The organism is Kitasatospora sp. MAP12-44 (assembly GCF_029892095.1).
Taxonomy (GTDB): domain Bacteria; phylum Actinomycetota; class Actinomycetes; order Streptomycetales; family Streptomycetaceae; genus Kitasatospora.
In genome coordinates this window covers 7310024-7366846 of sequence record NZ_JARZAE010000004.1, presented here as the reverse complement: position 1 = coordinate 7366846, position 56823 = coordinate 7310024, and the positions used below count along the sequence as shown (strand labels likewise).

At 71.5% G+C, this 56823-nt stretch carries 51 protein-coding genes and 2 pseudogenes (2 of these 53 only partly in view); 23 read left to right on the top strand and 30 right to left on the bottom strand.

Annotated features, from left to right (window positions below):
* Positions 1–347: the start of a GuaB1 family IMP dehydrogenase-related protein gene (locus P3T34_RS33570; protein WP_280669812.1), read on the bottom strand. It extends 1117 nt beyond the left edge of the window; only the first 347 of its 1464 coding nucleotides appear in the window; the start codon lies at positions 345–347; its stop codon lies off the left edge, out of view.
* Positions 348–564: 217 nt separating this feature from the next.
* A complete protein-coding gene (locus P3T34_RS33565) occupies positions 565–1329 on the bottom strand; it encodes a CDP-alcohol phosphatidyltransferase family protein (protein ID WP_280669811.1) in 765 nt (254 codons plus the stop codon).
* A gap of 54 nt (positions 1330–1383) precedes the next feature.
* Between P3T34_RS33565 and P3T34_RS33560 the strand changes: the two genes are divergently transcribed.
* From P3T34_RS33560 to P3T34_RS33550, 3 genes are all read left to right on the top strand, one after another.
* Positions 1384–2835 (top strand): N,N-dimethylformamidase beta subunit family domain-containing protein, encoded by a 1452-nt coding sequence (locus P3T34_RS33560; RefSeq protein ID WP_280669810.1) that lies wholly within the window; start codon positions 1384–1386, stop codon positions 2833–2835.
* Positions 2836–2877: 42 nt separating this feature from the next.
* Entirely contained in the window at positions 2878–3480 is a 603-nt protein-coding gene (locus P3T34_RS33555) for an SUKH-4 family immunity protein (protein WP_280669809.1), read from the top strand.
* Positions 3481–3610: 130 nt separating this feature from the next.
* Positions 3611–4723 (top strand): beta-propeller fold lactonase family protein, encoded by a 1113-nt coding sequence (locus tag P3T34_RS33550; protein ID WP_280669808.1) that lies wholly within the window; start codon positions 3611–3613, stop codon positions 4721–4723.
* Positions 4724–4736: 13 nt separating this feature from the next.
* Here the strand turns inward: P3T34_RS33550 and P3T34_RS33545 are convergent, their stop codons facing one another.
* The gene (locus tag P3T34_RS33545; protein ID WP_280669807.1) at positions 4737–5732 is read right to left on the bottom strand and encodes a WYL domain-containing protein; all 996 of its coding nucleotides are present in this window, start codon (positions 5730–5732) and stop codon (positions 4737–4739) included.
* Between the two features lie 73 nt (positions 5733–5805).
* On the opposite strand from P3T34_RS33545, the gene P3T34_RS33540 reads away from it, so the two are divergent.
* Positions 5806–6285 carry a hypothetical protein gene (locus tag P3T34_RS33540; protein ID WP_280669806.1) on the top strand — a complete coding sequence of 160 codons (480 nt, stop codon included), beginning with the start codon at positions 5806–5808 and terminating at the stop codon, positions 6283–6285.
* Positions 6286–6303: 18 nt separating this feature from the next.
* Here the strand turns inward: P3T34_RS33540 and P3T34_RS33535 are convergent, their stop codons facing one another.
* The 4 genes from P3T34_RS33535 to P3T34_RS33520 form a co-directional block, all read right to left on the bottom strand.
* Positions 6304–6894: a hypothetical protein gene (locus P3T34_RS33535; RefSeq protein ID WP_280669805.1), complete on the bottom strand. Its 591-nt coding sequence runs from the start codon at positions 6892–6894 to the stop codon at positions 6304–6306.
* Complete coding sequence (locus P3T34_RS33530; RefSeq protein ID WP_280669804.1) at positions 6891–8402, bottom strand: alkaline phosphatase family protein; 1512 nt, start codon at positions 8400–8402, stop codon at positions 6891–6893. The genes P3T34_RS33535 and P3T34_RS33530 overlap by 4 nt, the downstream gene beginning before the upstream one ends.
* Before the next feature lie 125 nt (positions 8403–8527).
* Positions 8528–8767 carry a hypothetical protein gene (locus P3T34_RS33525; protein WP_280669803.1) on the bottom strand — a complete coding sequence of 80 codons (240 nt, stop codon included), beginning with the start codon at positions 8765–8767 and terminating at the stop codon, positions 8528–8530.
* 180 nt (positions 8768–8947) lie between these two features.
* On the bottom strand, positions 8948–9301 hold the full coding sequence (locus P3T34_RS33520) for a hypothetical protein (RefSeq protein WP_280669802.1): 354 nt from the start codon (positions 9299–9301) through the stop codon (positions 8948–8950).
* A 100-nt stretch (positions 9302–9401) separates the two neighbouring features.
* Here P3T34_RS33520 and P3T34_RS33515 point away from each other — a divergent pair, with 100 nt between their 5' ends.
* The 3 genes from P3T34_RS33515 (at position 9402) to P3T34_RS33505 (ending at position 11175) form a co-directional block, all read left to right on the top strand.
* Positions 9402–10244 (top strand): helix-turn-helix transcriptional regulator, encoded by an 843-nt coding sequence (locus tag P3T34_RS33515; protein ID WP_280669801.1) that lies wholly within the window; start codon positions 9402–9404, stop codon positions 10242–10244.
* Positions 10234–10428 (top strand): DUF397 domain-containing protein, encoded by a 195-nt coding sequence (locus tag P3T34_RS33510; protein ID WP_280669800.1) that lies wholly within the window; start codon positions 10234–10236, stop codon positions 10426–10428. The genes P3T34_RS33515 and P3T34_RS33510 overlap by 11 nt, the downstream gene beginning before the upstream one ends.
* Positions 10429–10590: 162 nt before the next feature.
* Complete coding sequence (locus P3T34_RS33505; protein WP_280669799.1) at positions 10591–11175, top strand: DUF5919 domain-containing protein; 585 nt, start codon at positions 10591–10593, stop codon at positions 11173–11175.
* Positions 11176–11241: 66 nt separating this feature from the next.
* On the opposite strand, the gene cutA is transcribed toward P3T34_RS33505, so the two are convergent.
* The 4 genes from cutA to P3T34_RS33485 all read right to left on the bottom strand — a co-directional run bounded on the left by cutA (position 11242) and on the right by P3T34_RS33485 (position 16125).
* Complete coding sequence (cutA, locus tag P3T34_RS33500) at positions 11242–11403, bottom strand: divalent cation tolerance protein CutA (protein ID WP_280672553.1); 162 nt, start codon at positions 11401–11403, stop codon at positions 11242–11244.
* Positions 11404–11585: 182 nt separating this feature from the next.
* Positions 11586–12719, bottom strand: a complete 1134-nt coding sequence (locus P3T34_RS33495; RefSeq protein ID WP_280669798.1) for a Fic family protein — start codon at positions 12717–12719, stop codon at positions 11586–11588.
* 119 nt (positions 12720–12838) lie between these two features.
* Positions 12839–14938 carry an alpha-galactosidase gene (locus tag P3T34_RS33490; protein WP_280669797.1) on the bottom strand — a complete coding sequence of 700 codons (2100 nt, stop codon included), beginning with the start codon at positions 14936–14938 and terminating at the stop codon, positions 12839–12841.
* Between the two features lie 446 nt (positions 14939–15384).
* Positions 15385–16125 (bottom strand): AfsR/SARP family transcriptional regulator, encoded by a 741-nt coding sequence (locus tag P3T34_RS33485; protein WP_280669796.1) that lies wholly within the window; start codon positions 16123–16125, stop codon positions 15385–15387.
* 155 nt (positions 16126–16280) lie between these two features.
* On the opposite strand from P3T34_RS33485, the gene P3T34_RS33480 reads away from it, so the two are divergent.
* From P3T34_RS33480 to P3T34_RS33465, 4 genes are all read left to right on the top strand, one after another.
* Positions 16281–18941: a helix-turn-helix domain-containing protein gene (locus P3T34_RS33480; protein ID WP_280669795.1), complete on the top strand. Its 2661-nt coding sequence runs from the start codon at positions 16281–16283 to the stop codon at positions 18939–18941.
* A gap of 178 nt (positions 18942–19119) precedes the next feature.
* Positions 19120–20634, top strand: a complete 1515-nt coding sequence (locus P3T34_RS33475; protein ID WP_280669794.1) for a cytosine permease — start codon at positions 19120–19122, stop codon at positions 20632–20634.
* Positions 20635–20840: 206 nt separating this feature from the next.
* Positions 20841–22724 carry a potassium transporter Kup gene (locus P3T34_RS33470; protein ID WP_280669793.1) on the top strand — a complete coding sequence of 628 codons (1884 nt, stop codon included), beginning with the start codon at positions 20841–20843 and terminating at the stop codon, positions 22722–22724.
* 95 nt (positions 22725–22819) lie between these two features.
* Positions 22820–24112 (top strand): cytochrome P450, encoded by a 1293-nt coding sequence (locus tag P3T34_RS33465; RefSeq protein ID WP_280669792.1) that lies wholly within the window; start codon positions 22820–22822, stop codon positions 24110–24112.
* A gap of 11 nt (positions 24113–24123) precedes the next feature.
* Here the strand turns inward: P3T34_RS33465 and P3T34_RS33460 are convergent, their stop codons facing one another.
* Positions 24124–24855, bottom strand: a complete 732-nt coding sequence (locus P3T34_RS33460; protein ID WP_280669791.1) for a type 1 glutamine amidotransferase domain-containing protein — start codon at positions 24853–24855, stop codon at positions 24124–24126.
* Positions 24856–25096: 241 nt separating this feature from the next.
* Between P3T34_RS33460 and P3T34_RS33455 the strand changes: the two genes are divergently transcribed.
* Complete coding sequence (locus tag P3T34_RS33455) at positions 25097–25390, top strand: hypothetical protein (RefSeq protein ID WP_280669790.1); 294 nt, start codon at positions 25097–25099, stop codon at positions 25388–25390.
* A 25-nt stretch (positions 25391–25415) separates the two neighbouring features.
* A complete protein-coding gene (locus P3T34_RS33450; protein WP_280669789.1) occupies positions 25416–26690 on the top strand; it encodes a GNAT family N-acetyltransferase in 1275 nt (424 codons plus the stop codon).
* 9 nt (positions 26691–26699) lie between these two features.
* Here the strand turns inward: P3T34_RS33450 and hypE are convergent, their stop codons facing one another.
* The 13 genes from hypE to P3T34_RS33385 form a co-directional block, all read right to left on the bottom strand.
* Positions 26700–27779 carry a hydrogenase expression/formation protein HypE gene (hypE, locus tag P3T34_RS33445; RefSeq protein WP_280672551.1) on the bottom strand — a complete coding sequence of 360 codons (1080 nt, stop codon included), beginning with the start codon at positions 27777–27779 and terminating at the stop codon, positions 26700–26702.
* A 31-nt stretch (positions 27780–27810) separates the two neighbouring features.
* Positions 27811–28941, bottom strand: a complete 1131-nt coding sequence (gene hypD, locus P3T34_RS33440) for a hydrogenase formation protein HypD (RefSeq protein ID WP_280669788.1) — start codon at positions 28939–28941, stop codon at positions 27811–27813.
* On the bottom strand, positions 28938–29270 hold the full coding sequence (locus P3T34_RS33435) for a HypC/HybG/HupF family hydrogenase formation chaperone (protein ID WP_280669787.1): 333 nt from the start codon (positions 29268–29270) through the stop codon (positions 28938–28940). Before P3T34_RS33435 ends, hypD begins: the two co-directional genes overlap by 4 nt.
* A 28-nt stretch (positions 29271–29298) precedes the next feature.
* Positions 29299–31647: a carbamoyltransferase HypF gene (gene hypF / locus P3T34_RS33430; RefSeq protein ID WP_280669786.1), complete on the bottom strand. Its 2349-nt coding sequence runs from the start codon at positions 31645–31647 to the stop codon at positions 29299–29301.
* Positions 31644–32447 (bottom strand): hydrogenase nickel incorporation protein HypB, encoded by an 804-nt coding sequence (gene hypB, locus P3T34_RS33425; protein ID WP_280669785.1) that lies wholly within the window; start codon positions 32445–32447, stop codon positions 31644–31646. Before hypB ends, hypF begins: the two co-directional genes overlap by 4 nt.
* A 3-nt stretch (positions 32448–32450) precedes the next feature.
* Complete coding sequence (locus tag P3T34_RS33420; RefSeq protein ID WP_280669784.1) at positions 32451–32843, bottom strand: hydrogenase maturation nickel metallochaperone HypA; 393 nt, start codon at positions 32841–32843, stop codon at positions 32451–32453.
* Between the two features lie 277 nt (positions 32844–33120).
* Complete coding sequence (locus P3T34_RS33415; protein ID WP_280669783.1) at positions 33121–33663, bottom strand: hydrogenase maturation protease; 543 nt, start codon at positions 33661–33663, stop codon at positions 33121–33123.
* Positions 33660–35102, bottom strand: coding sequence for a hypothetical protein (locus P3T34_RS33410; protein ID WP_280672549.1), 1443 nt, complete (start codon positions 35100–35102; stop codon positions 33660–33662). The genes P3T34_RS33415 and P3T34_RS33410 overlap by 4 nt, the downstream gene beginning before the upstream one ends.
* A 26-nt stretch (positions 35103–35128) precedes the next feature.
* Positions 35129–35839: a DUF6084 family protein gene (locus P3T34_RS33405; RefSeq protein ID WP_280669782.1), complete on the bottom strand. Its 711-nt coding sequence runs from the start codon at positions 35837–35839 to the stop codon at positions 35129–35131.
* Positions 35836–36504 (bottom strand): DUF5947 family protein, encoded by a 669-nt coding sequence (locus tag P3T34_RS33400; protein ID WP_280669781.1) that lies wholly within the window; start codon positions 36502–36504, stop codon positions 35836–35838. The genes P3T34_RS33405 and P3T34_RS33400 overlap by 4 nt, the downstream gene beginning before the upstream one ends.
* Positions 36501–37067, bottom strand: a complete 567-nt coding sequence (locus P3T34_RS33395) for a NifU family protein (RefSeq protein ID WP_280669780.1) — start codon at positions 37065–37067, stop codon at positions 36501–36503. Before P3T34_RS33395 ends, P3T34_RS33400 begins: the two co-directional genes overlap by 4 nt.
* Entirely contained in the window at positions 37064–38851 is a 1788-nt protein-coding gene (locus tag P3T34_RS33390; RefSeq protein WP_280669779.1) for a nickel-dependent hydrogenase large subunit, read from the bottom strand. The genes P3T34_RS33395 and P3T34_RS33390 overlap by 4 nt, the downstream gene beginning before the upstream one ends.
* Before the next feature lie 63 nt (positions 38852–38914).
* Positions 38915–40000 carry a hydrogenase expression protein HypE gene (locus P3T34_RS33385; protein WP_280669778.1) on the bottom strand — a complete coding sequence of 362 codons (1086 nt, stop codon included), beginning with the start codon at positions 39998–40000 and terminating at the stop codon, positions 38915–38917.
* Between the two features lie 396 nt (positions 40001–40396).
* Between P3T34_RS33385 and P3T34_RS33380 the strand changes: the two are divergent.
* The 3 genes and pseudogenes from P3T34_RS33380 to P3T34_RS33370 form a co-directional block, all read left to right on the top strand.
* Positions 40397–41818 (top strand): annotated as a pseudogene (locus P3T34_RS33380) (hypothetical protein).
* On the top strand, positions 41818–42975 hold the full coding sequence (locus P3T34_RS33375; RefSeq protein WP_280669777.1) for a hypothetical protein: 1158 nt from the start codon (positions 41818–41820) through the stop codon (positions 42973–42975). Before P3T34_RS33380 ends, P3T34_RS33375 begins: the two are co-directional and overlap by 1 nt.
* Positions 42976–43234: 259 nt before the next feature.
* Positions 43235–45169, top strand: a pseudogene (locus P3T34_RS33370) (APC family permease); the annotation flags it as partial.
* Between the two features lie 499 nt (positions 45170–45668).
* On the opposite strand, the gene P3T34_RS33365 reads toward P3T34_RS33370, so the two are convergent.
* The 3 genes from P3T34_RS33365 to P3T34_RS33355 form a co-directional block, all read right to left on the bottom strand.
* Positions 45669–45932, bottom strand: coding sequence for a dsRBD fold-containing protein (locus P3T34_RS33365; RefSeq protein ID WP_280669776.1), 264 nt, complete (start codon positions 45930–45932; stop codon positions 45669–45671).
* Positions 45933–46006: 74 nt separating this feature from the next.
* The gene (locus tag P3T34_RS33360; RefSeq protein ID WP_280669775.1) at positions 46007–47263 is read right to left on the bottom strand and encodes a flotillin family protein; all 1257 of its coding nucleotides are present in this window, start codon (positions 47261–47263) and stop codon (positions 46007–46009) included.
* 38 nt (positions 47264–47301) lie between these two features.
* Complete coding sequence (locus P3T34_RS33355) at positions 47302–47526, bottom strand: hypothetical protein (RefSeq protein ID WP_280669774.1); 225 nt, start codon at positions 47524–47526, stop codon at positions 47302–47304.
* A gap of 151 nt (positions 47527–47677) precedes the next feature.
* On the opposite strand from P3T34_RS33355, the gene P3T34_RS33350 reads away from it, so the two are divergent.
* Both P3T34_RS33350 and P3T34_RS33345 read left to right on the top strand, forming a co-directional pair.
* Positions 47678–48151, top strand: coding sequence for a VOC family protein (locus P3T34_RS33350; protein ID WP_280669773.1), 474 nt, complete (start codon positions 47678–47680; stop codon positions 48149–48151).
* Between the two features lie 94 nt (positions 48152–48245).
* Complete coding sequence (locus P3T34_RS33345; RefSeq protein ID WP_280669772.1) at positions 48246–48881, top strand: hypothetical protein; 636 nt, start codon at positions 48246–48248, stop codon at positions 48879–48881.
* Between the two features lie 27 nt (positions 48882–48908).
* Here P3T34_RS33345 and P3T34_RS33340 read toward each other — a convergent pair whose 3' ends face one another.
* Positions 48909–49871, bottom strand: a complete 963-nt coding sequence (locus P3T34_RS33340; protein WP_280669771.1) for a 2-hydroxyacid dehydrogenase — start codon at positions 49869–49871, stop codon at positions 48909–48911.
* A 110-nt stretch (positions 49872–49981) separates the two neighbouring features.
* Here P3T34_RS33340 and P3T34_RS33335 point away from each other — a divergent pair, with 110 nt between their 5' ends.
* The 4 genes from P3T34_RS33335 to P3T34_RS33320 all read left to right on the top strand — a co-directional run bounded on the left by P3T34_RS33335 (position 49982) and on the right by P3T34_RS33320 (position 55480).
* Positions 49982–51469, top strand: coding sequence for an SDR family oxidoreductase (locus P3T34_RS33335; RefSeq protein ID WP_280669770.1), 1488 nt, complete (start codon positions 49982–49984; stop codon positions 51467–51469).
* Entirely contained in the window at positions 51466–51915 is a 450-nt protein-coding gene (locus P3T34_RS33330) for an NUDIX domain-containing protein (protein ID WP_280669769.1), read from the top strand. Before P3T34_RS33335 ends, P3T34_RS33330 begins: the two co-directional genes overlap by 4 nt.
* Positions 51916–51997: 82 nt before the next feature.
* A complete protein-coding gene (locus tag P3T34_RS33325) occupies positions 51998–54217 on the top strand; it encodes an NADP-dependent isocitrate dehydrogenase (protein WP_280669768.1) in 2220 nt (739 codons plus the stop codon).
* Between the two features lie 81 nt (positions 54218–54298).
* Positions 54299–55480 carry a winged helix DNA-binding domain-containing protein gene (locus P3T34_RS33320; RefSeq protein ID WP_280669767.1) on the top strand — a complete coding sequence of 394 codons (1182 nt, stop codon included), beginning with the start codon at positions 54299–54301 and terminating at the stop codon, positions 55478–55480.
* Positions 55481–55492: 12 nt separating this feature from the next.
* Here the strand turns inward: P3T34_RS33320 and P3T34_RS33315 are convergent, their stop codons facing one another.
* Positions 55493–55981, bottom strand: a complete 489-nt coding sequence (locus P3T34_RS33315; RefSeq protein WP_280669766.1) for a DUF5954 family protein — start codon at positions 55979–55981, stop codon at positions 55493–55495.
* A gap of 596 nt (positions 55982–56577) precedes the next feature.
* Between P3T34_RS33315 and P3T34_RS33310 the strand changes: the two genes are divergently transcribed.
* A protein-coding gene (locus tag P3T34_RS33310; protein ID WP_280669765.1) for a hypothetical protein crosses the window boundary here: on the top strand, positions 56578–56823 show its beginning. The gene runs 1092 nt beyond the window's last position; 246 of the gene's 1338 nt are visible here — the first part of the coding sequence; the start codon lies at positions 56578–56580; the stop codon falls past the right edge of the window.

Here is a 56823-nt window from a genome sequence, read left to right as displayed (position 1 = left end):
ACGGTGGCGCCGGGGGCCAGCGTGACGGGGGTGTCGAAGACCAGGTGGCGCTGCTTCACCCAGCCGATCACGTCGGCGATGACCTCGGTCGGGATGTCCTGCGGGATGGCCACCAGGCCGCCGCGACGGGCGACCGTCTCGGCCATCCGGCGGCCCGCGATGGCGGTCATGTTGGCGACCACCAGCGGGATGGTGGTCCCGGTCCCGTCCTGCGAGGAGAGGTCGACGCCCTGCCGGGAGCCCACGGCGGAGCGGCTGGGGACCATGAAGACGTCGTCGTACGTCAGGTCGTACGGTCCCGTGTAACGGTCGTCGATCGTGCCGGTCTGAGGGTTCAAGAAGCGCATGAAGAAGGCTCTCTGGCTGCGGGAGGGTACACCTCGGGTGCGGTTAGGGCCGGCCGGCCGAGCGCACTCGGGCGCCCCGCACCCAACCGTCAATACTTGCCGATACCCGGATCGAAAGCCAGTTCACGCGTGAACGTTGAAGATCCACCCAAAGATCACCAAGCGGATAGCGCATAGGCTTGTAGGAAGCTCCAAGAGCCCGCCGCCACCGCTGCGGTTACTTCTTCAGGCGCGACGAGGAGACGATCGAGACGATGTGCGCCGGCACCAGGATCCAGACGATCACCGTGACGCCGGCGACCACGGCCCTGGTCGCCGTCAGGTGGCCGGTAGCGGCGTCGGCCACCGCCGCGACGAGCAGCACCAGCGTGCACTCGATGCCGTTGACCAGCCGGTGCAGGCCGACGGCGGAGGCCAGGCGGCGCACCTTGGCCAGGCCGGAGGAGCGCGGCACGACCGACTGGTCGGTGGCCTTCGCGAGCCCGCTGTCCGCCCGTGCCACGTGGACCAGGTCCGAGGATGCCTTCAGGATGAGCACGCCGATGGCTGCCGCCATCCCGGCCACCAGGTAGGGGCTGAGGCCGAGCGAGGCGGCCCGGAATCCCATGCCGACCATCACGGCGGCATCCGCGAGGTACGCGCCGAGCCGGTCGAGGTAGACGCCGAGCGGGCTGAACTGCTTGCGCCAGCGGGCGACTTCGCCGTCCACGCAGTCGAGCAGCAGGTAGAGCTGCATGAACAGCACGCAGAGCACGGCGCCGAGCAGCCCGGGGATCAGCAGCGCGGCTCCGGAGAGCACGCCGGCGACCACCATGACGCCGGTGATCTGGTTCGGCGACCAGCGGGTGCCGAGCATCAGTCGGGTCACCCGTAGCGAGATGGAGCGCATATAGAGGCGTCCGGCCCAGTGTTCCGCCCGGCTGTCGAGCTTGCCCGGCGGGTGGATCACTGCGCGCAGTTCTTCGAGTTGGACCCTGGTCATGCCGTCTCCGTGTCTTGGTGCCCGATCGGCACGGCCCCGCAGTACGGTCGGGACGTGCCAGTCCCCTGGCGGATCATCCTCCCACTCGTCGCCGCGTCCCTCGTCGCCGGCTGCACCGGCGCCCCCGCCCCCACCGCGACCCCCACTCCCGAGGCCGGCGCGCCCGACTGGGCGATCGCCGACCCCGGGCCGACCGACGCGATCCAGGGCTACGCCGACCGTGCCGGAGTCCTGCCCGGCGTGCCCGTACGGCTGATGGTCTCCACCACGGCAAGCGCCTTCCAGGTCCGCGCCTACCGCTTCGGCGCGTACGCCGGGGGCCTGCCCGCCCGCCTCGTCTGGTCCTCCCCGCAGACGCCCGGCCGCTCGCAGCCCGCGCCCACCACCGACGCGCGCGGGATGACGGTCGCACCGTGGCAGCCGAGCGTCACCGTCCCGACCGACGGCTGGCCGCCGGGGTCGTACCTGCTCCGGCTCGATGCCGCCTCGGGTGGCAAGCGCTGGGTGCCGCTGACGGTCGAATCACCGTCGGTGGCCGGGCGGGTGGTGCTGGTCCAGCCGGTGACCTCGTACCAGGCGTACAACACATGGGGAGGGCGGAACCTGTACGTCGGGCCGGACGGCGCGTTCGCGACGCGCGCGCGGGCGGTGAGCTTCGACAGGCCGTACCAGGACGAGGACGGCGCGGCGGACTTCTTCCGGCTGGAGCAGCCACTGGTCGCCTTCGCCGAGCGCCAGGGCCTGCCGCTCGCGTACCGGACGAGCGTGGACCTCGACCTCGACCCGCACGCGCTGGACGGCGCGGCGGCGGTGCTGAGCGAGGGGCACGACGAGTACTGGTCCCCGGCGATGCGCGCCACCGTCACGCACGCCCGGGACGCCGGCAGCAACCTCGCGTTCCTCGGCGCGAACGCCGTCTACCGCAGGATCCGGTTCGAGTCGGCGGCGAGCGGGCCTGACCGGGTGGAGGTCAACTACAAGGTGCCGCAGGAGGATCCGCTCTACGGCAAGGACAACAGCCGGGTCACCGGCGACTGGCCGAGCCCGCCGGACGCGGACCCGCAGAGCTCGCTGACCGGCCAGGCCTACGCCTGCGACGCGCACACCAACGCGCCACTGCTGGTCGAGAACCCGGGCAGCCTGCCGTGGGCCGGCACCGGCGTCACGGCGGGGCAGCAGCTGACCGGTCTGGTCGGTCCGGAGTCCGACCACCTCGACACGACGTCCGGACGCGCGCCGCAGGTCACCGTGCTCGGACACGCCGACGTCGCCTGCGCGTTCGGCCCGCCGACCACGGCGAACACGACCTCCTACACCGCGGCGAGCGGCGCGACCGTCTTCGACGCGGGCACCGAGAACTGGATCTGCGCACTGCGCACCGACGACTGCCCGGGCGTGCCGGCCGACGTGCGCCGGATCGTCCAGGCGGCGACCGGGCAGCTGCTGAAAGCGTTCGCGCAGCACGGCCAGCACGGCCAGCACGGCCAGCACCGCCCGGGCGGGTAAGGCGTTTTCCGCTCCGAAGGCTCCTGCTGCGATAGTGACCCGATGCCACCGACGCCCATCCCACCGCGCGGCCCCAAGAAGCCGGGCACCATGCTCATCGACCTCGACCGCGCGACCATGCTCGACGTCATGACGGAACGTCAACTCCTGACGGCCTCAGCGCAGCGCCTGGCCCCGGTGCTGTCGCAGGAGGCCGGCGCCGGCTTCCTCTCCCGCGTGGGCCTGCCCCACTACGAGGGGCTGTTCGTCATGGTCTCGCCCCTCGTCGACGACCCCGAAGCCTTCGAACGCGGGGCGGTCGAGCCCGAGGACGAACCGACCGTCCTGGAGTGGCAGGGCCGCAGCCTGCTGCTGATCGGCTACACGGTGCTGCGCGATGCCGGACTCTACGTGGACCGCGCGACCGGCGAGGTGTTCGCCGCCCCCGGCGCCGAGGACGAGTACGAGCTGGTCAACACCGACGTCTCGTCACTGGCGATGGTGCTGCTGACCATCCAACGGGAGATCCCGGAGCCCTTCCGCGGCGAATACGACACCGCCGCCTGCGCCGCCGCCGTCCGCGCGACGGTCGACCCGCTGGACCCGGTGCCCTTCGGGACGTCCGGCAGCCTGTGGAACGAGTACTTCGACTCCTTCCTGTACTGAGCCCAATCATTACAGAGCTCTTTCCCACTGCTTACGGAGATCTGTCGATGACGCTTCCGGGCTGCCGCAGCGGCTCGGCAGGCAGCAGTGTGGTCCTCAACGAAATCCCCTTCCTCCCAAGGAGCTTGGCGTGAAGACCACTGCGAAGAACCTGCGTACCCGCGCCGCCCTGGCCGCCACCGCCGTGCTCGGCGGCGCCCTGGCCGTCGCCGCCGCGCCCGGCGTCGCCTCCGCCTCGACCTCCGCCTCGACCGAGCGCGCGGCCACCGTCTACACGCTGTCAAACGCGGCGGCCGGCAACACCGTTCTCGCCTTCCACGACCTCCACGGCGTGCTGACCCCGGCCGGCTCCTACCCGACCGGAGACCTCGGCTCGGGCGCCGGCCTCGGCTCGCAGGGCGCGCTCACGCCGGCCGACCACGGCCGGATCCTGCTCACCGTCAACGCGGGTTCGAACTCCATCACCGCGCTGCGGGTCGCCGAGGACGGCGCCCTGACCGCGGTCTCCACCGTCGCCTCCGGCGGCACCCACCCGGTGAGCGTGACCGTCCACGGCGACCTGGTCTACGTCCTCAACTCCGGCAACGGCACGATCGCCGGCTTCCGCCTGCACCACGGCATCCTGACCCCGCTGGCCGGCTCGACCCGCGCCCTGTCGACGGGTGCGGCCGGGGCGGCCGAGGTCGCCTTCTCCCCCGACGGCAGCCGACTGGTCGTCACCGAGAAGGGCAGCAACTCCCTCGACACCTTCACCGTGGACCACCACGGCCTGGCCTCCGCCGCATCCCGCACCGCCTCGGCAGCCGCGGTGCCGTTCGGCTTCGACTTCGACAACCACGGCGACGCCGTGGTCTCCGACGCCGCGGCCAGCGCGGTCACCACGTACTCCGTCGCCTCCGGCACGGCCCACCAGCTCGCCTACCTGCCGGACGGCGGCGGCGCGGCCTGCTGGCTGGTGGTCTCGCACACCACCGGCACCGCCTACGTGGCCAACGCCGCGACCGGCACCATCTCCACCTACCACGTCCGCAACGGCGCCCTGACCCTGACCGCCCCGATAGCCGCCACCGTCGGCGGCCACCCGACCGACGAGGCCCTCGGCCGCGGCGACGTCCTCTACGTCCGCGACGCGACGAACAACCGCCTGCAGGCTGTGTATTTCGGCGCCGGCGGCGCGAAGGTCATCAACACCCCGTCGGTGCTGCCAGCCAGCGCGGCGGGCGTCGCGGTCGTGAACAGCTGATACGGGTACGTCGTCAGACGCCTGATTCATCGCGCCGCACGTACATCGCCGCGAGCGCCGCGGCGGTGTCCGTGATCTGTTTCCTGAGCTCCTCCGGCTGAAGCACCTCGACGTCCGCGCCGAGCTTCAGGAACTCGGTCTCGGCGTGCGCCAGGCTCTCGATCGGCACCGTCGCCCGGACCCACCCCGGCTGCTCGGCATCGTCCTCGGCGGTGGCGTCGACCGCGTTGACGACGTCCGAGGAGTAGAGGTCGGACGCGCGCCGGCGTCCTTCGGCGGACAGCCGGATCAGGGCCTCGCCCTGCACGAGCCGCCCCCGGAACTCCACCACCTGCACGCGCCAGAACGCCGGCAGGTCGAAGTCGTCGGGCCGGTCGAACGTCTCGCCCAGGGCCTGGAGGTCCAGGATCTGGTTGACGCGGTAGGTGTTGACGCGGTTGCCGCTCTTGGCGACCGCGTACCAGCGTCCGCCCTTCAGGACGATGCCGTACGGGTCCAGGATCCGCGTCACTTCCGTCGGGGCCTTCCACCGCTGGTACCGCACCTGGATGCGCTGCTGGTTCCAGACCGCGTCGGCGACGAGCGGCAGACACGGGCTCTGATCCCCGTCGTCGTACCAGCCCGGCGCATCCAGCAGGAACCGCTGCTGCACGCGTCCCGACCGGTCGGCCAGCTCCGGCGGCAGCGAGGCCTTGAGCTTGAGCTGGGCCGCCGCCATGACGGAGCCGAGGCCCAGCTCGGCGGCGGGGCCGGGGAGCGCGGCGAGGAACATGGCCTCGGCCTCGTCGTTGTTCAGGCCGGTGAGGCGGGTCCGGTAGCCGGCAAGGAGCTGGTAGCCGCCGGCCGGACCGGCGTCGCCGTAGAGGGGGACGCCTGCCTGGTGCAAGGAGTCCACGTCCCGGTAGATGGTGCGGACGGAGACCTCCAGCTCGTCGGCGAGGCTCTGGGCCGTCATCCGGCCCCGGGTCTGGAGGAGCAGGATGATCCGGAGGAGTCGGCTCGCGCGCATGCCGCCCATTGTTGCCGGATCCACTGACATCCACTGACAGTAGATGTCAGTGGATCCGGCCTACCGTGAAGTCATGGCAGTCACTGAAACCCACGTCTGGCACGCCGGCACCGACATCATCGGCGGCCGCCCAGTCAAGCGCTACCACCTCAGCCGCAACGCCGGCCCGATCGACCCGGTCATCGAAGAGCGCGCGTACGCGATGGTTCCCGGCCTGTTCTCCCCGGAGGACGGCGAGACCCCTCCGGCCGCGTTCACCGTCCTCTTCCGCAGTGGAGCGGGCAGCCACCTCAACGTCTACAGCTGGTACTGGGGCAACGTGATCTGGGGCAAGTTCGCCGCCGGCGGCGTCCCCTTCCTCGGCTGCCCGGACGAGGACCCGACGAACCTGGTCTCGCTGGACCACCTGGCGGTTGTCGGCTGCATATACGAGCTCGGCGTGCTCGCGCACGAGCGGTCCGCCTGGGTGCGGCACATGCTGATGCCCGAGAAGCCCGACATGGACGGCTATCTCGCCGACCTCCTCCCTGACGGCCCCATCGGCCACCCGTAGGCGCAGCCGCCGGTGGGGTCAGTCGAGTTCGACCTCGAAGTCCCAGGTGGCCAGCGGCTTTCCGGCATTGCTCCAGGTCAGCGTGGAGTGGCCCGCGGCGAAAGTCCCGGCAAGATGGACCACGGCGTCGCGCCCAGGGCCGGCCGACGCCGACGCCACGTCAGCGGTGACCGGCACGGTGTGGCCGACCTCGTCGGTGACGGTCAGGGCGTCCGCGCTGAGCACGTCACTGCCGGCCTGAGCCTTGAGCACCACGGTGATGACGCCCTTGGACTCGGTTGCCGGGGCCGCCCCCGGGGCGGGCGCGGGCAGCGCGAGGTCGGGGCCGGTCGCGGTGATCTGCCCCTGCTGCGTACCGAGGTCCAGGTGAACGGCGTCGCCCATCGCGACCAGCTGGGCGTGCCCCGCAGAGGCGGTGGGCACGATCGGCGCGGCCGGAGCGGAGGGGATGGGCACCCTGCCCAGGTCCTGCGGAGCCGGCTTGGCCGACGAACATGCGGTCACGGTGGCGAGCAGCACGGCCAGCACGACCCCGGCAGCGGTGTGTCGACGGCGGCCGAGGCCGCGCCCGTGGTGGGCGCGGCCTCGGCTGGTGGAGCGGTGGGTCACTTGCCGGCTCCGGGCTTGAGGCTGTCGTCGACGGCGGTGGCACCGGTGAAGTCTGGTGCCAGCAGGGCGGGTTGGTCCTGCGGCTGCTTGGTGGTGGCGGAGTAGACGCCGTTGCTGCCCATCGGCGCGGGCTGCATCGCGTGCCCGCCCGGGTTGTTGTAGACATCCGGGCCGAACGGGCGAAGGCCCGGGGTGCCGGCGTAGCCGAGGTGGCCCCGCCCGTCGATGCCGCCCTTGGTGACGTGGAAGAGGTCCTCCATGCTGCGCAGCCAGGAGTAGTGGTTGTACGGCTGGTCGCTGATGGTGCCGGGCTTGATGTAACGGGAGATCAGGACCGACCCGGTGATGCCGCCGCCGGGAGTGGTGTCCTGGCCGAAGGCCTGGTCGCCGGGCTGGCTGGTGTTCGGGCCGGGCAGCTCGTTGCAGCAGGCGACCACGGACTGCGCGGTGTCGGTCGGGGTGTTGAGGGTGGGGTCGCTGTTGCCGGTGTAGTCGGCGGTGGAGTTCCCGTACAGCTTGTAGGGCGGGAACGCCTCGTCGAAGGTGATGTCGATCATGCCGTCGTCCTGGAAGGCGGGCGAGGCCATGATCTGCGGGATCCACTTCTGCAGGAACAGGTCCGAGGCGTAGAGGCCGCCCTGGTGGTTGTTCGGGTCACCGGAGCCGTTGTCGCCCTTGCAGGTGGAGTCGTGCGCGTCCGAGCAGTTGTCGGGGGTGATCCAGGAGAACGCCGGGGTGGTGGACTCGCTCTTCAGGTCCTCGGCCAGCCCGCTCATCGCGTCGTGGCCGGGCTGCGCCGGGCGCCCGTCCAACGGGACGACCTGGGCGCACTCCTGCGGGTCGTCGATCAGCGAGTGGAACCAGGCCGTCGGGTTGTGCTTGGGCACGTACTGGTCCTGCGCGGTCGCGCCGCCCGGGTCCACCACGCCGCCGCCGGACGGGTCACCGGGGACGCCGCACTTGTACGGGTCCTCGCGGCCGGGCGTGTTGCCCATGTCCTGCATGTACGCCTTCCAGCTGACGTTCTTGTCGTCGAGCTGGTTGAACAGGGTGTACGTCGAGTCCGGGTAGACGCAGCCCGATGCCGCGTGGACCTGGCCGTCGGCGGCCGGTGTACCGGGCGAGACGTTCGTGTACTGCGGGCAGTCGCCCTGCGTGGCGGGCGCGGGCGCCTGTCCGCTGACGGCACTGATGTAGTTGTCCAGGCTGTAGTGCCCGGTGCCGTAGTACTGCCGCAGCAACTCGCCGTACTGCGGCAGCGTCTTCCACAGGTAGCTGTTCTGGTTGAGACCGGTGAACGCCGCCTCGTACGACTTGTTCTCCAGCATGATCAGCCACACGTGCTTGATCTTCGGCGGCTGGAAGTTGTGCGACGCAGCCACCGCCGTCCCCGCCCCGCTCCCGCCCACCAAGCCCGCTGCGGCCAGCACCGCTGCCGCCAGCGTCGCCGCGACCCGCGGTCGACCGCCTGTCCCCATGCGGCCGAGCCGCAATCCCCTGAATGTCATGGGCTTATGCTCGCGGGCAGTCTAGGCGCGGACACCTACCTGAAAGTAAACCTTTTGTGAACACGTCGCGACCTCGAGCCCGACTCCCTGTGGCCTGCACCGACGCAGCTCGTCGGGCGCCTCGGTCAGCCGGCGCAGCCGTGTTCGGCGTCGAGGTTGGCCTTGGCCACGCGGCCGCGCAGGGTTTCGGCGCGGTCGGCGGGGCGGATCTGGTCCGGTTTGCGGGTGATCTCGATGCCGCCGCCGGGTGGGCGGAGGTAGAGCTCACCATGGCGGTTGTCCATGACGACCAGGATGCGCAGCGACTTGCGGTCGACGACGTAGGAGCCGGTCGGCGGGACGTCGTCGGGGGTGCTGATGCTCATCATTAGTTCAATTTCCTTCGCACAACGGGCAGTTCGGCCAGTCCAGTGGACACGACCGTGTCGAGCGGAATGCGGCCCGAGCAGCACGCGTGATCCTTGAGACGATCAGCGATCGCACACGGCCGCCCTTGAGATCAACGGCACACGAGCCGATCGGGGGCGGAACAGCGAGCGCGACACTCACGTCCAGTCCCCTCGGATGACGATCGCTCCGTCACCGGGCAGCGCCGGGGTCACGTCCAGCTGGACCAGCAGCTCGCGCAGCCTGGACGAGGAGTCGCGGTCGACCAGCCTCCCCGTACAACGCGCATACACCATCAGGGCGTTCGCGAGTTCCAGCGCGACGGCAGCCGAGCAGCCGCCCAGGTAGACATGTGGACCCTGCCGAATACCTGTCGCATGGAACGCCGGCCGCAGGGAGGGCAGTTCGCTGACGCCGGCGACCTGAAACGCCGTTGCCAGCTTCTCCGCTGCGTCTTCCGCTTCCCGCTGGTGACGTCTCAGCGTCTCGTCTGCGCGCTCTACTTCAGTCATGATTACTCCTTGTGGTGATCCCACTACAAGAATCGACCGACCCCAGTACTCTCAACAGGGGTCCGCCGTACCGCAGCTGATTGAGAGACAGGTAGCGATCATGACGTTCAGGCCAAAAGATCTCCAACCTGACCGGTCAGTGCGCGATCTCTACGGAGCCGAGATGCGGGAGCATCGCCTCCGAGCTGGGAATATGTCCCTCGGTCAGCTCGCGGAGATCATCAATTGGAGTAAGAGTCATCTCGCTCGGATCGAGAAGGCCGAGAGCCCCGTCCCGGAGGGCCTGTCCCAGAAGCTGGATGCCGCCTTCAACACTGGCGGCCGCTTCGGACGTCTGTACGATCTGGCCAAGAAAGAGATCTTCGCTGGCAAATACCGAGATGTGCTCGACATCGAGGCGAAGGCTTCCGGGATCGAGGAGTATGCCGCGGCTACCGTGCCGGGATTGCTACAAACAGAGGACTACGCCCGTTGGGCTCTACGGACAGGTCGTCCGCATGCCGGCCCGCAGGAAATCGAGTCCCTGCTTCAGGCCCGCATGGGACGTCAGAAGCGACTCAACTCATCAACTGGTCCTCGCAGTTGGTTCATCCTGGATGAGGCAGTGCTGTGCAGGCCCATGGGCAGCACAGAGACGATGACAGCCCAGCTTCACTCGATCATTCAGACTGCTGCCAGTCGTTCATGGATCACCGTGCAGATACTGCCGTTTGCGGCCGGCCCGCATCCGGAGATGGGCGGCACCCTCGTGATCTACACCCTCTCCGGCGGGCAGCAGCTGGCCTACGATGAGGGCGCCCGTACCGGTGTCGTGATCTCGGACCCGAACGACGTTGGTGACCGGCGAGACTCCTACGATCTACTCAGGGCTCAGGCCCTGTCCCCTCGCGACTCCGAGGCGATGATCAGAACTGCCCTGAAGGGATACGGCCGTGCAGACTGACGAGAGATGGCGCAAGAGCAGCCACAGCAACAACGACGGGGGCGTGTGCATCGAGGTCGACGACGCGCACCCTGGTACCGTCCGAGACTCAAAGGACCCTGACGGCCCGCGACTGGTCTTCCCTGCCGATGTGTTCGCCGCGTTCGTCGCAGGCGTCAAGGCCGGCGACTTCGGCACCGTCTGACCGTCCTGTATTTCCGGGCCCCTGCCACTGGCCGCACGGTGGCGGGGACTCGGGTCTGTCCGCCATCCAGACACAGCACGCATGGGAGCTCGTGTCGCCGCACCTGATCTCCACGCTCGGAACCGAGAGGGCGCCGCACAGGCGTTGGGAGTTGAAGCAACTATGCTGTGGCCGAAGGAAGTTCGGGACGTCTTCAAGACCGGCCCCGATCGGGAGATCGTCCGCAGCTACCCCTACCGGTCGGCTTGCCCCTCGACCGCGTGGGGCCAACTGATCAGCAGTGCCAAGGCCGACCTGTATTTCGCCGGATACACGAACTACTTTCTCTGGCTCGAACAACCAAATCTGGTCGAGGCGCTGCGCCGGAAGGCCGAGACAGGCTGTCGGGTGAGGTTCCTGTTGGGCGACCCCGACGGTGATGTGACCCGCCAGCGGGAAGCCATCGAAGATGTTGCCCTGTCAGTCTCCACGCGGGTGAGGATCACCCTTGAGCACCTGCGCCGCCTCGGGCCGACAGAAGGGCTTGAGGCCCGCTTCTCTGCCCCAGCGGACGCCATGAACCACGTCAGCCTGTCTGTGTTCCGATTCGATCAGGACGCGCTGGTCACACCGCACTTGGCTCGATTGGCAGGTCACGACTCCCCGTTGATGCACCTACGCGGACAGGGCGAAGGTGGTATGTGGTCCCGGTTCGTCGACCATGCCGAAGAGCTGTGGGAGCGTGGCACGCCGGTACGGCTGCCATAGAGGATGCCACCAGGCACCCGCACACCGGCCGTACGGCAGGTGTCATGGAGAAGGCACGCGGCTGAGCTACTTCGACTCCTCCGGGGCGATGGCCTGCCGTGGCCAGCTCAGACAGGCCGAGGAGCCCGCCAGGATCGGTGCCGCCACGATCTCGGGGTTGTCCCACGGATGATGCTCCAGCAGGTGGACTTCAAGCGCCGGGTACCTGTCGAGAGTGGTCTTGAAGATCAGTTGCCACTCCTCACCCGTGCCGAACTCACCCAGGTGCCAGAAGGAGGGTGCTCATGGCGGCGGCGGGACGCTCATCCAACCCGGCCGATCAACCGACCGCCACGTCCGTGCAGGCCGAAGCGGCAGATCTTCCTGCCGCTGCGCCCACCCGGGTAGTGGTGCTGGCACGCGCGTCAGTTCTACGCGTACGGGTCGCGCAGCGGCCGGGGCTCGCGCGCGCCGCGGACGATCGCCTCGGGCAGCTCCGGGCCCGCAACGTAGTAGCGGCCCTGAGCCTCTCCCTTGGCGATCAGCCAGTCGGCGCGGACGAGTTCGCGGATGTCGCGCTGGGCCTGCTGCTCGCTCAGCTCGGCATCGGCCTGGTAGGTGGCACGGCGCAGACGGTTGCCCATGGCGGTCGGGTAGAGGGCGTAGAGCATGCGGTCGGGCCAGCCGCGCTGTTCGATGGCTTCGTCGAGGGCGGTCCACACCTCGCGGGTGGTGTTCACCTGGCGTTCGACGCTCTGGGCCTGCTGGTGGTGGGCACGCAGGCAGAAGCGCACCCACGGCAGGGTGTCGCGTTCCGGGGTCCAGACGGGGCCGCCGACCTCTGCGAGGACGTCGTAGTAGCGGTAGGTGTTGCGGGCTCGGCCGAGCCATTCCTCGATGCTGGAGAACTCCGGCGCCATGATCCCTTCGCGGGCCAGCACAAGGGTGTGCAGGGCACGGGACATCCGCCCGTTGCCGTCCGACCACGGGTGGATCGCCACCAGGTTCAGGTGCGCCATCGACGCCCGCACGAGGCCAGGTGCGTCCAGGTCGCCGGCGTTGAGCCATTCGACGAGCTCGGTCGCCAATGCCGGGACCGCCTCCGCGTCCGGTGCGGTGTAGGCGGCGATCGTCGGATCCTCGGCCGAGGTGACGTAGACCGGACGGGTGCGCCACCAGCCGGGCCGCTTCAGCGGGTGGTGGCCCTGCATCATGAAGTGCAGCGCGTTCAGCAGGCCCTTGCTGTAGGCGAAGTCGTCGCCGGCTTCGGCGAGGCGCTGGATGTACGTCATCGCCTGCCGATAACCCTCAATCTCGGCGGTCACGGTCTCGCTCGCCTCGATCGGTGCCTCGCCGACCATGATGTCCTCGACGTCGGACACGCTGGCCGCGTAACCCTCGATGGTGTTTGACCCGGCGATCGCCCGCGCGGTCAGGTTGCGCCGCAGTTGCCCCTCCCAGCGCCGGGACGTGCGCAGGTGCAGCCGAAGCCGGTCCCGCGACTCCTCGATCTCAGCGAGAACCCGCAGGTCCGCTTCCTGCAGCACGGGCGATGAGTACAGCATGCGCCAATGACACCATCATGGGATCATTACGTCAAGCGGTGGATGCCCGCATGACGAAGGGGCCGCAGCGGAGTCCGGCGACTCTGCTGCGGCCCTGTCATCGGGTGGTCAGGGGATGGTCAGGACAGGACGGTCCAGGCCTGGCCGGCCGCCGAGGTGTTGGCCGGGTTGGTCATCCCGTTCGAGCCGGCGGCGGTGCCGGACACGTCCAGGGTCAGGCCGTTGCCGACGTTGGTGACGGTCAGCGCGCCGCTGCTGTTCTGGGTGACCTTCCACTTCTGCCAGGGGTTGTTGGCCGAGGGGTTGAGCAGGTAGGCGGTGCCGACTCCGCCGCCGGCGGCGAGCACGGTGTGCGACTGGGTGGCGGTGTAGCAGTTGTCGGTGATCGTCACCGTGCCGTCCGCGTTCGGGGTGAACAGCCACTGCTGGGCGGCGTTGCCGCTCTGGTAGGCGTTGATGTCGGAGTTGCCGCCCACGTTGGCGTAGCAGCCGCCCTGGACTTCGAGCGCCTGGCCGCCGGTGCCGCCCGCGCTGATCGCGTGGTACTTGCCGTCACCGACGATGCTCGCCTGCCCGCTGCCACCGCCCGTGCCGCCACCCGTGGTGTTGCCCGCACCGGGGATGAGGTAGAGCGCGGTGCCGTGCGCGGGGATCCAGTTGCCGCCGATGGTGCCCGTGGTGGTGCCGGTGGCGCCGGTCCAGATCTCCCGGTAGTTGTAGCTGGAGCCGGTCAGGCCGAGGTCGGCGAAGCTGGCGCTGGGCATGGCCCAGTTGCTCGGGTCCTGGTTGATCAGGGCGACGGCCAGGTCGCCGTTGGCCAGCGTGCGCTTGAGGATCACCGGCGCGGTGGGCGAGGAGGGCGGGTTGCCGACCAGGGTGGCGGGCTTGGCGAGGCTGTCCTGGTCGATGGCGATCACATCGGGGTTCTTCATGATCGCCAGCGCGGAGGAGTTGATACCGGTGGACCAGGTGTAGCCGCTCGCGCTGTGCTGGGCGTCAGCGGCGTTGCGCAGGTCGGCGCCGGAGATCAGCGGGGCGGCCATCATCGACAGCACGGACAGCTCGGTGCGCGACTCGTCGTCGGTGAACGGCTTGTCGCCCTTGTAGGTGTCGGTGACACCCCAGACCCCGTTCACGTCCTGCCAGCCGGCGAACATCATGTCCATGTCGTTCCAGCTGCCCGGGTGGACGTTGCCCGGGTACTTCAGGGCGGTCTGCAACTGGCCGTTGTAGAGCACGCCGTCCAGCTCACTGTCCCGGTCGCCGCCGATCCGGCACATGTTGGCGACCTGGCCGCACCACACTCCGGTGGGGTAGTAGCCGGCGGCCTGGTGGGGCTGCACGCCGGCGGCCACGATCAACGGGTCGGTGCGCGCCGGGTCGTTGGCGTTCAGCAGGTACGGGATGCCGGTGTGCGCGGGCTGCGCGGACAGGCTGAGGGTGACCTTCGGCTTGCCCGCTGCCGCGGTCGCGGCGTCCAGGGCGCGCTGGAACGTCTGGGTGCGGGCGTAGATGGACTCGGTGAGCTCCTTGCCCTCGCCCTGCGGGTAGTAGGCGTAGCCGTCCGGGCCGACGATGGTGGGGCCGTACGGGCAGTCGTCGTACTTGACGAAGTCGACGCCCCAGGAGACGAAGTCGTTGGCGTCGGTGGTCTCGTGGCCCAGGCTGCCAGGGTGGCCCTGACAGGTGGTGTAGGTGTCGGTGGCGTAGAGGCCGAACTTCATGCCCTTGCTGTGCGCGTACCAGGCCAGGTACTGGATCCCGTTCATGGTCTGCCCGTTGACGACCTGGTTCGGGAAGTGGCTCGCATCCGGGGTCAGGTGCCCGCTGGTGGTGTCGTTGCCGGTGCCGTCGATGCCGGAGACCGGATTGCCGTTGTTGTCGTAGAGCTGCATGGCGTTGTCGGCGGTCTTGGCGAAGTTCGTGGTCTGGCCGTCGCGGTGGCTCACCGACCAGCCGTCGTCGATGGTGACGGTGTTGTAGCCGGCCTGCACCAGGCCGTTGGCGGACATGAAGTCGATGGTCTGCTTGACCTGCTGCTCATTGACCTGGGTGCCCAGGCTGTTCCACGAGTTCCAACCCATGGGCGGCGTGAGGGCGTTGCCGTTGCCCAGGGCGGCGGCGGAGGTGGCGCCGCCCAGCGTGAGGGCGCCGAGGCCGGAGGCGGTCAGGGCCATGGCGGCCAGCGCGCTGGCGAGGCGGTGGACGGGGGTGCGCATACGTGACTCCAACGTGGGGGGGCTGGCCGGGCTCCGCGCGGCTCATGCCGGGCCTGGGGAGCGGGGTCAGGGCGGGGACACGACGGCGCGCTCGATGAGCGCGCCGTGACGAGGCACAGCGTGGGGTGGGGGTGGTGTGCCGCCGGGTCTCAGCAGCAGTGCCATACGATATGGCACTGCTCAAGGCTCCACAAGAGTCAACGCAATCAATCAGATTCGATCATATTCCCGCAGCCGGGCCCCACCAGTTCACCGGCTCACCAGCCCACCCGTTCACCAGGGGCCGGTCCGGCGTATGCGGGACGTAAGCCATCGGTAAGGCCGCCACGCCACCCTCTCGGAGGGGCCGGTGCGAAGCTGGACGCACGCCAAGCCGGCACGCAAGCGGAGGGGGCGACATGGAGGTCCGAGCGCAGAACGGGGGAGCGCCGGTTGCTGGTTCGCCCCTACACCGCGCGGGTCAGCATGCGGTTGTGCAGCCGCTGAAGCGCCGGCCCCGGTTCCACGCCGACCTCGCGCACGAGCAGCCGGCGGGCCTGCCGGAAGGCCGCCAGCGCCTCTGGGGTCCGGTTGTCGAGGTGCAGGGCGAGCATCAGCCGTTCGTGGACGCGCTCGTCCAACGGGTGCTCACGGGTCAGCTGATCGAGTCGCGGGAGCAACTCCGCCTGCCGGCCGAGGTGGAGACCGGCGTCCGCCCGGTCGAGCCGGACCGCCAGCCGCCGTTGCCGCAGCGGCTCGCTCCAGGCCTCGTGCAGGGCCGTCGAGGGCACGTCCTCCAGGGGTTCGCCGCGCCACAGCCCGTCGGCCTCGGACAGCAGCCGGTAGGCCTGGGCCCAGTCGCCGCGCGCGAGCGCCGCCCGGCCGTCCCGGGCGGCGGCCTCGAACCGGTGCAGGTCCAGTTCGTGCGGGCCGACCTCGAAGTGGTAGCCCGGCGACCGGGTGACGATCCGGGCGCCGATCGAAGGGCCCAGCTGATTGCGGAGCCGGCTGAGGCCGGTGTGCAGCGCCCCGCGCGCGCCCGCCGGCGCGCGGCAGTCCCAGACCGCCTGCGTCAAGGCCTCGCAGGAGACCGTGGCACCGGCTCGGACCAGCAGGGCCGCCAGCAGGTTCCGCTGCCGCTCACCGGTGACGACCACCGCCCGTCCGTCCTCGCACGCCGACAACGGACCGAGTATCCCCAGTTGCATGGCCACTCCCCTGGATCCCCTGGATCACCGCTAGGAAGCCTCCATCCTCAGCCGGGACTTGGCGGGCCTCCATGACGTTGAGTTGACGTTCTCCTGGTACTTCCGACGACCGTCGCCCGTTAGGGTGCGAGGGGGTCGGCATCCAGGGAGAGCGCGTGGCTGGCAATGTCTTCGGAGCGCTCCTGCGCGAGTTCCGGCTTGAGGCGGGCCTGACGCAGGACCAACTGGCGGACCGGTCCGGCGTGTCCGCACACTCGATCAGCGTGCTGGAGAGCGGGCGTCGACGTCCGCGGCTGTCGTCGGTGGCCCTGCTCTCGACCGCCATGGAGCTGGCCCCGGAGAGCCACGGACGGCTGCTCGCGGCCGCCCGCACGCCCGACACCCCCAGCGCAGCAGTCAACGGCCCCGGCCCGGCGCGCGAACCGATCCGCGACCGCGACCGCAGCCGCAGCCGAGGCCGATGTCAACTCCCCGCCGAAACCCGGCTGTTCACCGGCCGCTCGGCGGAACTCGACGAGCTCCTCGCAACCGCCCGAGCCGCGCCGGCCGGCAGTACGGCGGGCATGGTGGTGATCTCCGCGATCGACGGGATGGGCGGCGTCGGCAAATCCGCCCTGGCCGTCCGCGCCGCCCACCGGGTGCGCGCCCAGTTCCCGGACGGACAGCTCTTCGTCGACCTGCGCGGCCACACACCCGGCGTTCCACCGCTCAGCGCCGAGGACGCCCTGGGCTGGCTGCTGCGCTCGCTGGACGTACCACCGCAGCAGATCCCCCAGGAGCTCGGCGAGCGCGCCGCGTTCTACCGCGACCGACTCGCCGACACCCGCACCCTGATCGTCCTGGACAACGCGGCGAGCACCGCCCAGGTCCGCCCCCTGCTGCCCGGCACGCCCGGCTGCCTGGTCCTGATCACCAGCCGCCGACGGCTCACCGGACTGGACGACGCGCACCTGCTGGCCCTCGACGTCCTCTCCGGGCCGGAGGCCGTCAGGCTGCTGCACGAGGTCGCCGGCCCCGGCCGCCTCCCGGCCGACCACCCCGCGCTCGCCGAACTGGCCGCCCTGTGCGGACACCTGCCGCTGGCGATCCGCATCACCGCCGCCCGCCTGCGCCACCACCGGGCCCTGCGCCTGGAGGACCTGGTCGCGGAACTGGGCAACGAGCGCCACCGGCTGGACCACCTCGCCGACGAGGACCGCAGCCTGGCCGCCGTCTTCGCCACCTCGGTCGCCGACCTGCCCGAGGCCGAGCGGCAGTTGTTCGCCCTCCTCGGCCTGGTCCCCGGAGCGGACTTCGACGCCTACGCCGCCGCCAACCTGATCGGCGGCGACCACCGGACGGCCGAGCGCCTGCTGGAGTCACTGCTGGAGCACAGCCTGCTCGCCCAGCACACCCCCGGCCGCTACCGCTTCCACGACCTCGTCGGACTGTACGCGCGAACGCTGAACGACCCCGAGGCCTCGGCAGCGGCAGCGGCAGCGGCAGCGACCGAGCGCGAGGCCGCCCGCGAGGCCGCGCTGGAACGCCTGGGGAGCTACTACCTGCACACCGCCCAGCAGGCCGACCGCCATCTCGCCCGCCGCACCCGCGCCGACGCGCCGCCGGCCGCCGCCCAGCCCGCCGTGGCTCCCCCGCTGCCCGATCGGGACGCGGCGCTGAGCTGGATACGCGTCGAGCGGGACAACCTGATCGCCCAGGCCGCCGACACCCGCCACCCGCGGGCAATCGCACTGGCCACCCCGCTGACCACCCCACTGGCTGCCGCGCTGGCCGCCGTCCTCCTCCTGGACGGCCCGTGGACCCAGGCCGCGGCCCTGCACCAGGCCGCGGCCGAGGCCGCACAGCAGTTGGGAGACCTCGCGGGCGAGGCCGGCGCCCTGTGCGATCTGGGCCGCATCCGGCACGCGACCGGCGACTACCGAGCCTCGGGCGAGCTCTACGAGCGGGCGCTGGCGATCTGCCAGGGCCTCGGCGACCGCCCGGGAGAGGCGGTCGGCCTGCACGAGTTGGGCCGCATCCGGCTGCTCACCGGGGACCTGCTGGTCGCGGCCGACCTCCAGGAGCGCGCGCTGGCGATCTTCCGGGAGCTCGGCGACCGCCTGGGCGAGGCCCGCACCCTCTGTGATCTGGGCCGCGCGCGGCACTCGACCGGCGACTCCCCCGAGGCGGCCCGGTTGACCCGGCAGGTCCTGGCGCTCTACCAGGAGCTGGGCGACCGCCGGGGCGAGGCCGGAGCGCTGCACGACCTGGCGTTCATCCTGGACGAGACCGGCGACGTCAGGGCCGCGGCGGACCTGTACCGGCGCTCGCTGGCGATCTACCAGGATCTGGGCAGCGGCCAGGGCCGGGCCAACGCCCTGCGCGGCCTGGGCCGCGCGCGCCACGCCGAAGGCGACTTCAGGGCCGCGGCCGAGCTGCACGAGCAGGCGCTGGCCATCTGCCGGGAGATCGGCAGCCGCCAGGGCGAGGCGGACTCGCTGCACGGGCTGGGCCGCGCCCGCCACGGCGACGGTGACGCCATCGCCGCCGCGCGGCTCTACCGGCAGGCCCTGCCGATCTACCAGGACATCGGCAGCCGCCCCGGCGAGGCCGTCCTGCGCATCGACATGGCCGCGCTGGCCGCCGACACCGGCGACCCCCGTGCGGCCCTGGTGCTGTACCGGCAGGCCCTGCGGCTGGCCCGCGAGAGCCACAGCCCGCTCGAGGAGGCCAGGGCCCTGGAAGGCGTCGCCCGCTGCAGCGCGGCCGCCGAGGCCAGCGCGGCCGCGGATGAAGCGGATGAACCAGGACAGATCGGCCAAGTCCAGCCCTCCTGATCCGCCCGAGGGGCGCTCCCCCGCGCATCGATCGGTACCCCTGGGGAGTAATGGCATCAATCCGGTCACATCTGGAACAAAGTACGATGGCGTAATTCGCTTGCTACGCGCGAAGAGTTCCATAGATGTTCCATATGTCTGGTTTCACCTCCCGCCTCACACGCCCGGAGCCACCCTCATGGACAACCTGTCCACCGCCGACACCGACGGCGCGATAGAGACCCGCGGTATCGAACCCGTCCCGGACCACGAACGGCACGGCAGAGTCCGCGAGCTCTTCCCGACCTGGGTCGCGGCGAACATCAGCGTCCTGCTGCTCACCATGGGTGCGGCCCTGGTGGTGTTCAACCAGTTGAACTTCTGGCAGGTCCTGATCGTCGCGGCGTGCGCCGCGGTCGCCTCCTTCGGCATGGTCGGCCTGCTGTCGGTCTCCGGAAAGTGGGGCGGGGCGCCGGGCGCCACGCTCTCCCGGGCCACCTTCGGTGTGCGCGGCAACCTGTTCCCGGGCGCGATCCTCTGGGTCGCCCGGTTCGGCTGGGAGACGATCAACGCCGTCACCGGCGCCTACGCCGTGCTGACCGTGCTCAACCTGCTCTTCGGCATCAAGAGCAACACCCTGCTGATCGTCGTCACGCTTCTCGTCTTCGTCGCCTGCACGTTCCTGGTCTCCGGCATGGGCCGCAAGGCGCTGAACGTCTGCAACACCTGGTCGACGTACCTCTTCGGCGTCTTCAGCATCCTGGTGCTCGGCTACCTGATCGTGCACATGCACTGGAGCGAGGTCTTCTCCAAGCCCGCGGGCACCACCGCGATGATGATCGCCGGCATCGGAACCATCGCCGCCGGCGGCATCAGCTGGGTCCCCACCGGCCCGGACTTCGCCCGCTACCTGCCGCACGCCGCCTCCGGTAAGAAGATCGTCGGCGTGACGGTCTCCGGCGCCGGCCTGGTCATGGTGCCGATGGTGCTGATGGGCGCCGTGATGGCGGTGGCCTCGCCCGGACTGGCGCAGGCCGCGGACCCGGTCTCCTTCCTCGGCGACCTACTGCCGACCTGGCTGGCCGTGCCGTACCTGCTGACCGCGATCGTGGGCATGCTGCTGATCAACAGCCTCTCGATGTACTCGGCCGGCTTCACCGCCCAGACCATGGGCGTCAAGCTGCCGCGCGCCCTGGCCGTCAGCATCAACGCCGTGATCTCGCTGATCGGCGGCCTGATGCTGATGCTGGTCGCCAAGAGCTTCCTGGGCTCCTTCATCACCTTCCTGATCCTGCTCGCCGTCTCCTTCTCGGCCTGGATCGGCGTCTACACCGTGGACATGTTCCGCCGCCGGTCGCGTGCGGTGCGCTACGACGCCGCCGCGCTGATGGACACCAGCCGCACCAGCCGCTACTGGTACGTCGGCGGTTTCTGCTGGCAGGCGATGGTGTCCTGGGTGCTGGCGCTGCTGATCGGGCTCGCCTTCACCAAGTGCGACTGGTTCGCCGGCCCGTTCTCCAGCACTCCGATCGGCAAGTACGGGCTGGCCTGGGCGGCCACCATCGTGATCTCCGGCGCGATCATGGCCGTGCTCCCCGCGCCCCGGGAGAACACCTCGGCCATCACCGAAGAGACCACCGAAGAGAGCACCGAGGAGACCGCCGAGGGGACCACCGAGCTCAAGATCGAGCAGGCCGAGCGGATCACCGTCTGAGCAGACGCGCGGACGGCGTCGTCGCCGAGCGCTCAGGGGTCCCCGGTCCTTCGGATACCGGGGACCCCTATCGCTCGTTGGGGCCATGCGTATGATCTTCGTTCATCATGAGTATTGAATCCGCTAAGAGCGCGCCCGTCGCCCTTGCCGCCCCTGCACCCGGCGGCGCGCCCGACGGCAACAGATCCCCCCTCCACCGCCCCGCAATGGCGGCCCTGACGCTCGGTGCACTGGGCGTCGTCTTCGGTGACATCGGCACCAGCCCGCTGTACGCGATCCAGACCGTGTTCACCGCCGACAACAGCGCCGTCGGGACGGCGCCGGACGAGGTGTACGGGGTCATCTCGCTGGTGTTCTGGGCGATCACGCTGATCGTCTCGATCAAGTACGTGACCTTCATCCTGCGCGCCGACAACGGCGGCGAGGGCGGGATCATGGCACTGACCGCCCTCGTCCAGAAGCTGTCGTTCAAGTCCGCGCGCACCAAGGTGATCCTGGTGGCGCTCGGGATCTTCGGGGCGTCGCTTTTCTACGGCGACGGAATGATCACACCGGCGATCTCGGTGCTGTCCGCCGTCGAGGGGCTCAAGGTCTCGGCTCCGGGTCTGAGCAGTTTCGTGATCCCGGTCACGATCGCGGTGCTGGTGCTGCTCTTCGCGATCCAGCGCTACGGCACCAGTCTCGTCGGCAACCTGTTCGGCCCGGTCATGGCGGTGTGGTTCCTCATCCTGGGCGCAGCCGGCGGGTGCGAGGTCGCGAACCACCCCGCGATCTTCAAGGCCCTGTCGCCGGTGTACGGCCTGCGGTTCATCCTGGACCACGGGATGATCGGCTTCGTGGCGCTGGCATCGGTCGTGCTGGCCGTGACCGGTGCGGAGGCGCTCTACGCGGACATGGGCCACTTCGGCCGAGCGCCGATCCACCGCGCCTGGTTCTTCCTGGTCTTCCCGACGCTGACGCTCAACTACCTCGGCCAGGGCTCCCTCATCCTGCGCTCGCCGTCGGCGATCGCGAACCCGTTCTTCCTGCTGATGCCCGGCTGGGCGCAGTTCCCGATGGTGATCCTGGCCACCATCGCCACCGTGATCGCCTCGCAGGCGGTCATCTCCGGCGCGTTCAGCGTCACCCGCCAGGCGGTGCAGCTCGGCTTCCTGCCCCACCTGACGATCCGCCACACCTCGGAGCACGAGGTCGGCCAGGTGTACGCGCCGGTCATCAACTGGGGTCTGTTCGGCGCGGTCGTGGCGCTGGTGGTGGGCTTCGGCTCGTCCGCCGCGCTCGCCTCCGCGTACGGCGTCGCGGTCACCGCGACCTTTGTGCTCAACACCGTCCTGTTCCTGGCGGTGGCACGCAATCTGATGGGCAAGCCGCTCTGGCTGGTCGTGCTCGGCGGCGTGGTGTTCCTGACGACCGAGATCGCGTTCTTCGCGGCGAACCTGACCAAGGTCGTCCACGGCGGCTGGCTGCCGCTGCTGGTCGCCTTCACGGTCTTCACGATCCTGATCACCTGGCAGCGCGGCCGGCAGATCGTCACCCCGAACCGGACGGCGCTGGAGGGCTCGCTGCGCGAGTTCGTCGAGGAGGTCTACGCGATGGACCCGCCGGTGCACCGGGTCGACGGCACGGCGGTGTTCCTCAACGCCAACATCGAGACCACTCCGCTGGCGCTGCGTGCCAACGTCGACCACAACCACACCCTGCACAAGAACGTGGTCATCGTGTCGGTCGCCGTGGATCGCGTCCCCACCGTCCCCGAGGAGGAGCGCTGCGCCTTCGACAACCTCGGCCACAGCGACGACGGCATCACGCACCTCACCGTGCGCTTCGGCTTCCAGGACGAGCCGAACATCCCGCAGGCGCTGCGGCTCGCCGCCCAGCATCCCGACGCGGGTGAGATCTACGGGCTGCAGGTGGACGACGTGTCGTACTTCCTGTCGCGGATGACGATCGTCAGGACGGCCGCGCCGGGCATGCAGCGGTGGCGCAAGAAGCTCTTCCTGGCCATCTCCAACAACGCGAGCAGCCCCGTCCAGTACTTCGGCCTCCCCAGCGACCGGTGCGTCATCATGGGCGCCCAGGTCTCGGTGTAAGGCAGTACGGCGCCACAGGACCTGTTGCCCGCTCCCCATCCGGCCCCGCCGGCCAAGTGGTGACCGGGCAACAGGTCCTGGCGTACCGTCAGCTCGTGGACGCAGACGAGCTGTTCCTCCCCTCGACCTACGCCGACGGCGTGCCGTACGAGCTGCTGCGCGAGCTGCGGGCGAGCTCACCGGTCTGCCGGGTCGCCGAGCCGGCCGTCGGCAACTGGCCCGCCGGGCCCGGCTACTGGGCGGTGCTGCGGCACGCGGACGTCAGGTCCGTGCTGCGGCAGCCGGACATCTTCTCCTCCTGGCTCGGCGCGACCCAGATCACCGATCCCGACACCGCCGAGGATCTGGCCTTCGTCCGCACCATGATGCTCAACCAGGACCCGCCCGCGCAGGCGCGGCTGCGCCGCATCGTCGCGGGCGCCTTCACGCCGCGCGCCGTACGGGAGTTGGAGGCGGTGATCGAGCAGCGGGCCGCCCAGCTGGTCGAGGATCTCGCCGAACAGCTCGCCGACGGGGGCCCGGTGGACTTCGTCCCGGTGGCCGCCGACCTGCCGGTCCGGACGCTGGCCCACCTGCTCGGCGTGCCCGAGCAGGACCGCCCGCTGCTCACCGACTGGGCCAACCGGGTGATCGGTTACCAGGACGACGAGTACGCCGCGAGCGCCACCGCCGACCCGGCCGCCCTCAGCCCGTGCGGCCGCCGCGCCCTGGACCAGCGCCCCGGCCCGCTCACCCGCCCCGACGGCCGCCCGATGAGCCCGCGCTCGCGCGAGGCGCTGGCCGACATGTTCGGCTACGCCCATGCGCTGGCCGAACAGCCCAGCCCGGGCAGCGTGTTGGCGCAGATGCTGGCCGGCGGCCTGGAGTCGGCCGAGTTCGAGACGATGTTCTTCCTCTTCGCGGTGGCCGGCAACGAGACCCTGCGCAACGGCATCCCCGGCGGCCTGCACGTGCTGCTGAACCACCCGGAGCAGTACGCGGCGCTGCGCCGCCGACCGGACCTGGTGGACACCGCCGTCGAGGAACTGCTGCGCTACTGGCCCCCGGTGATGAACTTCCGGCGCACCGCCACCCGGGACACCGAGCTCGGCGGCCACCGGATCAGGCGCGGGGACAAGGTGGTCGTCTACCACGCCTCCGCCAACCGCGACCCGGACGTCTTCGCCGACCCCGACCGCCTCGACCTCACCCGCCACCCCAACGACCACCTCAGCTTCGGCTTCGGCCCGCACGTCTGCCTGGGCGCCCACCTGGCCCGCACCCAAATGCGCGCCGTGCTCCGCCAACTGGCCACCCGGCTCCCCGCCCTGGCGCCGGCCGGCGACCCGGTCCGGCTCGCCTCCACCTTCCAGAACGGCCTCAAGCACCTCCCGGTCCGGGTCCGCTAGCGCCAAGTGGGTCAGGCGTCCAGCAGCTCGACCAGCCGGCGCGCGAACAGGTACGCGTCGCCCGGCCAGCGCGCCGACAGGTAGCGGCCGTCCAGCACGGTGAACGCCCCGGTGTCGTCGGTGGCGGTGCCCCGCCGCGAGAGGGTCAGCGGGCCGCGCTCGAAGTCGCCCTCGGCGGCCAGCGCGGCGCGCACCTCGGTCTCCACGTAGGCGGGATACGTCCGGTAGTAGCGGCCCAGCCGCCAGGCGGTGGCCAGGTAGGCGGAGCGCTCCATGTAGCCGGGCAGGCAGGTGGTGCGCCGACCGTAGAGCAGGCTGCGGCCGGTCGCCGGGTCCTTGGCCCGGGCGAGCACCAGCACGCCGTGGCAGATCGCGGCCACCGGCCGATCACATGCCCAGAAGGCGGCGACCTTGCCCTGCAGCAGCTCCGACCCCAGGTACTGCCGCATCGCTGGCGCGTGGCCACCCGGCAGCACCAGCGCGTCGTACCGCTGCGGATCGATATCGGCCCAGGCGACGGAGGAGCGGAACTCGGGCGCGGCCACCAGCTGCGCGTAGCACTCCTTGGCGTCCGGGGCGGCCCCCAGTTTGCCCAGCACGACCCCGGTCAGCAGCCTCGGATCGGCCGCCGGCACGGTACCGGCACGCTCGGTGGCGAAGACCACCTGATGGCCGGCGGCGGTCAGCAGCCGCCAGGGCACGGCGACCTCGGTGACATCGAAGTCCCGGTCGGGCAAGGGCATCAGGACTCTGGCCACACTGTCCACCCACTTCATCCGGCATCCCACACGCAACGGTCCGACCGGCCCGCTGGGCCCGGCGGCGCGTACCGCGAGCCTAGCGGCCGCGAATCCGCGGCCTCCGCCGGGATGCGCCAGGGCCCCGGCAGGCGCACGCTCGAAGAGGGGACTGCCGGATGGGCCGCCCCTCCGGCGCCGGGCAGATCCCGGTCGCATCGATGACCGACCGAGTTGGGAGTTCTGGATGGCCACCGACGCCTGGGAATCCTGGACCACGAAGAGCATCATCGCCGGCCCCGGCGGAGTCCTCACCGCCGAGGTCGGCGCCATCACGGGCGACCTGACCATCCACACCACCTGGACAGGTACCGAGGTCGTCCTGACCGTCCAGTACACCGAAGCCCTCGACTGGTACACGGTGCTCGGCAGCCCCGTCCCGGCTGCCGACGAGCACACCGCCCGGGAGATCCACCAGGCCATGGTGGTCGCCACCAAAGCCCGCGGCGAGGCGCGGGCACCGCAGACCGACGCGGGCTGACAGGCCGCGGACGGGAGGCCACAGGATGGCCGGCTGGCACGTACGGGACTTCGCCCCCGACGACCTGGAGGCGCTGGTCCGGCTGGACACCGAGGTCAGCAGCACCGAGCAGCCGGCCGTCTTCCGCCTCTCCGACGTGGTCGCCGCCCTGCAGGCGCTGCACCCGGCCGTGGTCGCGGTGGCGGACGGCCACCTGGTGGGCGCGGCGGTCGGCCGGCTGGACGGCGACCGCGCCTGGGTGCTGCGGATCAGCCTGCACCCGGCCTGGCGCAACCTGGGCCTGGGCAGCGCGCTGCTCTCCGCCCTGGAACACCGGCTGCAGGCCTCCGGCGCCCGCACGCTGGCGGCGCTGCTCTCGGGCGACGAGTCGGACTCCGGGGCCGGCGCGCTGCGCAACTCCGGCTTCCACCCGCGCCAGGGGATGACCTACTACGAAAAGGCCCGGTCCGTGACGGCCCAGGACGTGGTGCTGCTGGCCTCGCTCGGCGCGGTGCTGCCGACCGCCGGAATGTGGCAGGCGCTGGCCGGTATGACCACCGAGAAGCAGCTCATCGAACGGCGCCTGGTGCTGCCGTTGGCGCACCCCGAGCTCGCCTCCGAGCACGGCGTCGAGCCACCGCAGGCCGTGGTGCTGTTCGGGCCGCCCGGCACTGGCAAGAGCACCTTCGCCCAGGCGGTGGCCGGTCGGCTGGGCTGGCCCTTCGTGGAGCTGCTGCCCTCCCGGCTGGCGCTGGAGGACGGCCTGGCGACCGGGCTGCGCCGCAGCTTCGAGGAGATCGCCCAGCTGGACCGGGTGCTGGTCTTCATCGACGAGGTCGAGGAGGTGGCCGCCGCCCGCAGCGACGCCGACCAGACGGCCACCGGCGTCGTCAACGAGCTGCTCAAACTGATCGTGCGCTTCCGGGAGCGCGACCGCAGGCTGCTGATCTGCGCCACCAACAACGTGGCGGCGCTCGACCCGGCGTTCCTGCGGCACGGCCGCTTCGACTACGTGCTGCCGGTCGGACCGCCCGACCACGAGGCGCGCTGCGCCCTGTGGTCGAGCTATCTCGCCCGGGCCGACGCGCACGCCGACATCGAGGTGCTCGCGGACGCCAGCGAGGGCTTCACCCCCGCCGACATCGCGCAGGCCGCCCGCACGGTCGCCCAGTCGGTCTTCGAACGCACCCTGGACACCGGCGACCGGGCGCACCCGCGCACCGACGACTACCTGCACACCATCCGCCGCACGAGGCCCACCGTGAGCAACGAGATGGGCCTGGAGTTCGCCGACCAGACCATCCGCTACGGGCGGACCTGAGCGCCCGGGTCAGCAGATCCGCGGCAGCTGCTCGCCGATCGGCAGGTCGACCACCCGGGTGCCGCCGAGCCCGGTACGGGCCACCACCATCCCGGGGTGCTCCGGCACCGCCTCGCCGATCACCGCCGCGCCCGCGCCCAGCGGGTGCGCGCGCATCGCCGCCAGCACGGCCTCCGCGTGCTCACGCGGCACGAAAGCGACCAGCTTGCCCTCGTTGGCCACGTACATCGGGTCGAGCCCGAGGATCGCACAGGCGTTGGCGACCGGCGGCGGCACCGGCACGGCCCGCTCCTGGACGACCACGCCGACCCCGGCGGCCGCCGCGATCTCGTTGAGCGAGGCGGCAAGACCGCCCCGGGTGGGGTCGCGCAGCACGTGCAGGTCCGGGGTGACCGCGAGCATCGCCTCCACCAGGCCGCCCAGCGCCGCGCAGTCGCTCTCGATCTCCACCCCGAACTCCAGGCCCTCCCGGACGCTCATGATCGCCACGCCGTGCACGCCGATCTCGCCGCTGACGATCACCACGTCGCCGGGCACCACCCGCTGCGGCCGCAGGTCCACGCCGTCCGGGATCAGGCCGATACCGGCGGTGTTGATGAAGACGCCGTCGCCGTGGCCGGCCTCGACCACCTTGGTATCCCCGGTCGCCACCTCGACACCTGCGGCCCGCGCGGCCGCGCCCAGCGCCTCGGCGATCCGGCCGAGCACCGACAGCTCCACACCCTCCTCCAGGATGAACCCGCAGGACAGGTAGGCGGCCCGGGCGCCGCTCATGGCGAGGTCGTTGACGGTTCCGTTGACCGCGAGGTCGCCGATGCACCCGCCGGGGAAGAACAGCGGGCGGACCACGAAGGTGTCGGTGGAGAAGGCCAGCCGGACACCACCGAGGGTGACCGCCGCCGCGTCGCCCAACTGCGCGAGCACCGCTCCCCCGAAGGCGGGGGCGAAGACGTGCTGGACCAGTTCGGCGGACATCGCACCGCCGCCGCCATGGCCCATCACCACCCGCGGCTGGTCGCGCAGCGGGGCGGGGCAGGTCCAGGAGCTGAAGTCCGGCGCCTGCAGCAGGTCGCGGGCGGCCGGGCTCAGCGGCCGGGCACCGAAGGGGCTGGGAATGGTCTCAGACAAGGGGGCTCGCCTCCAGGCGGGCGGGGGCGGGATTGAGGTCGAGCCGCCGGTAGAGGTAGTAGGCGGCGCAGGCGCCCTCGCTGGACACCATGGTGGCGCCGAGCGGGTTGCGCGGGGTGCAGGTGGTCCCGAAGGCCTCGCACTCGTGCGGCTTCAGCAGCCCCTGGAGGACTTCGCCGGCCCGGCAGGCGGCCGGCTCCAGGGTCCTGATCCCGGACACCGAGAACCGCTGCTCGGCGTCGAACTCACGGTAGCGCTCGGACAGTTTCCACCCGCTCCGGGCGATCGTGCCGATCCCGCGCCAGGCCCGGTCGGTGACCTCGAAGACGTCCTCGAGCATGGCCTGGGCGGCCGGATTGCCCTCCGGCCGGACGGCCCGCTGGTACGCGTTCTCGACCCGGTGCTCGCCGCGCTCCAACTGCCGCACGGTACGCCGCACTCCCTCCAGGATGTCCAGCGGCTCGAAGCCGGTCACCACGATCGGCACCTTGAACCGCTCGGCCAGCTCCGGGTATTCGCCGACGCCCATCACACTGCAGACGTGCCCGGCGGCGAGGAAGCCCTGCACCCGGCAACTGGGCGACTGCATGATGGCCTCGATCGCGGGCGGCACCCGGACGTGCGAGACCAGCAGGCTGAAGTTGCGGATGCCGAGCTTGCTGGCCTGATAGACCGTCATGGCATTGGGTGGCGCGGTGGTTTCGAAGCCGATCCCGAAGAAGACCACCTGCTGCTGCGGGTTCTGCTGGGCGATCCGCAGGGCGTCCAGCGGCGAGTAGACCACCCGCACGTCACCGCCCTCGCTGCGGACCCGGAACAGGTCGCGATCCGTCCCCGGGACCCGGAGCATGTCGCCGAAGGAGCAGAAGATCACCCCGGGACGCGAGGCGATCTCCAAGGCCTTGTCGATCACCTCCAGCGGCGTCACGCAGACCGGGCAGCCCGGACCGTGGATCAACTCCACCTGGTCCGGCAGCAGTTGGTCGATGCCATGACGGATGATGGTGTGCGTCTGACCCCCGCAGACCTCCATCAGCGCCCACGGCCTGGTCACCGTGGCGTGGATGTCGTCGAGCAGCCGCCGGGCCAGCTCAGGGTCCTGGAACTCGTCGATGTACTTCATCGGGCCTCCTCCCGCTCCGCGTCGCCGTCGCTCGGGAGGTCGCTGGGGAAGACGAACCCGCCCTCGCGCGCGGCCAGTTCCCAGGGGTCGCCGAACTCCTCCTGCAGCATGCCGAGGTCGGCGAAGAGCTCCAGGGTGTGCCTGGCCGACTCCTCGTCCAGCCGCTGGAGCGCGAATCCGACGTGGACGATCGCGTATTCACCGACCTGGAGGTCCGGCAGGTACTCCAGGCACACCTCCTTGACCACGCCGCCGAAGTCGACATTGGCCATCCGGGTGCCGTCCCGTTCCTCGATGTCCAGCACTCTGCCGGGTACCGCCAAGCACATGGGGATCTCCTCGCTGTGGGGATGTGGACTAGTCGGCGCGGGCCGCGACCATGAGCTGCCCCAGGGCCAACCCACCGTCGTTCGGCGGGACTTGGCGATGACGGAGGACGGTGAAGCCGTCCTCGCCCAGAGCGGCGGCGCAGGCCGAGGAGAGCAGGGTGTTGGCGAAGACCCCACCGGTCAGCGCCACCGTGTCCAGACCGTCCGCCGTCCGCGCCCGCGCGCAGGCCCGGCGCACCAGGTCGGCCACCGCCAGATGGAAGCGCGCCGCGACGAAGGAACGCGGCGCGCCCGCACGCAGGTCGGCGATCACGGCCGCCAGCACCGGCGCCGGGTCGGCGAGCAGCGCCGCAGCGGCTCCCGGGTGCAGGGTGAAGCGGTAGCCGTGCCCGGCGCCCGCCAGGCCGGGCAGCGCCGCCGCCTCCAACTCGATGGCGGCCTGGGCCTCATAGCCGGCCAGCTGGCAGACCCCGACCAGTGCGGAGACCGCGTCGAAGAGCCGGCCCATGCTGGAGGTCGGCACGCAGTTCAGCCCGCGCTCCAACTGGCGCTCCAGCAGCCGCAGTTCGTCCGTCGGGCAGGCGGCGACGCAGGGCAGGTCCGGGGTCCAGGCGATGCCCGCCGCCCGCAGGTGCGCCAGCGCCATCCGGTACGGGCGCCGCACGGCGGCGTCGCCGCCGGGCAGCGGCACATAGGCCAGCTGGGCGAAGCGCCGGTAGCCGTCGTAGTCGGCCAGCAGGATCTCGCCGCCCCAGACCGCGCCGTCGTCGCCGTAGCCGGTGCCGTCGAAGGCCACCCCGATCACCCGCCGGCTGCCGTCCAGGCCGTGCTCGGCCATCGCCGAGGCGATATGCGCGTGGTGGTGCTGGACCAGCGTCAACGGACGCTCACCGCACCGGCGTTCGGCCCATCGGGTGGAGCGGTAGGCCGGGTGCCGGTCCGCCGCCAGCAGGGCGGGGCGCACCCCGGTGATCGACTCCAACTGCCGCTCGGCCCCTTCGAAGGCGAGCTGGGTGGCCAGATCGTCCATGTCCCCGATGTGGGCGGAGAGCCAGGCCCGGCGGCCCTCGGCCAGGCAGAAGGTGTTCTTCAGGTCGCCCCCGACGGCCAGGGCCGGTCGGACCGGCAGCGGGAGCGCCAGGGGCAGCGGCGCATAGCCGCGCGAGCGGCGCAGCATCAGCACGGCGCCGTCGCAGACCCGCACCACCGAGTCGTCGCACGGTACTTGGATCGGCCGGTCGTGCGTGAGCCAGGCGTCCGCAAGGTGCGCGAGCCGCTCCAGCGCCTGCGCCTCGTCGGTGACGATCGGCTCGCCGGACACATTGCCGCTGGTCATCACCAGCAGCCGAGGCCCCGGCGGGTCACCGGGCAGGCCGAGCAGCAGGTGGTGCAGCGGCGTGTACGGCAGCATCACCCCGAGGTCCGGGCTCCGGGGCGCGACCGCCTCGGCCAAGCCCGACCTGGCTCCAAGTCGCCTGCGCAGCAGCACGATCGGCCGCGCCGCTCCGGTCAGCAGCGCCCGCTCCTCGGGGCCGATCTCAACCAGCTGCTCGACGTCCGCGAGCGACCGGGCCATCAGCGCGAACGGCTTGTCGCCCCGGGCCTTGCGCCGCCGCAACCGGGCGACGGCCGCCGGATCGGCGGCGTCGCAGGCCAGGTGGTAGCCACCGAGCCCCTTGACGGCGAGGATCGCGCCCCGCGCGAGCAGCGCGCGGGCCGCCGCGATCGGATCCACCCCGCCACAGTCATCGCTGCGGTCACCGCCGGCGTCGGCACCGGCACCGAGCAGCAGACGCAGCCGCGGCCCGCACGCGTGGCAGGCGACCGGCTGGGCGTGGAAGCGCCGATCGCCCGGGTCCGTGTACTCCCCCGCGCAGTCCTGGCACATCGGGAAGCCGGCCATCGTGGTGTGCGCCCGGTCGTAGGGCAGCCCGGTCACGATGGTGAAGCGCGGCCCGCAGTGGGTGCAGGTGATGAACGGGTGCCGGTGGCGGCGGTCGCCCGGGTCGGCCAGCTCGGCCAGGCAGTCGGCGCAGGTGGCGACGTCCGGGGAGACCAGCGTGCGGGCCGGACCGCCGGTGCGTGAGGCGACGATGGCGAAGCCGGAGCCCCCGGCGGCGGCGATCTCCTGCTGCTCGACGGAGTCCACCACCGCCAGCGGCGGCGCGGCGGCGGCGATCCGCTCGCAGAACAGCGCCACCGCCCCCGGCGCGCCCTCCACCTCGGCGACGACGCCCTCGCCGGTGTTGCTCACCTGCCCGACCAGGCCGAGCCCGGTGGCCAGCGTGTAGACGAACGGGCGGAAACCCACGCCCTGCACCACGCCCCGGACGGTGACCCGCCGGCGCAGCACCGCCGCCGCAACCGTGCTCGTCACGACCGGTGCGACTGCACGCCGGCCACGGCACCCACGTGCGGATGCCCGTGCTCATGCCCGTGCGAGTGCTCAGGACTGTGCGAATGCTCAGGTCCGTGCGAGTGCGCCTGCGCACCCGCGGCCATCACCGGCAGGTGCACCTCCCCGCCCTGCGCCACCGCGAGCGCCCGGTCGAGCAGCAGTCCCGCGCCCACGCCGCCGCGCACCGAGGTCAGCAGCACCTCCACCCCCGGGTTCACCCGCTGCACGTTCGCCCGGAACGCCGCCTCGTCGAAGTCGACGGCCTCGGCGATGTCCGTCTTGGTCACCACCACCAGCTGCGCCAACCCGAAGGCCGTGGGGTACTTCAGCGGCTTGTCCTCCCCCTCGGTGACCGAGGCGAGCGCGACCCGCAGCGACTCGCCGAGGTCGTAGGAGGCCGGGCAGACCAGGTTGCCGACGTTCTCCACGAACAGCAGCCGGGTGTCCTGCGGCAGCCACCCCTCCAGGTGACCGCCCAGCATCCCCGCCTCCAGGTGGCACAGCCCATCGGTCAGCACCTGCTTGACCGGAACGCCGGAGCGCGCGAGCCGAACCGCGTCGTTCTCGGTGGCCAGGTCAGCGGTCAACGCGGCGACCGGGATGCCCCGTTGGCGCGCCAGCAGCAGTTCCTGCTCCAGCAGCGCGGTCTTCCCGCTACCGGGACTGGAGAGCAGGTTGACCACGATCGTGCCGCGCGCGGCCAGCTCGGCACGCAACTGGTGGGCACAGAGGTCGTTCTTGGCGAGTACCGCCTGCTGCAGGTCGACCACTCGGCACATGGTTCAGCGCTCCTCGGGAATCGGTTCGCGGGTGGGCACATGCACCGGGTCGTCCGCCCAGCACACGCTGACGATCTGCAGCTCGCGCCCCGCCAGCAGCTCCGCGGCCGCCGCGCCGCAGACCGGGCAGCAGAGCTGCGGTGGCATGCCGACCGCCCATTCGTCGGCGCACGGCGCGCAGCGGGCCCGCCCCGGCACCGGCTCGACGACCAGCTCGGCACCCTCCAGCACCGTTCCGGCGCAAGCCAGTTCAAAGCAGAAGGCGAGCGAGTCGGGGACCACCCCGGCCAGCTCGCCGACCTGCAGCCGAAGGGACCGGACGCCACCGGCACCGGCGGGCGGCTCCGCCTGCGTCACCTGGTCGACCACGGCCATCGCGATGGACATCTCGTGCATCGGTCTCTTCCTGCCGAGCCGTACGGGGAGGCCCAGGGCGCGTCCATTACAGGACGGCGGCGCGGCACCCGACCGGGTGCCACGCCGCCGCCGGGCCACGGCATAGCCCGCCTGGCCCAACCAACCTCAGCAGAAAGAGAACTGATACTGACTCACATACTCCGCATCTTCAGATAGCGCTTGATGTCCGGCAGGACCTGCGCCACCACGGCGGCCAGCGCGGCCGCGGCCGCACCGGAGACGACGATCTTCTTGAACATGTTCCCTATTCCTCTCGTCAGTTCGCGGCCGGGCCGGCCGCGGCCCGCAGGGCGGGCTCCCCCTGGTGGTCCTCCTGGTGGCCCTCCCGCAGCAGGCGCAGCACCAGCCGGACGGCCTCCGGCACCGCGGCGGCCACCGGCGCGCTGAGCCCGAACCCCTCCTCGACGCAGGCCGGTTCGCAGCCCACCACCAGCGTCCGCCGGGGCGGGGTGCCGTCGGTGCCGGCGCACAGGGTGTCCAGTAGCGCCAACACCGCGTCCGGGGACATCCGGTGGCCGTCGAGCAGTGCGGCCTGCGGCTCGATGGCGCCGCTCTCGCCAGGCTCGATCAGATACAGCGTGCCCGGCTCGCCACCCCGCTCAGTGGCGTCCACCAGGATCAACGTGTCGTAGCCTTCGAGCAGTTGATAGGCCAGATGGACACCGCGGACACCGATGTCGACGGCTTCGACCTGCTCGGGCAACGACTGCCGGGCCAACTCCCGGACGGTCTCCACACCGAAGGCGTCGTCGCCGAGGAAGATGTTGCCGACGCCGGCCACCAGCGTCCGCCCGCTCACGTGCCCTCCAGGGAGTCCAGGGGGGCGACCTCGTCGGGCTGGAAGTACAGGAACCGGCCCTGCTCGCGGCGGATGTCCGCGCCCGGGTCGCCCTCCACCGTCACCGCCAGGTGCACCACACCGTCCACGTCGTGCAGCACCGCCTCGACCTGGGCGCTGCGGCCGTGCAGGAAGAGGTCCTGCGCGTCGGTGCGCCGCAGGCCGGGCTTGAGCAGCACCCGGCTGCCGGCCCCGACCGAGCGGCCGTCCACCGTCACCCGGTCCCGGGCCGGGTCGAAGGCGCGGTCGCTCGCCGGGTCCCACCACGGGGTGTCCGGCTGTCCGACCGCGAACGGGTCGAAGGGATCGCCCGAGTCGACCAGGTCGACCTCCTCCCGCGCGCGGGGATCGGTGATCTCCCGCAGCGCCCGGACCGCGCCGTGCAGGCGCTCCAGCACCTCGGGCGGCATCGAGTCGGCCAGGTCGATCACGGCGGCCGCCCGCGCGTCGGTGCCGCGGGCCTCGCGCTTCTCCTGCTCGGTCAGCGCCGAGGTGCGCAGCGCGAGGATCTCGTCGATCTCCAGCGCGTCGTAGAGGGCGCCGGGGCTCTCGGGGGCGATCGCCGGGTGGTCCTCCAGGATGATCGGCGAGGAGAGCACCACGTCGGCGCCGCCGTCCCGGCCGGCCAGCACCGGCCAGGTGTGCAGGTTCTGGCAGGCCGCGGTGGCGCCCTTGGCCCACTGCGGCGGATCGGCCATCGACAGGAACGACCCGGCGCTGAGCCCGAGCATCAGGTGCGCGGAGACCAGCGAGCGCGGCAGCACCGCCTCGCGGTCGGCCGGCCCGCCCAACGGTGTCCAGTCGCTGGTGTTCTCCACCACCGCGGTCAGCCGCTGCACGGCGTACGGCCCGTCCAGGTCGGCGGCGGTCAAGCGGACCACCCCGCAGAGCCGCTCGCGCCGACGCACCAGCCGGCCCACCGCCCGCCCGCTCTCGTCGAAGACCGTCTCGATCTCCTCGCGGGCCCCCAGCTCGAACGGCAGGGTGCGGCCCGCGCCGCTCAGTTCGGCCACCGGCACGGTCAGCTGCACCCGCTCCTCGACGCCCTCGTCCCACGGCGTCAGCACCCGGTCGGCGAGTTCCAGCTCGGTGACCGTGCGATGCCCGCCGGAGGGCCCGAGCTGCTGGACGGTGCGCCGCTGGGCGTGCAGGAAGCGCAGCTCCACGAAGAGCGTGGCGCCGCGCCGGGGCTCCATCAGGCACTCGGTGCGCTGCAGGGAGTGCTCGCCGCAGTCGGCGCCCCAGCCCGGCGGCACCAGGACGCCGAACTGCCAGCGCATCCGGTTCTTGGCCGCCGAGGCCCGGTAGGGGTAGAGCACATAGCCCTCGAACAGCACGGCGTCGGCCACCTGCCGGGCGGCGGCGAACCGCTCCCCCGGTAGAGGTAGAGGGTCGGTGATCGGTTCGGCAGTCGGTTCGGCGGTCGTCACGGACCCGTCCTTCCGGTGGCGAGCGGAGCCGTCGCGCCCAGCAGAACGCGGGCCGGCGGCGGGGGTTCGGCGGCCTCGGCGGTCTCGGCTGCCGCCAGCAGGGCCTGCACGGTCGCCTCCCAGGAGGGCAGCGCCCGGCGCGAGCGGAAGGCGAGCAGGGCGTTCATCGTCTCGCTGGGCAGCCGCAGCCAGCCGCACCCGGGGAAGTGCTGGTCGACCATCTCCCGCCAGATCGCGACCGGCATCCGGAAGGAGGCCTCGCGGTCCCAGGGCACCGGTTCGACATGGAAGCCGCCCGCGCCGGTGAACGCCGTACCGGAGAAGAGCATCAGCAGCGGCACCTCGCCGTCCTGCAACGCGTGGAAGTACCTGGTGGGGGCGAGGTCCAGGTCGTAGCTGCACGGCACCGGGAGGTCGACCTCGATCTCCCCGGTGAAGCCGGGCACCACCAGCGAGACCTGCGCGAACTGCACCGGCAGCAGGCTGGTGCCCCAGCGCGAGCGGTCACCGAACAGGTCGCTGAGGCCCTCGGCCTCGGCCGGCTGGTAGCCGCGCCTGGCGGGCTCGATGCGCAGCTGGCAGCGCAGCGCGATCGCGTGCACCCGGGTGTCGGGCGAGGCGGTGATCCGCAGCCGGAACACCAGGGTGGGACCGGCGGCGAACCGGTCGGCGCGCACCCCGGTGCAGGAGAAGGCGAATTCGGTCACGGCGCTGCGTCCTCCTTGGGCGCCCGGGCCCGGCGGTTGACCTGTTCGAAGAAGGCCGCCAGGTCGGCCCTGGCCTCCGCGCCGCCGTCGAAACCCTGCCAGTGCAGCCGCATCCGGCCGACCAGCTCGTAGCAGATGTCGATCGGCACCAGGAAGCACTCGTAGCGGCCCTCGCTGCGGCGCACCAGCAGCGCCTCGACGTCGGGTTCGAGCAGCTCGGCCAGCCGGGTGCCGCCCAGCACGGTCTGCCAGGTCGACGGGTCCAGCTCGCTCTCGGTGGCGCCGGCCGGGCTCGGGTAGAGCGCGACCAGGCGGTCCAGCTCGGCGTTGCGGAAGAAGAAGGCGACGCTGACCGGGATCTGCAGCAGCTCCCAGGCGCCGTCGTCCAGGCTGTGGCCGGGGTCGGCGTAGTAGCGGTCCGGCACGGTCCGGAACCGGCCGCCGGCCGCGCCGGGACGGTCGAAGAGCAGCGCGCAGGGCGTGCAGGCGCAGGCCAGCGAGCGCTTCTCGATGTCCACCAGATGGCGGTGGCCCTCGGGCGCCACCACCACCCCGCACAGCTCGCAGCGCTCCTGCTGGGACTGCGGGGGCCGCACGAAGCGGCGCAGGCCGCCGGGGACGGGCGAGGGCCCGGTCCGCGGCGGCCACGCCTGACGAGTGCTCACGAGGTCTTCACCGGGTCGGCCCCGACGCCGGCCGCCGAGGGGCGGGTGCCGATCTGCAGCAGCGCGGGCTCCTTGACGGCGGCCTCCAGCTCGACTGCGACCACCTCGGGCGCGAAGCAGGCCATCGCCTCCTGGACGGTCTCCAGCAGGTCGCCGCCGGTGCTCGGGCAGCCGCAGCCGCCACCCCCGCCACTGGCGCGCACCCGCAGGGTGCCGCTCTGCGCGTCGAAGTCCACCAGTTCCACGGGCTTGTTGCGCAGCCCGGCCAGCGCGCGGCGGATCCGGGTGTCGACGTCCTCGGGGTGCAGCTCGTGCAGCACCAGCAGGCTGGACACCAACTCGTCGCGCAGCAAGCGGTCCAGGGCGCCCGGCTGCTGGCCACCGCGGCCGAGCAGCTCGACGATCCGGGCCAGCCCGGCGCCGTAGAAGTCCATCAGGACGCGCACCAGCTCCTCGGCCGAGGCGCACACCTCGCGGTCGCCGGTGGCGGCCAGGCGCTCCAGCACCTCCTCGACGCGGTGGCCGGTCAGCGCGGCGTCGGGTGCGGCGGTCGCGGCGCTCATCCGCCCATGCCGCTCAGGCCGGTGGGCACGTGCATCTTCTGCACGGTCTTGCCCTCGCCGAGGTACATGTGGACGCCGCAGGGCAGGCACGGGTCGAAGCTGCGGACCGCGCGCATGATGTCGATGCCCTTGAAGTTCTCGGGCGTGTTCTCCTCGAAGATCGGCGTGTTCTGCACGGCGTCCTCGTAGGGGCCGGGCGTCCCGTAGGTGTCACGGGTGCTGGCGTTCCACGGAGTCGGCGGGTACGGGTGGTAGTTGGCGATCTTGCCGTCGCGGATCACCATGTGGTGCGACAGCACGCCGCGGACGGCCTCGGTGAAGCCGCAGCCGATGCTCTCGTCCGGCACCTCGAACTTCTCCCAGGTCTGGGTGCGGCCGGCGCGGACCTCGGCGAGCCCCTTCTCCGCGAAGTGCAGCGCCACGGCCGCCGCGTAGGCCTGGAAGTACGTGCGGGCGCGGTTGCGCTCCAGCGCGTTGCTCCACTTCGGGATCTTCCACTCGAAGGTGGTCTCGGGCTTGGTCATGGTGCGCGGCAGGTTGATCACCACGCTGTGGCCGGTGGCCTTGACGTAGCCGATGTCGACCAGTCCGGACAGCGCGGTGGACCACAGCCGGGCGATCGGGCCGCCGCCGGTGTCCAGCGCGAGGTAGTCCTTGCCGTCGAACCAGCGCGGCGACATCACCCAGCTGTACTTGTCGTCGAAGTTGCGCTTCTGCGGCGCCGGGATGGTGTGCTGGTTCCACGGGTGGCGCGGGTCGACCGGGTTGCCGAGCGGGTCGTGGGTGACGAACTGCTCCTTGCCCTCCCAGTCCTGGTAGTAGGAGCTGCCGAGCAGGATCCGGATACCGAGGTTGATCTGGGTGAGGTCGTTGGTGACCAGCTTGCCGTCCACGATGATGCCCGGGGTGACGAACATCCGCCGGCCCCAGTCGGTCATGTTGCGGTAGGTGAAGTCGCAGTACTCGGGGTCGTTGAGAGCCCCCCAGCAGCCGAGCAGGACACGCCGGCGGCCGACCTCCTCGTAGCCCGGCAGCGCCTCGTAGAAGAAGTCGAACAGGTCGTCGTGCAGCGGGACGACGCGCTTCATGAACTCCACGTAGCGCATCAGCCGGCTGAGGTAGTCGGTGAAGAGCTGCACCGAGGCGACGGTTCCCACGCCGCCCGGGTAGAGGGTGGAGGGGTGCACATGGCGCCCCTCCATCAGGCAGAACATCTCCCGGGTGTAGCGGCTGACCTGGAGTGCCTCGCGGTAGAATTCGCCCTCGATCGGGTTGAGCGAGCGCATGATGTCGGCGATGGTCTTGTAGCCGTGCTCGCCGGCGTGCGGGGCCGCGGTGCGTTCGGCCAGCTCGAGGACGCCCGGGTTGGTCTCGCGGACCATCTTCTCGCAGTAGTCGACCCCGACCAGGTTCTCCTGGAAGATGTTGTGGTCGAACATGTACTCCGCGGACTCGCCCAGGTTGATGATCCACTCGCCCAGGTGCGGCGGCTTCACCCCGTAGGCCATGTTCTGCGCGTACACCGAGCACGTGGCGTGGTTGTCACCGCAGATGCCGCAGATGCGGCTGGTGATGAAGTGCGCGTCCCGGGGATCCTTGCCCCGCATGAAGACGCTGTAGCCGCGGAAGACCGACGAGGTGCTGTAGCACTCGGCGACCTTCTTCTGCTTGAAGTCGATCTTCGTGTGGATGCCGAGGCTGCCCACGATCCGGGTGATCGGGTCCCAGGCCATCTCCACCAGGCCGCTGCCGTCGCCGGTCGCCTTCGTGGTCGGTGTTGCCATCGTTATGCCGTGCCCTTCTTCATGCGGGGAGGTCTGCTGGACGGTTCGGGTTCGGGCGCGGGCTCACCAGGGCGGTCGGTAACCGGTGGTCAGCTTCTCCCCGGTCTGGCGCCACTTGGGCTCCTTGTCCACGGTCGCGGCGGTGACCGCGCGCAGCTTGCGGACCACCGCGCCGTACGCGCTGCTGGCGGCGCTGGAGATCTTGCCGCCGGGCGGCTCGTCCATGAACGGCATGAACTTGTCGGGGAAGCCGGGCATCGTGCAGGCGATGCAGATGCCGCCGACGTTGGGGCAGCCGCCGATGCCGTTGATCCAGCCGCGCTTGGGCACGTTGCACTTCACCACCGGCCCCCAACAGCCCAGCTTCACCAGGCACTTGGGCGAGTCGTAGGTGGTGGCGAACTCACCCTGCTCGTAGTAGCCGGCCCGGTCGCACCCCTCGTGCACGGTGGCGCCGAACAACCAGGTGGGGCGCAGGTGTTCGTCCAGCGGGATCATCGGGGCGGCGCCGGTGGCCTGGTGGAGCAGGTAGACCAGCGTCTCGGAGAAGTTGTCGGGCTGGATCGGGCAGCCGGGCACACAGACGATCGGGATGCCGGCCTTGGACTTCCAGTCCCAGCCCAGGTAGTCGGGCACACCCATCGCGCCGGTCGGGTTGCCGGCCATCGCGTGGATGCCGCCGTAGGTCGCGCAGGTGCCGATCGCGACGACCGCCAGCGCCTTGGGGGCGAGCCGGTCGATCCACTCGCTGGTGGTGATCGGCTGGCCGGTCGCGGGGTCGTCACCGAACCCGCACCAGTAACCCTCGGCCTTGATCGCCTCGTTGGGGATGGACCCCTCGATCACCAGGACGAACGGGTCGATCTCGCCGCGCTCGCCCTTGAAGAACCATTCGATGAAGTTGTCCGCACCCTGGACCGGTCCGCACTCGAAGTCGATCAGCGGCCAGTGGATGGCGATCTTTGGCAGGCCGGGGAGCACGCTGAGCGCGATCTCCTCGATGCTGGGCTGGGTGGCGGCGGTGAGCGACACGGAGTCGCCGTCGCAGCTCAGGCCCGCGTTGATCCAGAGGATGTGGATCGGGGACTCGTCGGTGCCCGGCGCGGACGCGTCCGGCGCTGTGGCCGAGGTCGGCGAAGCGGGGTTCATGGGGGCCTCCTCAGGGAGGTGTGGGACGAAAACCCTCAGGTCAGTCTCAGCGTGCTGGGAAGCGGGCCCCGGTGGGACGTCAGGCACGGCCAATCCGGTGACGCCCCTTGCGCCGACGGGCTGGTCGGCACCGCTGGGACCACTCGCCGATGCTCACGCACACCGGACCGGGCGCGGCGGTCGGCGAGCCGCCGTGTCACTCGAAAGCGAAGCCGGTGCAGGCCCAGTTGGCGCAGCCCGTAATGCCGACGCGATCGGGTGACCCGCCCTGGTACGGTCGGCGGGCCGGCCGCGGGACTCCGGTGCGACTTCCGGAACCTGCCTCTGAAGCAATGATTCGCAGCTCGCGCCCCCATTCCCCGGCCGGCATCCGACCACGACCGGGGGGCTCGTCCGATGGATTCCTACGGCGACCTGATAGCCGCCGACGACGTCCTGCTGTTCGTCAACGCGGCGATCACCTCCACCGGGCAGCGCGAGTTCCACAGCGAGGCGGATGAGCAGCGGCTCTCGCTGGACTTCCTGCACGAGTACATGATCGGCAACTACCGCGGCCTCTACGCGGCGGTGCTCGCGCTGGACATCAACGACCACAACGCGGCGCTGATCGTGCGGCGGCTGCTGGAGACCGCGCGCGAGGCGGACGAGGAACAGCGGCGCACCGAGGGCCGGCTGATCGCCCGGCGGCTGGCGCTGCTGCCCCCGCAGCGGGTGTACGGGCTGTTCCGGGAGCTGCGCCGGGCCAAGGTCAACAACCGCCGCACCCGTGCGGTGATGCGCGACTGGATCGCCGCGCGCCCGGATCCGGCCTTCGACGCCGTGAAGTACCGCAGCGGCCTCAAGCTGACCCTTCGCCATGCCCATCTCGCCCCTGCCGGCGAGGAGTTGGGACCGTTCCTGTTCGCACCGAAGAGCCGCGCGCGGTTCGGCACGCCGATTCTGGAGAGCTGGCGCCGGGCGCACTACGAGCAGGCCGCCCTCTACGAGCTGCCGTACACGGTGGCCGAGGGGTTCGCCGCCAAGCACGGGATCGCGCGCGGCGCCTTCCTGGAGCGGATCGCTCCGAGGATGACGCGCCTGGAGCAGCTGCGGCTGCAGGAGCGCGCACGCGGCAGCCGGGCGCCGGCGGTGCGGGCCGACCTGACCCGGATGCCGCTCACCCGGCTCGCCTCGTACGTGCTGGCGCTGCCGCTCGGCCGACCGGCTGGCCCGGCGCGCCGAGCTGACCGAGGCGCTGCGCACCGCGGCGGGCCGGGCGGCGGGGGTGCACCGGGGGCGATGGGGGCGGGTGGCGGCGGTGCTGGACGACAGCTTCTCCACCGTCGGGTCGGCGCAGAAGCGGCGCCGGCCGCTGGCGGCCGCGCTGGCCGCGCACTACCTGCTCCAGGCGCTGGCCGGCCACTACACCGCGTTGTGGACCTCCGGGCGCACCGACGCGCTGCTGAGCTATCCGTACGGTCCGACGCCGCTGGGCCGGCGGATCCTGGACGCGCTGGAGACCGCGCCCGAGCGCCTGGTGATCGTCTCCGACGGCTGGGACAACGCGCCGCCCGGGCTGGCCGGCGAGGTGCTGCGGATCTGGCGCACCCGGCTCGACCCGGAGCGCCGCACCAGCGTCGTCCACCTCAACCCGGTCTACGACGCGGACGACTTCGACGTGCGCCGCTCGCGCCGACCGTCCCCACCGCGGGCCTGCGCGACGCCGAGGACCTGCCGGCGCTGGTCGAGCTCGCGCAGTTCGCCGAGGGCCGCACCGGCCTGGCCGAGCTGACGGCCTACTTGGACAGCCGGACCGCCGCCTTCCTGGAGGGCCCGTGATGACCGCGCTGGACCTGACCGGCCTGACCACCCGCCCCTCCCAGGTCTGGGGCGGCGTGCGGCTGGTGCCGCTGGTGCGCGAGCGGCCGCTGACCGATCTGCGGCTGCACGAGGAGATCTACAGCGACGGTCCTGGACTGGTCGGGCTGGGTCCGCGCGACCACTACCTGTCGTACATCCCGCACGGGTTCGTCGCCGCCTGGACCGACGACGGTTCGCCGGCCGCCGCCTACGGCACCCAGCTGGCCTCCGGTCGCGGCGAGGCGCCGAAGGCGTCCATGCCGCTGCACTTCCACCGCCGGATGACCCGCCGCCAGGCCAAGGACCGGCTGCGCTTCCTGCCGCTGCACCTGGCGTTGGAGGGCTACCTGTCGCTGCACTTCGGCGGGCCCTCGATCGCCTGGCAGGAGTGGTCGCAGCGCGCGGTGCGCCAGGGGCTCGCGCCGCGGGTGGAGGAGGCGTACACCGGCGCACAGGTGCGCGGGCTGGCGGACGCGCTGCGGGTGTTCGAGATCCACCCGAACCAGTGCGGCCTGCTGGTGTACACCGCCGACGCGCTCGCGGCCGCCTTCGTCGTACCGCATCCCGAGGACTACCGCGCCCTGCACCCCACCCTGGTGCAGGACCTCTACGGCGAGCTGATCCACCACTACGCGACGCTGATGACGCCGCTGCCCGACTTCAGGGCCGAGATCGCTGATCGCGGGATCCGCTCACTGGCCGAGTTGCGGTCGGCGGCGCGGAGCCAGGAGAGCCGGTGGGCGGACTTCCACGACTCGACGATGGCCGGCGGGCTGCTGGGCGCCGCGTACAGCCGGGAGACGGTGTACCGGCTGGGGCGCTTCACGCTCGCACGGTTCCTGCCGCCGTTCGCGCCCAAGCAGGAGAACCACATCGGCGAGACGATCACCGACGAGGCCGGCCGGGTCGCCTATCTGAAGAGCTTCCGGCTCTCGGAGAACCAGGTGCGGCGCGGGCATCTGCTCGGTGTGCTGGCGGGGCAGGAGTGGCACCTGGGCAGGGCGGCGGGCGCGCTGGGGATCACCGAGGCCCAGCTGGGGCTGCGCCTGGAGGGGGCGGGCTTCGGCCACCTGCTGCGCCAGGACGTCCTGGACGGATACCGCAAGCGGGGCGGGGGCGTTAAGAGCCGGCGTTAACGGGTCCGCCTGATTCCCGCCAGGGCGTATGGAAACCGTCAAGATAGCGTCAAAAAAGCCGCTGGAACCCGACCCGATGGGGCCGCGGCGAGCGAAAGACGTTAAGAAGATAGTCGTCAAAAAAGGAGACGGCTCCCTTAGGCCGTCAGCAGTACCAGGGACTACGCAGCGCAGCGCCGCCAGGTACTCACGGCCGAAAGGATGGCGCATGGCCGCGCCCGAACGTCTCGCCAATGATCCAGCAGCAAAACCCGCAGCCCTGCCGGGCAACGTCGTCGAGATCCCGGAGAGCCCCGGCTACCGCCTGAAGAAGGCGCTGCTGGGCCCGCCGCTGGTCAGCTCGGAGCTGCACAACGAGAAGCTGTCCAAGCCGATCGCGCTGGGCGTGCTGGCGCCGGACTGCATCAGCTCCAGCGCGTACGGCACCGAGCAGATGCTCACCCAGCTGATACCGGCGGTCGGGGTGGCCGGGTTCGCGCTGGTCATGCCGGTCACCGGGATCATCCTGGCGCTGCTCTTCCTGCTCACGCTGTCCTACCGCGACGTCGTGATGACGTACACCAAGGCCGGCGGCTCGTACGTGGTGGCGCGCGAGAACTTCGGGCCGCGGGTCGCCCAGATCGCCGCCGTCGCGCTGCTGATCGACTACATCGTGACGGTGGCGGTGCAGACCGCCGCCGGGACCGACGCGGTCGCCTCGCTGCTGCAGCTGCTCCTGCACACCAACATCGACCACGAGAAGATCTGGATCACCTGCGGGGTGGTCGTCCTGCTCTTCTACGGGAACCTGCGCGGGATCCGCGAGGCCGGCAAGGCCTTCTCGCTGCCGACCTACCTCTTCATCCTGGCGACCGGGCTGACCGTGATCGTCGGCATGATCCGGCTCTTCACCGGCAGCCTGCCGCAGCTCACCGACGCGCAGCTGCACGCACCGGGCGTGATCGACATCGGCCACCCGGGCGGCGGCATCCTGATGGGCGCCTCGCTTTTCATCATGATGCGGGCCTTCGCCAACGGCGGTTCCTCGCTGACCGGTCTGGAGGCCATCTCCAACGGCGTCAGCGCGTTCCGCAGCCCGCAGGGCCCCAACGCCCGGCGCACCCTGGTGATCATGAGCGCCATCCTCGGCACCCTGGTGCTCGGCGTCTCCACGCTGGCCTGGAAGACCCACGCCGTGCCCTTCTCCTCCGGCAGCCCCACGGTGCTGGCCCAGGAGGCGCACCTGGTCTTCGGGCAGAGCGGTTTCGGCAACGTGATGTTCGCCTTCGTCCAGATCGCCACCGCGCTGATCCTGTACACCGGCGGCAACACCTCCTTCAACGGCTTCCCGTTCCTGGCCAGCTTCGTCGCCGAGGACTCCTTCCTGCCCCGGCAGCTGACCATCCGCGGCCACCGGCTGGCCTTCTCCAACGGCATCATCGTGCTGGCGGTGGCCTCGCTGGTGCTGCTGATCGGCACCGGCGGCGACCTGACCAAGCTGGTGGCGCTCTACGCGATCGGGGTCTTCACCGGCTTTGTGATGGCGGCCGCCGGCCTGGTGAAGTACAACTGGGTGCGCCGCGACCCGCATCGGACGATGAAGATCGTCGTCAACGCCGCGGCGTCGGTGGCCTCCGCCGCCGTGGTGGTGATGTTCGCGGTCACCAAGTTCACCGAGGGCGCCTGGATGGTCGTCGTCATCTTCCCGATCGGCGTCTGGGCGCTGATCCGCACCAACAGCCGCTACCGCGCCGAGACCGCCGCGCTGGCCGCCGCCCCGGCCTCGGCGACCACCGCCGCCAACACCCGCAGCGTCGTCTACGTCCTGGTGGACCGGCTCGACCTCGCCGTCGTCAAGGCCCTGCACCACGCCCGCAGCCTGCGCCCGACCGAGCTGAGCGCCGTGCACTTCATGGTCGACGACCGGCAGGCCGAGCGGCTGCGCGCCGACTGGGAGGCCAACCACGCCGCTGACGTGCCGCTGGAGATCATCGAGTGCCCCGACCGGCGACTGCGCCGCGCGGTGGCCGAGCTCTCGGCACGCGCCACGGCCGACGGCCGCACCGACGTCACGCTGCTGATCCCCCGGCGCGCCTACGGCCCGCTGTTCGGCCGGCTGTTCCACGCCCGGGTCGGCGACCGGATCGCCCAAGTCGCCGGGCGCCTGCCGCACGTCGCGGCGACCATCGTGCCGTTCGACGTCACGCAGGCCATCGAGGAGCTCGGCCCCGACCAGCTGGGCGCGCCGGTGCCGGTGTCCGCCGCCGTCAGCGCGGCGCGCCGGGGCGAGAGCGCGAACGGGCGGCGCCGACTCCCCGTCCCGGACGACGCCGCGCCCGCCGAGCGGGGTGAGGTCGTGCGGCGTGCCGACGGCACCGTCGCGATGTCCGACCTGCAGTGGCGCCAGCGGGCCAGCGTCCGGGGCCAGGTGCGGTCGGTCAACGTCACGCCGGTCTCGGGCACGCCCCGGCTGGAGTGCGAGGTCTTCGACGAGACCGGCGGCATCACGCTGACCTTCTACGGCCGCCGCGCCATCCAGGGCATCCAGCCCGGCGCCCGGCTGCGGGCGGAGGGGATGGTCGGCAACACGGACGGCTACCTCACCATCGCCAACCCCTCGTACGAGCTGCTGATGCCGCACGAGGACCCGGCGGACCCGTCCGCCTGATCGCGCGACCGCTGATCCGCCGGCGGGGCAACTCCCCGCCGGCGGATCAGAAGATCAGATAGTTGGGCCGCAGACTCGCGTCCTCCAGGTCCCCGGCCGCCTGGGCGCGCAGCTTGTGCGAGAGCGCGTCCAGCGCGCGAGCCGCCGCGACCTCCTCGCCGATCCCGGCCACCGGACGGTCGGCGGTGCTGCGCACGGACTCCGCGTGCGCGCTCAGCGCCGGCGCGCGTACGCCGACCAGCCTCGCCTCGCAGGACGTGAGTGTGCCGTCCTCCTCGAAGCTGAGTTCGACATCCCATTGGTTGTGCATCCCGCACCTCCTGGCGCCGGTCCCGTCACCCCGCTCCCACCAGCGTCCTCCCACCCCGCCCGGGCGGCAAGATCTCAGACCGCCTCGGCCTGCGGCTGCGGCGACGGCGGCGTGGTCGGCCGGACCGCGGTGGACTGGCGCAGCGCGTCAAGGATCGCCATGCCCTGGCCGACGATGCCGGCGGCGACCTGGTTGACGCCCTCGGTGCCGTTCAGGATCGTCAGGTTGGAGCTCGCGATGCCGCGCGCGGCCGCGTCGACCAGGGCGGGCAGGTTCTCCACGACCCGGTTGGCGGCGATCAGCTCCTGGTTGCCGTTCTTGAGCGAGGCGGCGCGGGCGTCGTTCGCGGCGGCCTGGGCCTCGGCGGTGGTCCGCTCCGCGTACGCGGTGCCGTCCGCCTGGACCCGGATCGCCTGCGCCTCGGCGGTGGCCAGCGTGGTGCGGCGGTAGGCCTCGCCCTCGGCCTCGAACTTCGCCCGGTCGCGCTGCGCCTCGGCCAGCGTGCGCTGGCGGTAGGCCTCCGCGTCGGCCGGCCGGCGCACCTCCGCCTCCAGGCGCTGGGCGGCCAGGTTGGCCTGGCGGGTGGCCAGCGCGGTCTGCTCCTCGATGACCTCCTGCGAGGCCTTCGCCTCGGCCAGCGGACCGGCCTGCGCGGCCTTGGCGTTGGCCTGCTCGGTCTCGGCCACGAAACCGGCCCGCTTGATCGCGGTGTCCCGCTCGTACTGCGCCTTCAGCGCCAGGGCCTCCTGCTCGCGCTGGGCGGCCTCCTGGTCGGAGCGGGCCTGGGCGATCCGGGCCTGGCTGGCGACCGCGGCGGCGTGCGGGGCGGCCAGGTTGGTGATGTAGCCGGTGGCGTCCTCGATCTCCTGGATCTGCAGGGCGTCCACCACGATGCCCAGCTTCTCCATCTCGTTGTGGCTGCCCGCCTTCACCTCCTGCGCCACCCGGTCCCGCTCGCGGATGATCTGCTCCACCGTCAGACCGCCGATGATGGACCGCAGATGGCCCGCGAAGATCCGGCCCACCAGTTCCTCCATCCGGTCCTGCTCGGCCAGGAAGCGGCGGGCCGCGTTGGAGATGGAGACCGAGTCGTCGCCGACCTTGAACACCGTCACCGCGCGGACGTTGAGCCGGATGCCCTGCTGGGTCACGCAGTCCTCGGAGATCTCCGCCTCGCGCAGCGCCAGCGACAGCATCCGGGCCTTCTGCTTGATCGGCATCACGAAGCTGCCGTGGCCGGTGACGATCCGGAACTGGGTGTCCTGGGCCTGGCGCTTGGAACCGGAGATCAGCAGCGCCTCGTTCGGCGCGGGGACATGCCAGAACAACATCGCGGAACTCCTCTATGAAGCTTTTACGAAGAAGGACTTTACGAAGAGGGAAAGGGGACGACGATCACCGAGCGCGCCGAGGTCCGCTCCACCACCATCACCTGGGCGTGTCGGGGAATGGGCTGGTCGGCCCAGGCGGCGAAGGCCTCCGTCCCGCCGCGCACCGGCACCAGCACCTCCCCCGGCCCGTCCGTCGGGATCGAGACGGTCACCCGTCCGACGGCGCCGACGGGGCTCTGCTCCGCGTCGCCCGGCACGTCCATCAAGCTCACCCCGCCCTCTGGCCCGGCAGAACCTCTGGCCTCCAATCTAACGATCGCGGGGGCGAAAAGAGCCTCCCGCGACAGGCGACGCTCCGCGGGCCGTGCCAGGCTCGGTACAAGGACGCAGGCACCGAAAATCCAGGAGCGCACGATGTCCGCTGTGAAACCCATTCCGGACGGTTACCCGCGCGTATCGCCGTACCTTTTCGTGGACGGCGCCGCGGCGGCGATCGACTTCTACACCACCGTGCTCGGCGCCGCCCAGCGCGGCGACCGGATGACCGGGCCGGACGGGCGGGTCGGCCACGCCGAACTGCAGCTCGGCGACTCGCTGATCATGCTGGCCGACGAGTACCCGGAGATCGGCGCTGTCGGCCCCAAGACGGTCGGCGGCACGCCCGTGCTGCTGAACGTCTACGTCGAGGACGTCGACGCGGTGTTCGGGCTGGCGCTGGCCAACGGCGCCACCACGCTGCGCCCGGTCGAGAACCAGTTCTACGGCGACCGCTCCGGCTCCTTCGCCGACCCGTTCGGCCACCACTGGAACGTCTCCACGCACATCGAGGACGTGCCGCCGGAGGCGATGCCCGGGCGCGCGGCCAAGGCGATGGGCGGCGAGAGCTGAGCGTTCCGTCTACGGGGTGGACAGCTGCCCGGGCCGCGGGCGCGATCCCCTACGCTGCCGCCCGTGAACCCGATATGTACTGTGCAGGCCGCCCATGGCTGACTGGGCGACCATCTCCTCGCTGGCGACCGCCGGCGGAACGCTGATCCTGGCGGTCGCCTCGTTCGCCTCGATCCGCTCGGCGGACCGCGCCGCGCTCTCCGCCGAGCGGGCCGTCCAGGCCTCGCTGCGACCGGTGCTGATCTCCTCGCGGGTCGGCGACCCGGATCAGAAGCTGATCTGGATGGACGGCCACGGCACCCGCCTGCACGGGGGCGCGGGCTACGTCCAGGTCGAGGAGGACCGGCTCTACCTGGCAGCCTCGCTGCGCAACGTCGGCCCCGGGATCGGCGTCATCCACGGCTGGCGGCTCGCCGAGGCTGACACCTACGCCTCGCGGGGGCCGGCCGACCCGGAGTCGTTCCGACGCCAGTCCCGCGACCTCTATGTCGCCCCCGGGGACACCGGCTTCTGGCACGCGGCGATCCGCGAGGCCACCGACCCCGACCACGCGCCGATTCTCCAGCGCCTGAAGAACCGCGAGCGGATCAGCATCGACCTGCTCTACGGGGACCACGAGGGCGGCCAGCGCACCGTCAGCCGCTTCGCGCTGATCCCGCACGGCGCGGAGGGGACCTGGTACTGCCAGGTCGTCCGGCACTGGAACCTGGACCGGCCCGACCCGCGCTGACCGCCCCCCCCCCCCCCCCCCCCCCCGCTAACCGGCGATGATCACGTTCTCCAGCGGCTCGCCCTTGACGAAGCGGCTCAGCTGGGCGGCGATCAACCGGCGCGAGCGCGGCAGGAACGCCGAGCTGCTGCCGCCGACATGAGGGGTGATCAGCACGCCCGGCGCATGCCAGAGCGGGTGGCCGGCCGGCAGCGGCTCGGGGTCGGTGACGTCCAGCGCCGCCCGCAGCCGGCCGGCCGTCAGCTCGGCGAGCAGCGCGCCGGTGTCCACCACCGGGCCGCGCGCCACGTTCACCAGCAGCGCGCCGTCCGGCAGCGCGGCCAGGAACCCGGCGTCCACCAGGCCGCGGGTGGCGTCCGAGAGCGGCACCGCGAGGATCACCACATCGGCCGCCGGGAGCAGCTCGGGCAGCTCGGCCAGCGAGTGCACCGGGCCGTGCGGGGCGCTGCGGGCCGTGCGCGCCACCCGCAGCACCTCGCACTCGAAGGGCCGCAGCCGCTCCTCGATCGCCGCGCCGACCGCGCCGTAGCCGACGATCAGCACCGTCCGGTCGGCCAGCGCCGGGTAGAAGCCGGCCTGCCACTGCTCGGCGTCCTGGCCCCGGACGAAGCGCGGCACGTCGCGCAGCGCCGCCAGCGTCAGGGTGAGGGCGAGCTCGGCGGTGGAGGCGTCGTGCACGCCGCGGGCGTTGCAGAGCGTCACGCCCGCCGGGATGTGCGGGAGGATGTCGTCCACCCCGGCGGTCTGCGTCTGCACCACGCGCAGCCGGGGCATCGCGGGCAGCAGCGGCAGCACCGAGCCGGGGTGCAGATAGCTGTAGGGGACGACCAGGAAGTCGGTACGGGCGAGCAGCTCGGCAGGCGGCGGGCCGGGGCGGCCGTCGCAGGAGGTGTTGTCGAACACGTGCGCCTCCAGTTCGGCGGGCAGCCCGGGGATGCTCTCGGCGGGATAGGGCAGCAGCACGACGGGGGCGGTGGCAGCGGTGGTCATGGCAGCGAATCTACCGACCCCCGTTGCCGCCGTTTGGCCTCGTGCTGGGCACTCCGTACGATTCATCGAGTAATCGGGTGGGATCAGCGGATGAAGGAAGCAGCGAAGGCATGACGACGGCAGAGGAGCAGCAGGACATCACGGAGCTCGAATTCGGGCCGGGTATCGACCCCGAGCGCCTGCGCTTCTGCCTCGAGGTACTCGCCGAACTGGACGAGCTGGACGTCGACCACCCTGACGCGATCACCGTGCGCCGCGCCGTCGCGGGCATCTTCCGCACCGTGAAGCAGCGCCGCCGCCAGGAGACCCGGGCCGCCAAGTCGGCCAACGACCGCGCCGTGACCGCCGCCACCGCGACCGGCGCGCCGGGCCGGATCGACGACGAGACCGCGGGCGTGTTCGGGCTCTCCACCCCGACCACCACCGAGATCGCCGGCATCCTGCAGCGCCCGCGCTCCTGCTACACCTGCAAGACCCGCTACGTCGAGGTGGACGCCTTCTACCACCAGCTCTGCCCGCCGTGCGCCAAGGAGAACCGCTCGCGCCGCGACGCCCGGGCCGACCTGACGGGCCGCCGGGCGCTGCTCACCGGCGGCCGGGCCAAGATCGGGATGTACATCGCGCTGCGCCTGCTGCGCGACGGCGCGCACACCACGATCACCACCCGCTTCCCCAACGACGCGATCCGGCGCTTCAAGGAGATGCCCGACAGCGGCGACTGGCTGCACCGCCTGAAGATCGTCGGGATCGACCTGCGCGACCCCGCCCAGGTGATCGCGCTGGCCGACTCGGTGGCCGCCGAAGGCCCGCTGGACATCCTGATCAACAACGCGGCGCAGACCGTGCGCCGCTCCCCGCGCGCCTACGCGGAGCTGGTGGCGGCCGAGTCCGCGCCGCTGCCCGCCGGGGCACTGCCCGCCTCCGAGGTGATCGGCCACTTCGGCAGCGGCGCCGTCGAGCGCCCGGCCCTGCCCGGCCAGGCGGACGGCGCGCACGACGGGCTCACCGCCCAGCAGGTCACCTCGCTGGCGCTGGTCACCGGCTCGGCCTCGCCGGCCCGGATCGAGGCCGGCACCGCGATCGACGCGGGCGGCCTGGTGCCCGACCTGGACGCCACCAACACCTGGGTGCAGACGGTCGACGAGGTCGACCCGATCGAGCTGCTCGAAGTCCAGCTGTGCAATATGACCGCGCCGTTCCTGCTGGTCAGCCGGCTGCGCCAGTCGATGGCGGCGGCCCAGGCGCACCGCAAGTACGTGGTGAACGTCTCCGCCATGGAGGGCCAGTTCAGCCGCGGCTACAAGGGCGCCGGGCACCCGCACACCAACATGGCCAAGGCCGCGCTCAATATGCTCACCCGCACCAGCGCCAAGGAGATGCTGGAGACCGACCGCATCCTGATGACCGCGGTGGACACCGGCTGGATCACCGACGAGCGCCCGCACCCGGACAAGATGCGGCTGGCCGCCGAGGGCTTCCACGCCCCGCTCGACCTGGTGGACGGCGCGGCCCGGGTCTACGACCCGATCGTCCGCGGTGAACTCGGGGAGGACCTCTACGGGTGCTTCCTCAAGGACTACGCCCCCTCCCCCTGGTGACCACCCCGCCGCTGATCGGGGTCGGCGTGATCGTGCCGGCCCCGGACGGCCGGGTGCTGCTCGGCCGGCGGATCGCGGCCGGCGAGGCGCCGAGCTGGGGTCTGCCGGGCGGCAAGGTGGACCAGCCGGGCGAGTCCTTCGAGCAGGCCGCCGCGCGCGAGCTGGCCGAGGAGACCGGGATCACGCTGCCCTCGACGCGGATGCGCGTGCTGGGCGTCCTGCTCGACCACCGGGACGGGCGGACCCGGCTGACCGCGGCCGTGCTCGCCCCGGTCAGCGACGCGGCTGCGCTGGTCGTCGAGCCGCACGCGTGCGGCGGGTGGGAGCGTTTCGCCGTGGACGCGCTGCCGCGGCCGCTCTTCGCGCCGTCCGGCTGGGTGCTGTCGCGCTGGCGGCCGGGGTCGGCGGCGCTGCCGGCCGACGTTTTCGGGTATCCGATCAGTTGACCCCGGGGGGGTTGGTGTCGGGGAGGGCCCAGGACGAGATATCTTGACATCAAGACGTTGTAGACGTGAAGCGGAGTATGCGGTGACTGACTCGACCATCATCTATACGCACACTGACGAGGCCCCGGCCCTGGCAACGTATTCGTTCCTGCCGGTCATCCAGGCCTACGCCTCGACAGCGGGCGTCCGCGTGGAGACGCGTGACATCTCCCTGGCCGGGCGGATCATCGCGAGCTTCCCGGAGCGTCTCGCGGAAGGCCAGCGCGTCCACGACGCCCTCGCCGAGCTCGGCGAGCTTGCCAAGACCCCCAGCGCCAACATCATCAAGCTGCCGAACGTCTCGGCCTCGATCCCGCAGCTCAAGGCCGCGATCGCCGAGCTGCAGCAGCAGGGCTACGCGCTGCCGGACTACCCGGACGAGCCGACCTCCGACGACGAGCGCGACGTCCGCGCCCGGTACGACAAGGTCAAGGGCAGCGCCGTCAACCCGGTCCTGCGCGAGGGCAACTCCGACCGCCGCGCGCCCGCCTCGGTCAAGAACTACGCCAAGAAGCACCCGCACCGGATGGGCGCCTGGACGGCCGAGTCGAAGACCAACGTCGCGCACATGACCGCCGACGACTTCCGCTCCACCGAGAAGTCCACGGTGATCGCCGAGGACGGCACGCTGCGCATCGAGCTGGTGGCCGAGGACGGCAGCACCACCGTGCTGCGCGCCTCGGTGCCGGTGCTCGCCGGCGAGGTCGTGGACGCGTCCGTCATGCACGTCGCGGCGCTGCGCGAGTTCTTCGCCGCCCAGGTCGCCCGTGCCAAGGCCGAGGGCGTGCTGTTCTCGGTGCACCTCAAGGCCACCATGATGAAGGTCTCCGACCCGATCATCTTCGGCCACGTGGTGCGCGCCTTCTTCCCGAAGACCTTCGCCCAGTACGGCGAGGTGCTCGCGGCCGCCGGCCTGAACCCGAACAACGGCCTCGGCGGCATCCTCGGCGGCCTGGACGCGCTGCCCCAGGGCGCGGAGATCAAGGCCTCCTTCGACGCCGAGCTCGCCGAGGGCCCGGCGCTGGCGATGGTCGACTCCGACCGCGGCATCACCAACCTGCACGTGCCGAGCGACGTCATCGTCGACGCCTCGATGCCGGCGATGATCCGCACCTCCGGCCACATGTGGGGCCCGGACGGCAAGGAGGCCGACACGCTGGCCGTCATCCCCGACAGCAGCTACGCCGGCATCTACCAGGTCGTCATCGACGACTGCCGCGCGCACGGCGCCTACGACCCGAGCACCATGGGCTCGGTTCCCAATGTCGGCCTGATGGCGCAGGCGGCCGAGGAGTACGGCAGCCACGACAAGACCTTCGAGATCGCCGTCGCCGGCACCGTGCGGGCCGTCGACGCGGCCGGCAACACCGTCCTGGAGCAGCCGGTCGCCGCCGGTGACGTGTTCCGGATGTGCCAGACCAAGGACATCCCGGTCCGCGACTGGGTCAAGCTCGCCGTCAACCGCGCCCGCGCCACCGGCAACCCGACGGTGTTCTGGCTCGACGAGACCCGCGCGCACGACGCCAACCTGATCGCCAAGGTCAAGGCGTACCTGCCCGAGCACGACACCACCGGGCTGCAGATCGAGATCATGTCGCCGGAGGCGGCCATCGCGTTCTCGCTGGAGCGGATCCGCCGCGGCGAGGACACCATCTCGGTCACCGGCAACGTGCTGCGCGACTACCTGACCGACCTGTTCCCGATCCTGGAGCTCGGCACGAGCGCCAAGATGCTCTCGGTGGTTCCGCTGATCCACGGCGGCGGCCTGTTCGAGACGGGTGCCGGCGGCTCCGCGCCCAAGCACGTGCAGCAGCTGGTCAAGGAGAACTACCTGCGCTGGGACAGCCTGGGCGAGTTCTTCGCGCTCGCGGCCAGCTTCGAGCACCTGGCGCAGAGCACGGGCAACGCGCGGGCCCAGGTGCTCGCCGACACGCTCGACCGGGCGACCGGCACCTTCCTGGAGGAGGACAAGTCGCCGAGCCGTCGCCTGGGCGGCATCGACAACCGCGGCAGCCACTTCTACCTCGCGCTGTACTGGGCGCAGGAGCTGGCCGAGCAGACCGCCGACGCGCAGCTCGCGGAGGCCTTCTCGGGTCTCGCCAAGACGCTGGCCGAGCAGGAGCGGACCATCGTCGACGAGCTGATCGCGGTCCAGGGCTCGCCGGTCGACCTCGGCGGCTACTACCAGCCCGATGTTGCCAAGGCGGCCGCCGCCATGCGTCCGTCGGTGACCTTCAACGAGGCCATCGCGACGCTCGGCTGACAGCAGTGAGGGGGAGGTCCCCGCGCCCGGAAACGGGCGCGGGGACCTTTCGCTGTCCGATGGCAGGGCTAGGCTCCGTCCATGACCGGTCAACTGCCTTTCATCAGTGACGAACAGCGCCGCGCCCGGCTCGGCCGGCGGCACCTGCTGGCACCCGGGCGCGCGGCCCGGACCGTGGAGGAGGTCGCGGACGCGCTGGCCGGCCTGCACGCCACCGACGCCTCGACGGTCTACCTCACGGCCTGCGCGCGGCTGGCCCGTCCCTCGGCCGGTGAGGTCGAGCGGGCGCTCTACGAGGAGGTGACGCTGGTCAAGCTGCTATCCATGCGACGCACCATCTTCGCCGTCACCGAGGAGTTCGCGCCGTACGTCAGCTCCTCCAGCGCGCGGGCCATCGCGGTCAAGGAGCGGGCGACGCTGGTCAAGCACCTGCGGGAGCACACCGACGACTGGGACGAGCCGCGCCTGGCGCGCACCGAGCAGCGGGTGCTGGCCGCTCTGGCCGCCAGGGGCGAGGCCACCACCGCCGAACTCGCGGCCGACGTGCCGGAGTTGCGCGAGACGATGCTGATGTCGGCGGGCAAGCCGTACGAGGCGCGGCAGAGCATCGGCAGCCGGCTGCTGCGCCTGCTGGCCTCGGACGGCCACGTCCGGCGGTGCCGTCCCCGGGGCTCCTGGGCCAGCAGCAGCTACCCCTGGGCGCCGGTCGAGCAGTGGCCGGACGTGCCGGTGCGCGAGGCCAAGGCCGAGGTGGTCCGGCGCTGGCTCGCCGCCTACGGGCCGGCCACCGTGGAGGACGTCAAGTGGTGGACGGGCTGGACGCTCGGCGACACCCGCAAGGCGCTGGCCGACCTCGACGCGCAGCCGGTGCGGCTGGCCGACGGCCCCGGCGTCGTGCTGCCCGGGGACACCGAGCCGGTGCCGGCCGGTAAGCCGTGGGCCGCGCTGCTGCCGGGCCTGGACCCGACGGTGATGGGGTGGCGCGGCCGGGACTGGTACCTGCGGCCCGAGGACGTCCCCGCGCTCTTCGACCGCGCGGGCAATGCCGGGCCGACCGTCTGGTGGAACGGCCGGGTGGTGGGCGGCTGGGCGCAGCGGGCCGACGGCGAGCTGGTCTGGCGCCTGCTCGCCGACCTGGGCCCGGAGCGGGCCGCTGCCGAGGCAGCCGTGACGGCGCAGGCCGAGCGGCTGGCCGGCTGGCTCGGCGAGGTGCGGGTCACGCCGCGCTTCCGCACGCCGCTGGAGCGGGAGTTGACGCGTTAGCGGGTCTACGGGTCAGGGGGTGTCCCGGCTGGCCGCGGAGGGGATGCGCTCGTCGAAGGCGGCCGGGAAGACCCGGTCGGAGGGCAGCGGCGGCTGCGGACCGTGGGCGGCCAGCAGCAGCGTCTGCTCGATCCGGGCGATCCTGAAGAGCTGTCCGTCCAGGACGACCTGGCCCTGCTCCAGCGCCTCGACGGCGACCGCGGCCTGCTCCCAGCGCGCCGCACCCGGGCCCGCCTTGGCGCTGCGGTTGCGCAGCACCAGGGCCAGCGCCAGGTGCGCCTCCTCCAGCGTCACCTGGGCGGGGAAGAGCATCCGCCAGCCGCTCTCCTCCAGCACCAGGCCGGAGTAGCCGGTGTAGGCGGTCAGGCTGTCGACCCACTCGGTGCTCGACCCGGTGTAGGGGTGCGCGCGGCGCAGCAGCTCGTCGCGCTCGCCGCTGGCCAGCACCTCGCTCACCTGGGCCTCGAAGTCCTCGACCGACCCATCATCATTCGCATCCATATGCACCATATTCCCCGAACGGCCCACCCGTGCGCAGGATTTCCGCCGGAATCACCCTCCAGGGTTGATCGCCCGCGGGTGCGGGAGCCGGTAGGTTGATACCTCTGACGGAGCGGCGGGGTGGGCGTGGGCGAGTGGTCGGACGAGTGGGTCCGTGTTCCGGTCGGGGAGGATGCGCACCGGTGGGCTACTCGCGGGCGCTGCAAGCGAGTTCTGCTGGTCGTGCACAACGTGACGGCCGCCACCCGGCTGCTCGACGTGCTCCCGCTGTTCCGCGACGACCTGCGCGTGCAGCTGCTGGCCAGCTGCACGGGGTCGTCGCCGTTCCGGTCGGGGGTCGCTGAGCTGCTGGCCTCGGTCGGCGTGCCGGTGCTGCCGTGGGAGCAGGTGCTCAGCACTCCGGTGGAGCTGGCCATCTCGGCCAGCTATGGGGGGCAACTCGACCTGATAGAGGGGGAGTTGGCCGTACTCTCGCATGGCGTCGGCTACAATAAGAGATTGGCCACACCGGACACCGGACACCGGACACCGGACACCGGACACCGGACACCGGACACCGGACACCGGACACCGGACACCGGACACCGGAGCCGCCGGTGTTCGGCCTCGCACCGCCGTGGCTGCTCCGAGCGGACGGTCAGCCGATCGCGGACGCCATGGTGTTCTCCCACCCCGAGCAGGTCGACCGGCTGCGGGCGGCCTGTCCCGCCGCGCTACCGGCGGCCGTGCTGGGCGGCGACCCCTGCTTCGACCGCATCCTGGCGGCCCGCCACCAGCGCGAACGCTTCCGCCGCGCACTGGGCGTGCGGCGCGGACAGCGGCTCGTGCTGCTCAACTCCACC

Coding starts and splice junctions, on each gene's coding strand:
- P3T34_RS33345 (WP_280669772.1), top strand. CDS start 48,246: ATGGCTGACTGGGCGACCATCTCCTCGCTGGCGACCGCCGGCGGAACG.
- P3T34_RS33450 (WP_280669789.1), top strand. CDS start 25,416: ATGGCCGGCTGGCACGTACGGGACTTCGCCCCCGACGACCTGGAGGCG.
- P3T34_RS33320 (WP_280669767.1), top strand. CDS start 54,299: ATGACCGGTCAACTGCCTTTCATCAGTGACGAACAGCGCCGCGCCCGG.
- P3T34_RS33395 (WP_280669780.1), bottom strand. CDS start 37,067: ATGAGCGCCGCGACCGCCGCACCCGACGCCGCGCTGACCGGCCACCGC.
- P3T34_RS33520 (WP_280669802.1), bottom strand. CDS start 9,301: ATGACTGAAGTAGAGCGCGCAGACGAGACGCTGAGACGTCACCAGCGG.
- P3T34_RS33505 (WP_280669799.1), top strand. CDS start 10,591: ATGCTGTGGCCGAAGGAAGTTCGGGACGTCTTCAAGACCGGCCCCGAT.
- P3T34_RS33490 (WP_280669797.1), bottom strand. CDS start 14,938: ATGCGCACCCCCGTCCACCGCCTCGCCAGCGCGCTGGCCGCCATGGCC.
- hypB (WP_280669785.1), bottom strand. CDS start 32,447: ATGTGCCGAGTGGTCGACCTGCAGCAGGCGGTACTCGCCAAGAACGAC.
- P3T34_RS33530 (WP_280669804.1), bottom strand. CDS start 8,402: ATGACATTCAGGGGATTGCGGCTCGGCCGCATGGGGACAGGCGGTCGA.
- P3T34_RS33540 (WP_280669806.1), top strand. CDS start 5,806: ATGGCAGTCACTGAAACCCACGTCTGGCACGCCGGCACCGACATCATC.
- P3T34_RS33340 (WP_280669771.1), bottom strand. CDS start 49,871: ATGACCACCGCTGCCACCGCCCCCGTCGTGCTGCTGCCCTATCCCGCC.
- P3T34_RS33335 (WP_280669770.1), top strand. CDS start 49,982: ATGACGACGGCAGAGGAGCAGCAGGACATCACGGAGCTCGAATTCGGG.
- P3T34_RS33365 (WP_280669776.1), bottom strand. CDS start 45,932: ATGCACAACCAATGGGATGTCGAACTCAGCTTCGAGGAGGACGGCACA.
- hypD (WP_280669788.1), bottom strand. CDS start 28,941: ATGAAGTACATCGACGAGTTCCAGGACCCTGAGCTGGCCCGGCGGCTG.
- P3T34_RS33375 (WP_280669777.1), top strand. CDS start 41,818: ATGACCGCGCTGGACCTGACCGGCCTGACCACCCGCCCCTCCCAGGTC.
- P3T34_RS33545 (WP_280669807.1), bottom strand. CDS start 5,732: ATGCGCGCGAGCCGACTCCTCCGGATCATCCTGCTCCTCCAGACCCGG.
- P3T34_RS33435 (WP_280669787.1), bottom strand. CDS start 29,270: ATGTGCTTGGCGGTACCCGGCAGAGTGCTGGACATCGAGGAACGGGAC.
- P3T34_RS33555 (WP_280669809.1), top strand. CDS start 2,878: ATGCCACCGACGCCCATCCCACCGCGCGGCCCCAAGAAGCCGGGCACC.
- P3T34_RS33485 (WP_280669796.1), bottom strand. CDS start 16,125: ATGCAACTGGGGATACTCGGTCCGTTGTCGGCGTGCGAGGACGGACGG.
- P3T34_RS33475 (WP_280669794.1), top strand. CDS start 19,120: ATGGACAACCTGTCCACCGCCGACACCGACGGCGCGATAGAGACCCGC.
- P3T34_RS33385 (WP_280669778.1), bottom strand. CDS start 40,000: ATGAACCCCGCTTCGCCGACCTCGGCCACAGCGCCGGACGCGTCCGCG.
- P3T34_RS33455 (WP_280669790.1), top strand. CDS start 25,097: ATGGCCACCGACGCCTGGGAATCCTGGACCACGAAGAGCATCATCGCC.
- P3T34_RS33360 (WP_280669775.1), bottom strand. CDS start 47,263: ATGTTGTTCTGGCATGTCCCCGCGCCGAACGAGGCGCTGCTGATCTCC.
- P3T34_RS33420 (WP_280669784.1), bottom strand. CDS start 32,843: ATGCACGAGATGTCCATCGCGATGGCCGTGGTCGACCAGGTGACGCAG.
- P3T34_RS33350 (WP_280669773.1), top strand. CDS start 47,678: ATGTCCGCTGTGAAACCCATTCCGGACGGTTACCCGCGCGTATCGCCG.
- P3T34_RS33315 (WP_280669766.1), bottom strand. CDS start 55,981: ATGGATGCGAATGATGATGGGTCGGTCGAGGACTTCGAGGCCCAGGTG.
- P3T34_RS33460 (WP_280669791.1), bottom strand. CDS start 24,855: ATGCCCTTGCCCGACCGGGACTTCGATGTCACCGAGGTCGCCGTGCCC.
- P3T34_RS33390 (WP_280669779.1), bottom strand. CDS start 38,851: ATGGCAACACCGACCACGAAGGCGACCGGCGACGGCAGCGGCCTGGTG.
- P3T34_RS33515 (WP_280669801.1), top strand. CDS start 9,402: ATGACGTTCAGGCCAAAAGATCTCCAACCTGACCGGTCAGTGCGCGAT.
- P3T34_RS33565 (WP_280669811.1), bottom strand. CDS start 1,329: ATGACCAGGGTCCAACTCGAAGAACTGCGCGCAGTGATCCACCCGCCG.
- P3T34_RS33470 (WP_280669793.1), top strand. CDS start 20,841: ATGGCGGCCCTGACGCTCGGTGCACTGGGCGTCGTCTTCGGTGACATC.
- P3T34_RS33355 (WP_280669774.1), bottom strand. CDS start 47,526: ATGGACGTGCCGGGCGACGCGGAGCAGAGCCCCGTCGGCGCCGTCGGA.
- P3T34_RS33495 (WP_280669798.1), bottom strand. CDS start 12,719: ATGCTGTACTCATCGCCCGTGCTGCAGGAAGCGGACCTGCGGGTTCTC.
- P3T34_RS33525 (WP_280669803.1), bottom strand. CDS start 8,767: ATGAGCATCAGCACCCCCGACGACGTCCCGCCGACCGGCTCCTACGTC.